Origin of the sequence: Mesorhizobium sp. M6A.T.Ce.TU.002.03.1.1 (genome assembly GCF_003997275.1) — a bacterium.
In the GTDB taxonomy this organism is placed as follows: domain Bacteria; phylum Pseudomonadota; class Alphaproteobacteria; order Rhizobiales; family Rhizobiaceae; genus Mesorhizobium; species Mesorhizobium mediterraneum.
Window position 1 is genome coordinate 1 of sequence record NZ_RZTI01000028.1, and the last position, 56,297, is coordinate 56,297.

A 56,297-nucleotide genomic window follows, 5' to 3' on the forward strand; every position below is an offset into this window, starting at 1 on the left:
TCTGCTCCGGATGCCAATGTTGCCACAACCCGGTAGCCGTCCTGCTCGACCGTATAGTAGACGACGCCGTCGAAGGCGGCGAGATGAACGCTATGCCCGCTGCCTGGCGCCAGTTCGGCCGCAGCCGAGGTTCCGGTCCAGACGAGGCCGGCGAATGCGAATTCAGCGAAAAGTCTGGTCATGGTCATTTCCTCCATCCGCCGGACGGGCGGACGCAGACAGACAATCGTTGCGTTCCGCCTCTTTTTCGACTCGACGCAGGATGAGCCCGACGGCACCATCCGTAACGAGAGCAGCACGATGGGCTGACGAAATCGGACGAAATCTTCCGATCGCCGACTAAATCCTCGACGATTGCTGGAATGACGGCGGGCTTTGCTGTAGATTGACCGCAACGAGACCCAACCGGCCTCGCCCCCGTGGGGAACGTTCCGATGGACAGCTCGGCGCTGACGCCGATTCGCCTGAACGGCCGCACGGTCGACCTTCAGCGCGGCTCCATCGCGGACCAGAGCGGGCATGCCATTGCCCTGCGGCCGCAGGCCATCGAGGTACTGAAGGTGCTGGCCGCCCGGCCGGGAAAAATCGTCACCAAGGATGAACTGATGCAGACGGTGTGGGGAAACATCGCCGTCACCGATGACAGTCTTGTCCAGTGCGTCATCGAGATCAGGAAAGCGCTCGGCGACGAGCGGCACGAGATCGTCCGGACCCTGCCGAAGCGCGGCTATGTGCTGGAGGCGGAAAAGGCGGTCGAAGATAGCAGGAAAGTTGCCGGCGCTCGGTTGCTCGGGCTACGCAGCAAATCCTGGCTGGGCCTCGCCGCCGGTCTCATGATCCTGATCGGTGCAGCCGCCGCCTACCTCCTTCCGACAACGAAATCTGGCGCCGAGACACCGGCTATCGCCGTGCTGCCCTTCGAAAACATCAACGGCGACGAGAGGTGGGACCGCTTCGCCACCGGCGTGACTGAGGACATCATCACCGATCTGGCCCGCTACCGCGATATATCGGTAATCGCCCGGACCTCCGCCGAATTCTATCGCGGCAAGGCCCACGATGTGCGCGAAATCGGCGAAGCGCTTGACGTCAAATATGTGCTGGAAGGCAGCCTGCAAGTAGATGGCCACCGCATTCGCGTGACGGCACAGCTGATCGATGCCGAGACAGGAGCACATGTCTGGTCGGAGCGCTACGATCGCCTCGCAGCTGAACTGCTCGAAGTTCAAGACGAGATCACGCAGAAAATTGCGACCACGCTTACCGGCTGGCAGGGTCAGGTGACGGAAGCCGAACGCACGCTGGCGCGACGCAAGAATGCAACCGGCCTCAATGCGTATGATTACTGGCTGCTGGGCATCGAAGCGAAGCACAGGATGACCGTGGCGAGTCAGCTCGAGGCGCGGGCGTATTTCGAGAAGGGGCTGAACCTCGCTCCCGATTTCATGCCGCTGGTGCGCGACATGGGGATCACCTATGCGATCGAGATGGATATCGGCTCGGTCATCGACTTTCCAGCATGGGTCGATGCCCAGCGGAAGTATGCAGAAAGAGCGCTCGCCCTCGACCCGAACGACTCCACCGCAAATTTCACGATGGCGGTGGCCTACGCCTACCAGAACGACAGCGAACAGGCGGAACGCTATCAGAAGCTCGCGTTGCAGTTTGGTCCTAATAATGCCGACACAATGATGCAGCTCGCCTGGACTTACGCCGGCTGGCAGACGGAGCGCGCCCTGGAGCTTGTGGAACGGACGCTGAAGCTCAACCCGCGCTATCCCTCCTGGTGGAACTTTCCGATCACGCAAACCTATTTCGCGGCGCGCCAGTTCGATGAAGCTTACACAACGGCGAAGCAGCTCGGCGAGTCGCCCAGTCAGGCCGCCTTTGTCGCCATGAGCGCCGCGCAGATCGGAAAGAAGCAGGAAGCAGCCGCCGCCGCGGCCAAGGTGCTGCGTATGAAGCCCGACTGGACGGCGGAGAGCATGTTCCCTTATCAGGGTTTCAAGGACGACTCCGTCCTGTCCGAAAGTGCTGCGAAGGCCGGACTTCCGGTCTGCATGACGGTCGGGCAGGCCAAGACCAATACCGGCATGTTCCGCATGAAGCAGTGCGAAGCGGAGCGCGTGAGGGCCGCGCTGAATTAGGGCCGGTTTCGCCGTATTTGGGAAAGACCGACACAGACGACCGAAGGTGGAATCGAAAAACCGGCTTCCGGGTCAGGCGCCAGGCAGCCGGAACCGGTATTCCGTCACATGGTGATAGATCTGGCCCGGCCATAGCGTGGCCTGTGGGAAATATGGCCGGTTCGGCGCGTCCGGCCAGACCTGCGGCTCCAGGCAGAAGCCCGAAAAAGCCTTGTAATGACGTCCTTCGATCCCCGGCGAAGGTGGCGCCAGATACTGGCCGGTATAGAGCTGGACGCCCGGCTCCGTGGTCCAGAGCTCCATCTCGACGCCGGAATTCGCGCCCTGCGCCCATGACGCCTGCCTGAGCGGCCCGCGCGTCGCGGCAAGGCAGAAATTCTGGTCGTAGGCAAGCTGCTTGCCCTCGCTCTCCATGCGCAGCGGCCGCGCCTGGCGGAAATCGAACGGCGTGTCGTCGACCGGCTTCACGACGCCGGTCGGGATCAGGTCGCCATCGACCGGAAGATAGGCGCCGGCGTTCAGCATCAGCCGGTGGTCGAGAATGTCGCCGGCGCCGCCGTCATCCAGGTTGAAATAGGAATGCTGGGTGAGGTTGCACAGCGTCGGCTCCTCGCAGGTGGCGGTCATCTCGACGCTGAGCGTGCCGGGGATTTTCAGCCGGTAGGTGCAGGTCACGTCGAGCGCGCCGGGAAAGCCCATCGTGCCGTCGGGATCATGCAGGGTCAGGGTGACAAAATCCCTGCCATGCAGCGAAACCTCCCATGGCCGGTGGGAAAAACCTTGCGAGCCGCCATGCAGCGTGTGCTTGTCGAGGAAGTTGCGCTCGGTCTGGTAGCGCTGTCCGGCGATGGTGAAGCGGCCATCGCGGATGCGGTTGGCATAGCGTCCGACGATGGCACCGAAGAAAGCCGTGTCCGTCTCGTAAGGCTCGAAACTGTCATAGCCGAGCACCAGCGGCGCATCGTGCCCGGCCAGGCGCAGATCCTGGATGATGGCGCCCAGCCCGATGATGTTGGCGGTTAGACCGCCGCCGCGGATGGTGAAGCGGCGGACGGCCTCGCCCGTCTGCGTCGTGCCAAAGACCTCGCCGTCCTTCATCGCCATGCCCGAAACGCCAGTTGGTTGATCGATCCCCGCCTGACCTCTCGGGCCGGCTTGGGTCCATTGATGGTCAACAGACCCTGCCCAATCAGAGGCCGAGGCCGCCGATGCAGACATATTTGGTGTCGAGATAATCCTCGATGCCCTGATGTCCGCCTTCCTTGCCGAGGCCCGATTCCTTGACGCCGCCGAACGGCGCCTCAGGCGTGGTGATGAGGCCTTCATTGACCCCGACCATGCCGTATTTTAGCCCTTCCATGACCCGGAAGGCGCGGCCGAGATCGCCCGTGTAGAAATAGCAGGCGAGGCCGAATTCGGTGTCGTTGGCGAGTGCCACGGCTTCCTCTTCGGTTTCGAACTTGAACACCGGTGCTACCGGGCCAAAGATCTCTTCCTTCATGAAGCGCATCTTCGGCGTCGCATCGGCGATCACCGTCGGCTGGAAGAACGAACCGCCCAGCGCATGGCGCTTGCCGCCGGCGACGACCTTGCCGCCCTTGGCGGTGGCATCGGCGATCAGTTCCTCGACTTTTTCGACCGCTTTCTCGTCGATCAGCGGCCCCTGCTGCACGCCGTCCTCGAGGCCGGAACCGACCTTCAGCCCGTTGCTGGCGGCGGCGAGCTTTTCGACGAACTTGTCATAGACGCCAGCCTGAACCAGGAAGCGGTTGGTGCAGACGCAGGTCTGGCCGGAATTGCGGTATTTGGCGGTGATCGCGCCGGCGACGGCACGCTCGATGTCGGCGTCGTCGAAGACGATGAACGGTGCGTTGCCGCCGAGCTCCATCGACACCTTCTTGACGGTGACGGACGATTTCTGGATCAGGATCTTGCCAACCTCGGTCGAGCCGGTGAAGGTGATCTTCTTGACCAACGGGTTGGCGCAGATCTCGTCGCCGATCTCGCCGGCGGCGCCGGTCAGGATGTTGATGACGCCTTTGGGGAAGCCGACTTCCTCGGCGAGAGCACCCCAGGCAAGGCCGGAATAAGGCGTCTGTGACGCCGGCTTGACGACCGCGGTGCAGCCGGCTGCAAGCGCCGGGCCGAGCTTGCGGGCCAGCATCGAGGACGGGAAATTCCACGGCGTGATGGCGGCGATGACGCCGACCGGCTCCTTGGTCACCAGGATGCGGCGGTCCGCCCAGGGCGACGGCACGACATCGCCATAAGTGCGGCGGCCTTCTTCGGCGAACCACAGGATGTAGGACGCGGCCGAACCGATCTCGCCCTTCGATTCGAACAGCGACTTGCCCTGCTCGATGGTCAAGAGCTCGGCCAGCACATCCTGATTGTCCATCATCGCGTCATGCAGCTTGCGCAGCAACTTCGAACGCTCGAGCGCGGTGGTCTTGCGCCATGTCTTGAAGGCGGCGTCGGCAGCTTCGATGGCGCGGCGCGTCTCGACCTTGCCCGACTTCGGCACAGTTCCAATCTTGAGGCCTGTGGCCGGATTATTGACGTCGACCGTCTGGCCGCTGTCGGCCTGCACCCACTCGCCATTGATGAGATTGGCCTGGCGCATGAAATGGCTGGTTTTCTGAAGCATGGTCTAGCCTCCGTTCGGCGCGCTGACGGGCCGGTATCTGGATTTCTTTGGTGGGCGTGCGCAATGGCATCGATGCCGGCACGCCTGGAGCCACTGCTCTTTACCTAGGGCAAGCCCCGCAATCAATCGCAAGATGGCATATAGGGTTTGGGCCAGCGCAAGGCGAGGCCGATTTGCGCCCAAATTGCTATCCAAACACGTTGCTATCCGAACACGTGGACGACCACCGTCAGCCAGAACGCCGTGGTGACGACGGCGCAGGCGGTGGCGATGGTCATCTGGTTCGATGCCAATGCCTGGCCGGTGTTGAATTGCGTCGCAATCAGGTAGGAATTGACCCCGGATGGCAGCGCGGCCGCCACCACCGCCACCTTCGCCGACAGCGGCGGCAGCCCAAGTAGCCAGACCAGGGCGAGCGCGACGGCCGGCATCAGCAGCAGCTTCAGCGCCGACAGCGCCAGCGCCGGCCGCACGTTGCCGGAGATGCCGAAACGGCACAGGCCAAGCCCCATTGCAAACAGCGCGACCGGTCCGGCGATGTTGGCCAACGCGTCGACCAGCCGGACTGCCAACGCCGGCAGCGGCAGATCGGCGATACGCCACACCCACCCGGCCAGGATGCCGATGATCAGCGGATTGGAGAGCATCTTTCGAAAGAAGCGCCGGATGATGCGCAGCGGATGCACATGCTCGTCACCGCGGCCAAAGATTTCAAACAGGATGATCGATGCCATGATCATCGTCGGCAGATGCACGGAAATCAGCAGCGACAGCACTTCGAATCCACTTGGCCCGAATGTGCCGAGGACGAACGGGATGCCGAGCAGGACGAGATTGGAAAAAGCCGACGACACGCCGCCAACGACCCCTGCACGCGCATCGCGCCCGAACACCCGTGTGGTGACCAGATGGCCTGCAGCCCACGTGACTGCCGCCGCTGTGAAATAGGCTCCCCAGAACGACCATGGCGCGGTGCCATGGAAATCGGCATTCACCATGGTGCGGAACAGAAGCAGCGGCATCGCCACCCCGACAGCGAATTCGGCAATGGCCTCGCCCGCCTCGGCCTTCAAATAGCCGGTGAGCCCGGCGAGATAGCCGAGCGCGACAAGACCGAAGACAAAAAGGACGGTTTCGATGAGTGGAGACATTTTTCTCCTGATAGGCGAGCCGCGATCGCAGCGCAATCGCCCCCACCTTCCGAAGCGTTCTGTCCTCGCAAACAGCCGGGATTGGTCGTGCCTTGTCTTTCAGCCGGCTTTGCCGTCCCTATATCAGGTCACCGGAACCCACCTGCGGTGACCGGAAAAGGACGTCTGATGCTTCGATTTGTGCTGGCTCTACTGCTGCTCGTCGTTCCCGCCGCGGTCCATGCGACTGAAGCCGGCTGGGCGCTGTTGCGCGACGGCGGACATGTGGTGCTGCTTCGCCATGCCATGGTCACCGGCACTACCGATCCGGCGAATTTCGACATCGAGAAATGCGCGACCCAGGTCAACCTCTCGGTGCGTGGCAAGCAGCAAGCACGCAAGATCGGCGCGCTGTTCGCCGCCCGCGCCGCGCCCATAGAGCGCATGCTGTCCAGCCGCTATTGCCGCAGCCTCGACACCGCCCGCATCGCGTTCAGAGCGGAGCCCGAACCGTTCGCGCCGCTTGACCTGCTTAAGACCGACCCGAGCGAGAAAGCCGCCCAGCTCGAGGCGGTCATGACCGAGATTCGTAATTATTCCGGCTCCGACAATGTGGTCATGGTCACCCATCTGGAAAACATAATGGCCCTCACCGGCATCTCGCCGCGCGAAGGCGAAGCCGTGATCGTCGAGCCGCAAGGCGACGGCCTGCGCGTGCTCGGTCGCGTCACCTTCTAATCCGCGCTGGAGCTGGTTGAAGCGTTCGCTAGTGGTGAAAATCTAACGCTTGGTACGCTAACTGGAATGCCGGTTCCGACCATTCTCACACACATCTACCGCCTAAAGCTGCACATCCGCGCCGATAGGCTCAAATGACCAGAGCGGCCTCGTCAGCTGGTCGATGCGGCAGTGAAAACCGCCAATTGAGCGTCGAAAGCACGCTTGAAGGCCGGCCGCGCTTCGCCGCGGGCTAAATAGGCGGAGAGGTTCGGATATTCGTCCAGTATCCCCGATCCGTTCAACCTGCGCAGGACCCCCACCATCATGAGGTCGCCGGCGCTGAACGCACCATCGAGCCAGTCGGCATCGCCCAGGTGAGCGGAAAGATCGGCTAGCCGCTTACGGATGCGATCCTCAACCCTAGGCAGACGCTTTTCGTGCCAGGTCTCGTCGCGCTCCAGCAGCACGGCTGTTTCCCGTTCAAGGATCGGCGGCTCCAGCGTGCTAACCGCGGCAAACATCCATGTGATCGCGCGCGCCCGGGCATTCGCATCGTCTGGCAACAGGCCACCATGGCGCTCCGCGATGTGGAACACGATCGCCCCCGACTCGAACAAGGCGAGATCGCCTTCTTCATAGGTCGGAATCTGCCCGAAAGGATGAAGCGCACGATGCGCGGGTTTCTTCATCTCGCTGAACGAAACAAGACGAACGTCGTAAGGTTGATCCACTTCTTCGAGCGCCCAACGAACACGCATGTCACGTGCCTGTCCCCTGCCGCGGTCGGGCGACCGTTCAAAGGCTGTAATGGTGGGGGTCATTGGAAGCTCCGGGTGATTACATGAGGCTGTCGGTTAGGTATTCGGTTCTTGCGCTTTGCGTGCAGAGGACGAACGACCGGCGCGGCTCCCGACAACTTACCTCGTTTTCGTTGACCATGGGATTTCGCGGTCCGAACCTTAGCTGCGCGCTCCCTAGGCCTTTGAGCGCGGTTTATTGTGGCCGGAGGGCTGTTCTACGGCATGTACGCTGAGCTTGGAACGATGGCGCCGACGACAATCCGATCGGATGGTTGCGGAACATCGCCGGGAGGTTCCCGCAACACCTATTGCCCTGACAGAACTGCCACCCCATCTGCGCCCGGCGCATCAGGCCCTTTTCCTGCCCGGAAAAACCGATTAGACAGCGCGCAAACACATGCGGACAGATTCCGCCCGCAACCGAAGGAAAAGCCCTTGTCCACCACGTTCGCCAAAGTCGCCAAGATCATCGCCGACACCAGTGAGATCGATATCGACACGATCACCCCTGAAAGCCACACTATCGACGACCTCGGCATCGACAGCCTCGACTTCCTCGACATCGTCTTTGCCATCGACAAGGAATTCGGCATCAAGGTGCCGCTGGAAAAGTGGACGCAAGAGGTCAATGACGGCAAGGCCTCGACCGACGATTACTTCGTCATGAAGAACCTGTGCGCCAAGATCGACGCCCTGGTCGCGGCCAAGAACGCCTAAAATAGTTCGTCTTCAAGCCTGACCCACAACAGCCGCCCATGAGCCCTCACCACGTCGTCATATCAGGCATCGGCCTTGTCTCTTCGCTGGGAGAAGGTCCGGATGCGCATTGGCGCAAACTTGCCCAGCCGGGCCTGGAACCCGTGCTCGAAGCCGCGCGCTTCTCGCCCTACACCGTCCACCCGCTGCCGGAGATCGACTGGAACCTGCAGATCGCCAAGCGCGGCGACCAGCGGCAGATGGAAACCTGGCAGAGGCTCGGCACCTACGCCGCCGGAATGGCGCTGGACGACGCGGGCATCAAGGGCAATGACGAACTCTGCACGACCATGGACATGGTGGTGGCTGCCGGCGGCGGCGAGCGCGACGAGGCGGTCGACGCCGATATTCTCGCCGCTTCGGAAAGCCGCAACGACCGCGACGTGCTGCTCAACGAGAAACTGACCACCGAGTTGCGGCCGACGCTGTTTCTGGCGCAGCTTTCCAACCTGCTCGCCGGCAACATCTCCATCGTCCACAAGGTGACGGGATCGTCGCGCACCTTCATGGGCGAGGAAGGTGCAGGCGTCGCCGCCGTCGAGACGGCCGCCGCGCGCATCCGCTCCGGGCAATCGACGCACATACTGGTCGGCGGCGCCTTCCAGACCGAACACTCCGACATGCTGCTTGGCTATGAACTGGCCGGCTACCTGCATCGCGGCCCCTGGAAACCGGTCTGGCAGAGGCAAGGCGCCGAAGGCGGCGGCGTGGTGACCGGATCCGGTGGCGCGTTTCTCGTCCTGGAACAGCGCGAACACGCGATCAGCCGCGGGCGAAAGATTTATGCCGAACTCGGCCCGGTCGTATCCGGACGCGCCAAACGCCGGCAGGGCGAGCTCGATGCCGAGATTGCCGCGCTGCTCAGGCAGGCAGCGCTGCCGAACGGCGAGTTGCTGACGATTTCAGGCGCTTCGGGCGCCCATGCCGCTACTGCCGCGGAGAAATCGGTGTTCGGCGCCAATCCGGCGATTGCCGCACGCGGCTTTTCGACGCTGACCGGTCACATGAAGGAAGCGCAGTTTCCCTTCGCCGTGGCGCTGGCGGCATTGGCTGTCGAGCGCAAGGCCGCCTACCCGGCTTTTGACGCCGCCACCGAGAAGCCGTTCAACGGCGTTCCCAGGACCGTCCTTGCAACGGCGATCGGCTATCACCAATTCGAGGGCTTGGCGTTGGTCAACGCCGCCGATTAAAGGTCCAGGACAGTCATGGCCAATCTGAACGACCACATGGGCAGGCCGATCGTCGCCGTCACCGGCATCGGCGTGGTGACGTCGCTGGGCGTCGGCAAGGCCGACAATTGGGCAGCGCTCACAGCGGGTAAGTCCGGCATCCATCCGATCACCCGCTTTCCGGTCGACCATCTGAACACCCGCATCTCCGGCATGGTCGATTTCCTGCCGTCGAGCTCCAAGGGCGCCAGTCTCCTCACCTACGAATTGGCCGAGACCGCCGCGCAGGAAGCCGTGGCCGAAGCCGGCCTTAATTCGGGCGATTTCGGCGGGCCGCTTTTCCTCGCCTCGCCGCCGGTCGAACTCGACTGGAGCGAGCGCTTTTCGCTCTACAATTCCGACAAACACGACATCGGCGCCGAACGGCTGCTTCGCGTGGCGCGCGGCTTGAAAGAACTCGATGTTTTCGAGACCACCCAGTTCGGTTCGATCGCCGACCGGCTCGCCGACCGTTTTGGGACGCGCGGCCTGCCGATCACGCTGTCGACGGCTTGCGCCTCGGGCGCCCCCTCGATCCAGCTCGGCGTCGAGGCGATCCGCCGCGGCGAATGCGACAGGGCGCTGTCGATCGGCGCCGACGGTTCGGCGACCGCCGAGGCGCTGATCCGTTTCTCGCTGCTTTCCGCGCTCTCCACCCATAACGACATCCCCGAAAAGGCGTCCAAGCCGTTCTCCAAGGACCGCGACGGTTTTGTCCTCGCTGAGGGTTCTGGCGCGCTGGTATTGGAATCGCTGGAGGCAGCACTTGCCCGCGGCGCGACCATTCTCGGCATCCTGCGTGGTTGCGGCGAAAAGGCCGACGACTTCCATCGCACCCGCTCGAAGCCGGACGGTTCGCCGGCGATCGCGGCGGTTCGCGCCGCCCTCGCCGATGCAGGCCTGAGCGAAGACGAGATCGATTATGTCAACGCCCATGGCACCTCGACGCCGGAAAACGACAAGATGGAGCATCTGTCGCTGTCGACCGTGTTTGGCGAGCGGATCGGCTCGATGCCGATCTCGTCGAACAAGTCGATGATCGGCCACACGCTGTCGGCGGCCGGCGCGGTCGAGGCCGCGTTTTCGCTGATGACCATGCGCGAAAGCGTCATCCCGCCGACCATCAATTACGACAATCCCGATCCGGCGATCGTGCTCGACGTGGTGCCGAACAAGAAGCGCAACGCCGAGGTCGGCACGGTCCTCTCGAACTCCTTCGGCTTCGGCGGCCAGAACACCTGCCTTGTCATGGCGCGGGAACCGGTCTAAGCGAGCGCTTTCCGCTCAACAGAACCGACAGGCCTAATGCGCGCATTGCAACTTATCGAGGACCGCCGCCTTGAAACGGTGGACCTGCCGCCTCCGCCGCAGCCTGCGCTGGGCGAAGTGACGCTGCGCATCAAGGCCGTGGCGCTCAACCATATCGACGTCTGGGGCTGGCGCGGCATGGCCTTCGCCAAGCGCAAGCTGCCGCTGGTCGTCGGCGCCGAAGCCTCCGGCGAGGTCGAGGCGGTCGGCCCCGGCGTCTCCAGCCTTGTGCCCGGGCAGCTTGTGTCGATCTATGGCGCGCGCACCTGCGGGCTTTGCCGCGCCTGCCGCGAAGGCCGCGACAATCTTTGCGAGCATGTTTCGGGCGTTCACGGCTTCCATCTCGACGGCTTTGCGCAAGAAAAGATAAACCTACCGGCGCGCCTGCTGGTCCCTGCCCCGCCCGGCGTGACGGACATCGGCGCGGCCGTCGCGCCCGTCACCTTCGGCACGGTCGAGCACATGCTGTTCGATAATGCCAAGCTGCAAGCTGGCGAAACCATCCTCATCCATGCCGGCGGCTCGGGCATCGGTTCCGCCGCGATCCAGCTTGCCAGGAAAATGGGCTGCACCGTGATCACCACGGTCGGCTCAAACGATAAGATCGATAAGGCGAAGGCGCTTGGCGCCGACCATGTCATCAACTATCGCGAGGACCGTTTCGAAGGCGTGGTGCGCAAGCTGACGAAGAAGAAGGGCGTCGATGTCGTCTTCGAGCATGTCGGCGCCGACACCTTTGCTGCCTCGATGCTGTGCCTGAAACGCGGTGGTCGCCTGGTGACCTGCGGCTCGACCTCGGGCGTTTCGACCCAGATCAATCTGATGCAATTGTTCCAGCAGCAGCTGAAGCTGCTCGGCTCCTTTGGCTGCCGCATGGAAAACATGGCGGACGCCATGCAGAAAATGGCGGCGGGGCTGGTTTCTCCGGTTATCGACACAGAAGTCGGCTTCGGCGACATCGAGGCCGCGCTGAAGCGCATGGAAGGCCGCGACGTGTTCGGCAAGATCATCCTGCGCGTCGGTTAGACCCTGATGTTGCTGCCTAAGAACATCGTGGTCTAGGAATGATCGGCGACGCCTTCAGGAAGCTCCGCAGGGACCTGGCGTTCCGCCATGGCAGGCGGTTGCGCCAGTTCAACTATTGGCTGCTGGCGCGCGCCGCGATGACGATGATTTGGGTGCTGCGCCTGCTGCCGGTCGACAGCGCGCTCAATTTCGCCGACCGTGTCGCCCGCCGCGTTGGGCCTTGGGTTGGGCGCCACAACGTCGCCATCGCCAATCTGCGCAAGGCATATCCGGAAAAGAGCGACAGCGAGATCCAGGCCATCGCTTCCGACATGTGGGGCAACATGGCTCGCCTCGCCGCGGAATACATCTTTCTCGATGCGCTCTTCGATTACGACCCGAAAGCGACGAAGCCGGGCCGCGTCGAGGTTCGCGGCGTCGATCATTTCGTCGAGATCGCCGGCGAGCAAAAACCGCATATCATCTTCACGGGGCATCTCGGCAATTTCGAGCTGCTTCCGGTGGCGGCAGCCACTTTCGGCATGAACATCACGGCGCTGTTTCGCCCGCCCAACAATCCGTATCTTGCCGACTACATCCTCTCGACGCGCCGCTCGACCATGGGATCCTTGCTGCCCTCCTCGACCGGCGCTTCATTCGCGCTTGCCGCCATCCTGGAGAAAGGCGGCAATATCGGTGTGCTGGTCGACCAGAAATTCTCGGGCGGGCTCGAAACGACCTTCTTCGGCCGCCCATGCGAGAGCAACCGGGTTCTGGGCACTCTGGCGCGGCACTATGACTGCGATGTCTATCCGGCGCGCTGCGTGCGCCTGCCGGGCAACCGCTTCCGGCTCGAGATCGAGGACAAGCTGACCTTGCCGCGCACTGCCGGCGGCAGTGTCGACGTCCATGGCACCACCCAGCTGCTCAACGACGTGGTCGAGCGTTGGGTGCGCGAGGATCCCGGCCAGTGGATGTGGTTCCACAAAAGGTGGGAAATCAGCGGCCGGCGCCGAAAGCGTCAACAGGCGAGACAGCGCGGCAAAGCCGCCTGAGCGGAAGCCGCAACATTGCTTTGTGACGGCAGTTATGCTAGTGACTGGGGCATGGTGCTGATTTGCGCCAACGACCCGCCCGGCTCCCGAGGCGGGTTTTTTTGTTTTGGCCATCGACCGCTCGTTGGTCGCCTGACAGCTCGTTTCAAGTTTTGATCGCCTCATCGGCCGTAAGCGCGTGCTCTCGCGTGCCGGAGACGATGATCTCCAGGACCTCATGCTCGTCGGTGTTCCTGACGTAGCGATCGCCGACGTTTTCGCCGCGCTTCAGCACCATCACGCGGTCGCCCACAGCGAAGATGTCAACGAGGCGGTGGGAGATGATGATCTGGGCAACGCCCTGCTTTTTCAGTTCCAGCATGGTCTCGAGCAGCCGCTCAGTCGCCATCACCGAGAGATTGGCGGTCGGCTCGTCGAGGATCACCACGCGCGGCTGGAAGGAGATAGCGCGGGCAATCGCCACAGATTGCTGGCGGCCGCCCGACAGGCTCTCGACCTTTTGATAGACGGAGTTCACGTCGACCTTGAGCCGCTTCAGCACACTGTCGGCTTCCGCGTACATTTTCCGCCGATTGACGAAAAGGCCCTTGAGCGGCCAACGGCCAAGAAAGATGTTCTGACCGACATCCATATTCCCGCAAAGAGCGAAATCCTGGTAGATCATCTCAATGCCGGCGTCGCGGCTTTCGTGCGGGCTCTTGAAGTGCACCGGCTGCCCGGCGACGAAGACCTCGCCGGCGTCGCGCTGGTAGGCGCCGGTCAGGATCTTCATCAGCGTCGACTTGCCGGCCGAGTTGTCGCCGACGAGGCCCAGTATCTCGCCGGGATAGAGCACGAGGTCGACGTTGCGGAGCGCCTGCACCGCACCGAAGGCTTTTTCGATGCCCCGCATTTCTACGATCGGTGCAGGCCTAGTCGGGTCACGCATGGGTGGTCTCCGCCGTTCTTGTGCGCCGCGCGAGGCGCGCCCGCAGGCGGCCGAAGATGTTGGCCTGGCGCACCCAGATGTCGATCAGCACCGCCACGATCAGGATGCCGCCGATGAAGACGTTGATCCAGTGCTGCGGCATGGCGAAGCCCTGGACGTTGAGCTGCAGCAGCGCCCGGATCAGGGTGATCACCGCCGCCCCGGCGAGCGCCCCGATCACGGTGCCGTAGCCGCCGAAGATCGAACCGCCGCCGATGATCACCGAGGCGATGGCGTCGAGCTCGCGGAACTGGCCAGCCACCGGGTTGAAGCTGCGGAAGTAGGCGACGTTGATGATCCCGGCCATTGTCGCGCAGAGCGCCGCCAGCATGAGCGCGAGGAACCGCACCCGATTGGTGTTGATCCCAGCATAAGCGGCGGCGCGAATGTTGCCGCCGGTCGCATAGACCTTCTGCCCGAACGGCATATAGGCGAGCACGACGCCGGCAATGAGGGCGACGAACAGCATCCAGATGGTCTGGACGCTCACCACCTCGGCGATCGAGCGCAGGAGCCCGTCCGGCAGCGAGATGCGGTAGTGCAGCAGGATGTCGTTCACCTTGCGGCCAAGCAGGTTGTAGCCCTCGGGCCAGCCGGTGAGCTGCTGCCCGGCGACGAACCAGGCGGCGAGGCCGCGGGCGATGTAGAACATGCCGAGCGTGGCGATGAAGGCCGGCAGCTTGAAGCCGACGGTGACGATCGCGTTGACGAGGCCGGCGCACATGCCCGCGAGCAGGCCCATCGCCACGGCGGTCACGGGGTCGGCGCCGAGGACCTTGAGAAAATAGGCGGCGGTGCTGCCGGCGAGGGCAAGCACCGCCCCGACGGAGAGGTCGATATCGCCGGCGGCGATGACGTAGGTGAGCCCGATGGTGATCAGCGCAAGCTCGGTGTAGTTGAGCAGGATCGCGAAGCTATTGGACAGGTTCCACCAGTAGTCCGGCCGGAGCGCGAGGCCGGTCAGCCACAGGAGCACGGCCAGGATGATGGCGAGCGCGTCGCGCCGGGCGAGGAACTTGCCGAACCCGGTGGCCGACAGCGCCATGTCGGTCGCCATCGCGCCCTTGGTCTGCACCCCCTCGATCGCGATGCTGCCGATCTCGTAGGCCGGTGGCGGCGGCCGGCCGCGGAGCCAGGCCCAGAGGCGCCCTGCCACCTGGCGGCGGATGAGATAGGGCTCGATGAGCACCGCGACGATGAGCAGCAGCCCGAGGAACACAGGCACCGCGCCGACCGGCAGCGAGAAGACGGCGTTGACCGTGATCTCCTCGTCACCGATCTTGATAATGCGCGTGATCGGCCAGCCCTCACGCAACACCTTGTCGAGCAGCACCACCAGCAGGGCGCCAAGGCAGGATCCGACGACCCGGCCGCGGCCGCCGAGGATCGAGGCGCCGCCGATGATCACGGCGGCAATGACGATCAGCTCACCGCTGACGCCGTAGAGGGGCGTCACGCCCTTGTCCTGGGCCGCCGACAGCAGGCCGGCAAGCGCCGCGCAGAGCGAGGAGATCAGGTAGGCTCGGATGCGCACCCAGTTGGTCGGGATGCCGGCATAGGACGCCGCCTGCTCGTTGCCGCCGGTGGCGAAGGTCTCGTAGCCCCAGCGCGTCTTGGCGAGCACATAGGCGCCGATTACGGCGACAATGACGAAAATCACGATCTGGTTGTTGAAACCCAGGGCGTTGGTCTCGCCGAGGTGGAAGAACAGCGGATGCTCGCTCGCCTTGGCGGGATAGTAGATCGACTGACCGTGGGTCAGCGCCAGCACGAAGCCGCGGCCGATGAAGAGGATGGTCAGCGTGGCGATGAACGCCGGCACCTTCAGGATGGTGACGAGCACGCCGTTGATCAGCCCGATCAGCGTGCCGAGCAGCAGGCAGAGGACCACCGAGGGGACGATGCCGAGATCGAGGAAGTTCGGCGCGAACAGCCTGGCGAAGACGACGGCGACTAAGCCGTAAGTTGAACCGACCGAAAGATCGAGGTCCTTGTTGACGATGACGAAGGTCACCCCGACCGCGATGATGGCAACCCGCGAGGTGTCGCGGAGCAGCGAGTGGAACGCCCCTGTTGACCCGAAGAACGCGGGATTGACGAGAGCGCCGCCGAGATAGAGCAGCAAAAGCAAGGCAACGAGCCCCACCTCCCAGCCGCCGACAATCTGGGACGGCGCACGGCCAAGTGATGTGGTCGCGGTAAGCGCCATGGTCTCTTCTGGTCGATTTCCCTGCTGCCGCATTGCGGGAGAACTTGCGCCCTCCCGCAATGATTTCAGACGTTCCGAGCGGACTCAGTTCTCGAAGCGCTTGCCGACGTCCTCGACGGTCTCCTTCGTCACCAGTTGGGCACGTGTGTCGAGGTTGGCCGCCGCGATTCCGCGGTCGATCTCCAGATAGAGCTGCATGACCGGCCAGAAGCCCTGCAAGAAGGGCTGCTGCCCGAGCGCACCGGTCAGATCGCCGCTCTTCATCGCATCCTGCTGGGCCGGGCCGAGGTCGAAACCGTAGGCGCAGATCTTGCCGGTCATTCCGGTCTGAGCGACGGCCTTGGCAAGCGCCGGCGTGAACACGTTGTTGCCGGCGAACGCGCCAACGACGTCGCCGCGCGACTCGAACAGCGTCACGATGCCGTTCACCGGATCATTCGGATTGGTGTCTATACCGGTGTTCTCCGGACCCGCGTCGACCTTGAAGGCATCGAGCTTGCCGGCATCCTTCAAGCCCTTGACGATGGCGTTGAAAGCCGAAGTGACGCGATTGTTCACCTCGATGTTGCCCATTGCGGTCGACGACGGCAGGACGATCGAACCCTTCTCGATGCCCTTGTCCGCGAGGCACTTGACGAGCGCCTCGCCGGCGATTGCGGCAGCGGAGGCGTCCTGGCCGGTGTGGCCGATGCCGCTGCGGTTGAGGATCGTGCCGTCAAAGGAATTGGTCGTGGCGACCGGTATGCCCTTCGCCTCGGCGGCCTTGACGATGTCGTTATAGGCGCCGACCTGGGGCGTTGTCATGATCAGCCCGTCGATCGTCGGATCCTGCACGATCTGGTTCAGGATTTCGATCTCGCGGGCAGGGTCGTCGGTCGGCGATTCCGAGCCGAGCAGCAGGATCTTGGCGCCGATCAGGTTGCCGGCGACGGTGGCGCCGACGTAGACCGGATCGAAGAAGCCATTGCCGGCAGTGTGTGTCACGATAGCGAAAGTGAGGTGGCCATCGGCCGAATGGAAGTCCTTGGTACCGGGGGCCTCCTTTGCAGCTTCTTCGAAGCTGTAGCCGCCGACCGCCTTATCGACACCGCCCGATTGTGCGTAGGCGTTCGATACGCCGAGCGATAACGCCGCGGCACACGCCGCGAGCGAGAAAATGCGTTTCATGATTTTCCTCCCTTGCAACCAACGGTCGGAAGCCGTTCGGGCGCGTTTATTCAGGGATTCCGAATGCTTCCTCCCACCCCTCATATTCTGCCCAAAGCCCGCCCACGTAAATAGTGCTCCCACTTTCACCGATGTTCAGAGCGGAAGCCGTCGTCGCTTCACAAGAAGCGCCCGCTCTGACTTCTTGTAGGAGCCGGCGAACCTTCGGTTTTCCGGCTCGCTTGCAGCCAGCCACAGCTAGTTGGTCACGACGATCCGCGTGTTGCGGAAGCCTGCCTGCCTCACCATCGAATAGAAGGCGGCGGCATTGGCGGGGTGCAGCCGGACGCAGCCATGCGACGCCGGACGCCCGAGAGACTTCACCGCGCCCGTGCCATGGATGGCGTAGCCGCCGCGGTAGAACACCGAATGAGGCATCGGCGACATGTCGTATTTGCGCGAATACCACATCCGTGCCGTTCGTTGCGGCCGGTAGGTGCCTCGCGGCGTGATATAACCTTGGCGTGCCGTGGATACGCGCCAGCGGTAGACCGCCTGACCATATCTTACAGTCATCGTCTGCGATGACACGTCGATCCTTGCAACCAGCTTGGCTGCCCAGCCCTCGACCGAAGAACCGAACAGCATTGTTGCCAGTAACGCTACCATGAGAACGGTCTTTTTCATGCGATCAAACCCCTTTGATTGCCCTTGCCTGCCTGCCTTCATGCTATTCTTCTTCTTTTGGCAAGTGAATGAGGTAACCACACACCTCTAACGAAATCACCAATCCAAAGCAGCGAATTTGAACGATTTCCCGCGATAGTTGCCGCAACGACACGCAACCAAGGCGCACCCACCAACAGGCTTGCCAAAGGGCGTTGTTGGCTGCTCAATTCGCCGAATGAACGAACTTCTCCTGAAAGCGGTCGATGATCGGATCGACGACCTGGTCGCACTGACCGCCGACCTGATCCGCTTTCCGACCATCAATCCGCCCGGCGAAGCCTACCGGCCATGCGCCGAATACGTTGGAGCGCGGCTGAAGAAGCGCGGTTTCGACGTCGAATTCATCCGCGCCGAAGGCACGCCCGGCGATACCGATCGCTACCCGCGCGTCAATGTCGTCGCCCGCTTCGATGGCCGCTCGCCCGGCGCCTGCGTGCATTTCAACTCGCATATCGACGTGGTCGAAGCCGGCGACGGCTGGAGCCTCGATCCCTTCGCCGGCATCGTCAGGGACGGCAAGGTCTATGGCCGCGGCGCCTGCGACATGAAGGGGGGCTTGGCCGCCTCGATCATCGCCGTCGAAGCCTTCATGGAGGTCTTCCCCGACTTTCCGGGCGCCATCGAAATATCAGGCACGGTCGATGAGGAGTCTGGCGGCTTTGGCGGCGTCGCCCATCTGGCCAGGCTCGGCTATTTCTCCAAGCCGAAGGTCGATCACGTCATAATCCCCGAGCCGTTGAACAAGGATCGCATCTGCCTTGGCCATCGCGGGGTGTGGTGGGCGGAGATCGAAACCAAGGGCGAGATCGCCCACGGCTCGATGCCGTTCCTCGGTGATAATGCGGTGCGCCATATGGGCGCCGTGCTGGGGGCTTTCGAGGACGAGCTGTTCCCGGCGCTCGACCGCAAGGTGACAAGCATGCCGGTCGTGCCCGACGGCGCAAAGCGCTCGACCATGAACATCAACTCGATCCATGGCGGCCAGACGGAGGATTTCCGGCCCGGCCTGCCCTCGCCCAACGTGCCCGATTCCTGCCGGCTGACCATCGACCGCCGCTTCCTGCTCGAAGAGGATTTGGGCACGGTCAAAAGCGAGGTGACCAATATCCTCGACCGGCTGAAGCGCGAGCGGAAAAAATTCGACTACGAAATCCGCGACCTGATGGAGGTGCTGCCGCTGATGACCGAGCGCGATGCGCCGGTGGTCAAGGCGGTGGCGCAAGGCATCATGGAGATATTCGACCGCGAGCCCGACTACGTCATTTCGCCCGGCACTTACGACCAGAAGCACATTGCCCGCATCGGCCACATCTACGACTGCATCGCCTATGGCCCGGGCATTCTCGACCTCGCCCATAGGCCCGACGAATGGGTCGGGATATCGGACATGGTCGAATCGGCCAAGGTGATGGCGATCGGGCTGAACATACTGCTCAGGAGCGCACGGTAATCCGGCAGCGACGGGGCAAGCTTCAATTGCTGAGTCGGCGGCTAACGGAAAAACATTCCTGCTGGCGCTGCCGGAAAGCACGAAACGCAATTTACTCCTCGGCGAAATCACGCTTCTATCCACCGGGTTTTGAACATTTTTTTGAGCATATCGGGAGCTGCACGATGAAATTGTGGAAAACCATTCTCACCGCTGCGGGCCTGATTCTGGCCGCCGGAACATCGGCATTTGCCGCGCGGACCGATCTGGTCATCGGCATTCCGCTCGAACCCCCACATCTCGATCCGACCGCGGGTGCCGCGGCGGCGATCGATGAAGTGCTTTACGCCAACGTGTTCGAGGGGTTGACCCGCATCGGCCCGAACGGCGAGGTGCTGCCGGATCTCGCCGACAGCTGGACCATTTCCGATGACGGCAAGGCCTACACCTTCAAGCTCCACACCGGCGTGAAATTCCATGACGGCACCGATTTCAACGCCGACGACGTGAAATTCTCGCTCGACCGCGCCCGTGCCGACAACTCCGTCAACGCGCAGAAGGGCCTGTTCGCCGCCATCGATACGGTCGAGGTGGTCGATCCGACGACGGTCAAGATCGCGCTGAAGAACCCGCAAAGTTCCTTCCTCTACAATATGGGTTGGGGCGACGCGGTCATCGTCGCGCCTGAGACAGCCGACACCAACAAGGAAAAGCCTGTCGGCACCGGGCCGTTCAAGTTCCAGAGCTGGGCCAAGGGCTCCTCGATCACGCTGATCAAATCCGACACTTACTGGGGTGCCCCGGTTGCTCTCGACAAAGCCGAATTCCGTATCGTCACGGATGCCGCAGCCGCCGTGCCGGCGCTGCTTTCCGGCGATGTTCAGGCCTTCCCTTTCTTCGATCCCGACAGCGTCGCGCAGATCCAGGGCGACCCGCGCTTCAAGGTGGTGATCGGCGCGACCGAGGGTGAGACCATCCTTTCGATGAACAACAAGAAGTCGCCTTTCGACAAGCTGCAGGTCAGGCAGGCGATTTCGTTTGCGCTCGACCGCAAGGCGATCATCGACGGCGCCTCGGCCGGCCTTGGCGTGCCGATCGGCTCGCACATGTCGCCCGCCAACAAGGCCTATGTCGACCTCACCGGCCTCTATCCGCACAATGTCGACAAGGCCAGGGAACTGCTGAAGGAAGCCGGCCTGGAGAGCGGCTTCAAGGCGACGCTGAAACTGCCGCCGCCTTCCTATGCGCGGCTTGGCGGCGAGATCATCGCGTCGCAGCTTCGCGACATCGGCATCGATCTGGAAATCGTGCCCGTGGAATGGGCGCAGTGGTTGGACCAGGTGTTCACCAAAAAGGACTACGACCTGACCATCGTCTCCCACACCGAGCCCAATGACATCGATATCTATTCGCGCAAGGATTATTACTTCAACTACGACAATCCGACCTTCGACAAGATCATCGCCGATCTGAACCTCACCTCCGATGAGGCCAAGCGCATGACGCTGCTCGGCGAGGCGCAGAAGATACTGGCCGACGACGCCGTGGTCGGCTTCCTCTACGAACTACCGAAAGCCGGCGTCTGGGACGCCAAGCTCGAGGGTTTTTGGGAAAACGCGCCGATCCAGGCCAACGATCTGACCAAGGTGAAGTGGACGGAATGAGGCAGCTGACAGAAAGGCGAAACTTGCACTCCGTCGCACCCCCCTCTGTCCTGCCGGACATCTCCCCCTCAAGGGGGGAGATCGAGCCCTCATCGCGGCTTTCGCTAACCATCAGCGTTGCAAGGCCAGCGCCGGCATGGAAACTGCCAATCTCCCCCCTTGAGGGGGAGATGTCCGGCAGGACAGAGGGGGGTCCGGCGCGACAGCCCGACCGCTCGATCGCTTCCGTTCCGCCCCCATGACCGCCTATCTCCTCAAGCGTCTTGCCATCGCCCTCATCACGCTGGTTCTGGCCTCCATGGTGGTCTTCGCCGTGCTGGAGATCATTCCCGGCGACCCGGCGCGGCTGATGCTTGGCATGAACGCCAGCGCCGACCAAGTCGATTTGCTGCGCAACCAGATGGGTCTCAACGCGCCCCTTGCCTCGCGCTATCTGCACTGGGCCGGTGGCTTGCTGAGCCTCGATTTCGGCCGTTCCTACACCTATTCGGTGCCGGTCATCGATCTGGTCCGCGAGCGCGTCGTTGTCTCCCTGCCGCTGGCGCTGATCGCGCTGGCGCTGTCCACTATCATTGCCATTCCGGTCGGGCTGTTTTCCGCCGGCCGGCACGGACGGGCCGGGGACACGATTGCGATGGGTGCCGCCCAGCTTGGCGTCGCCGTGCCGAACTTCTGGTTTGCGCTGATGCTGATCTACCTGTTTGCCGTCTGGCTGCGGCTGGTGCCGGCGGGTGGCTTTCCGGGGTGGAGCGCGGGCGTCTGGCCAGCACTGAAATCGCTGTTCCTGCCGGCGATCGCGCTCGCCCTGCCGCAAGCGGCGATCCTCGCCCGCGTCACCCGCTCGGCGCTGATCGAAGTGCTGAACGAGGACTATATCCGCACCGCCCGCGCCAAGGGCCTGCCCTATCGCGCGGTGCTTTGGCGGCACGCGCTGCGCAACGCCATGATCCCGGTGCTGACCATTCTCGGCCTGCAATTCGCCTTTCTGCTCGCCGGCACCATCATCATCGAGAACGTCTTTTACCTGCCGGGCCTTGGCCGGCTGGTGTTCCAGGCGATCACCCAGCGCGACCTGATCGTCGTCGAAAGCGTCGTCATGCTGCTGGTCGCCGCCGTCATCGCCGTCAACCTGCTTGTCGATCTCTCCTATGCGGTCGTCGATCCGCGCCTGAGAAGCCGCCAATGACGCTGCGCTTCGACATCCCGGAAGAAAATTTTGCCGACATCCTGGCCAAGGCCTTCACCAACCGCTCGTTTCTCGCCGGCTTCGTCATCACCGCACTGGTGGCAGTGATTGCCATCGTCTCGTTTTTCTGGACGCCTTTTGACGTCACCAGGCTGATCATCGCCGACAAGACCCAGGCACCCTCGCCGGCGCACTGGTTCGGCACCGACCATTTCGGCCGCGACATTCTTTCCATGATCATGGTCGGCGCCCGCAATTCGATCGCCGTGGCGTTGGTGGCGGTCGGCATTGGCATGGGCATCGGCGTGCCGCTCGGCGCCTTTGCCGCGGCGCGCGGCGGCATCGTCGACGAAGCGGTGATGCGGCTGAATGATCTCGTCTTCGCCTTCCCTGCCCTGCTCTCGGCGATCATGATCACCGCCATTTTCGGGCCGGGCGCGCTCAACGCCATCATCGCCATCGGCATCTTCAACATCCCGGTCTTTGCCCGCGTCGCCCGGGCCGGTGCGCTGGCGATCTGGCCGCGCGAATTCATCCTTGCCGCGCGCGCCGCCGGCAAAGGCAAAACGCTGATCACGCTGGAACATGTGCTGCCCAACATCGTCACATTGCTCCTGGTTCAAGGCACCATCCAGTTCGCGCTCGGCATCCTGGCCGAAGCCGGGCTTTCCTATGTCGGGCTGGGCACACAGCCGCCAATGCCGAGTTGGGGGCGGATGCTGTTCGATGCGCAGACCCGCATGGTGGCGGCGCCGTGGATGGCGATCTTTCCAGGCATGGCGATCGTCGTCACCGTGCTTGGCCTGAACCTGCTCGGCGACGGTATTGCCGACATCCTCGATCCCAAATCGCGGCGGCAGCGATGAGCTTGCTCGAAATCGAGAAACTGTCGCTGAGCATCGGCAACACACCGATCCTGAGGGATGTCGAGCTCTCCGTCGCGCCCGGCGAGGTGATGGGGCTGGTCGGCGAATCCGGCTCGGGCAAGTCGATAACGGCGCTGACGGTGATGCAGCTTCTGCCCTGGGCGGCGCGCGCCACGGGGCGCGTCACCTTCGACGGCATCGACATCCTTGCGGCCAGCGAAGACCAGATGTGCGCGCTGCGCGGCGACGATATCGGCATGGTTTTCCAGGAGCCGATGACGGCACTGAATCCGGTCAAGACCATTGGCGAGCAAGTCGCCGAAGGCATCCGCTGGCACACCAGGGCAAGCCGAGCCGACGCCGAGGACCACGCGCGAAAAATGCTCGACCGGGTCGGCCTGCCGGCGGCGCAGTTTCCTTTGTCACGCTATCCGCACGAGCTTTCCGGCGGCCAGCGCCAGCGCGTCGTCATCGCCATTGCCTGCGCGCTGAAACCCAAGCTGCTGATCGCCGACGAGCCGACGACGGCGCTCGACGTCGTGCTGCAGGCGCAGATCCTCGACCTGTTGCGCGACCTGGTCGCGGAAAACCGCATGGGCCTGCTCTTGATCTCGCACGACCTAGCGGTGGTGACCGAGATGGCGGATCGCATCACCATCCTGCGCCATGGCGAAGTGATGGAGGCCGGCGACACGGCGCGCACTTTGTCGGAGCAGCTTCATCCCTACACGCGACAACTGGCGCAGGCCTCTATGCATGTCCCGGCGCGCGCCAGGACACATGAGGTCGGCCTGGACAACCCCCTGCTCCAGGGTGCCAAACCCCTGCTCCAGGTAGACAGCGTGACGCGGGACTATCCGGGACGTCGAAAATCGCTGCTGAAGCGGGCGGCCCCGATCCGCGCCGTCGACGATGTCTCGTTTTCGATTGATCCCGGCCAGTCAGTGGCTCTGGTCGGACGTTCGGGCTGCGGCAAGTCCACGCTTGCCCGCATGGTCCTGGCGCTGGACGGGCCGACATCGGGAACGATCCGGTTTCGGGGGCAGGTCATCACCGGCAAGAGCGAGGCTGAGCTCAAGCCGGCGCGCCGCGACATGCAGGTGGTGTTCCAGGACCCTTACGGCTCTTTCGACCCGCGCCTGAAGGTCGAAAAGCTGGTCGCCGAGCCACTGCACGTCCTGGAGAAGAAGCCGACGAATGCCGAGCGGCGCGAGATGGTGGCAAAGGCCTTGCACGAGGTCGGCCTCAGCCCACGCGACATGGACAAATATCCCCACGAATTTTCAGGCGGCCAGCGCCAGCGCCTGTCGATCGCCCGCGCTATCATCACCCGTCCCAAACTGGTCGTCGCCGACGAGCCGGTCTCGGCCCTCGATGTCTCTATCCGCGCCCAGGTTCTCGACCTGTTCGCCGAGCTCAACCAGAAGCTCGGCATCGCCTACGTCTTCATCACTCACGATCTGACCGTCGCCCGCGCCATCACCGACGCGGTGATGGTCATGCACGACGGCAAGATCGTCGAGCGCGGCAGGACGAGCGAGGTTCTCGACCATCCGCAGTCCGAAGCCGCCAAGGCGCTGGTCGCTGCCGCTCCGGACCTGCACCGGGCAATAGCGCGCCGGTTACACGAACAAGGGTGAGCGGGCCGCTTCAGGCTTGCGTTTGCGGCTTCACCGCATCGGCAGGGCTGATGTCGAGCAGGTCGAGCGTGCGGCGCAAGAGCTTCATCTCGTTCCCGGCAAGTTGTGAATCGGCCTTGGCGATCTCGGCCATGTGGCGGGCAAGCAGCTTGCGCCGCTCGACGTCGAGGTCACGGAACTGCGCGATGGCTTGCGAGCTGTTGGTCTCGTAGCCGAACTCGTTGAGATATTCGATGACGCTGTCGATGCTGGCTTCCGGAATGCCGAAGGCTTCCCGGCAGATGCGCCTGAGCGCGACCATTTCGCTCTCGCTGACCGAGCCGTCGGCGAGAATCATACGAAACAGCATGAGCAGTTCCGCCGACAGCACAGGATCGTCCGCAACCTTGCGCACGCCGGGGTCGCCGTCGAAGATCAAGCGTATCTGGTCCAGTAAAGCGAATGCCATCAGCGTCCCTTTCCGATTCGTCAAATGCATGTCGCTCAAAAGTGCGCAGCGGTTTTGAGATAACGACATGCATAAAACAAAAGAGCCAAGCGCGTCGCGGCGCGCTTGGCATAGGTAGCGCGGAATCGGCCTTGCGCAAACGGGTCGGCTGGGTTCGAACGGGGCAATCGCTTCAGGTTTTTAATTCGCCTCCTCATCCTTTTCCGGGCATTGGCGCTGCCCTTCACCTGCCTGCCGGCATCCTCTCCCCGTATAGCGACGGGGAGAGGGGCGCTCTCGTCACCGGTTTCGCCAATCACCAGCGTCGCAGGAAGGGCGCCGAAGCTGCGGCCAGCCCCTTCTCCTGCCCGGCAGGGCGATGAGGGGCGGCGCCAAGATCGACAATTGGTGGTCTCCGTCACAATTTGGAAACTATCATCCGTCTCCAGGGATTGCCCTCGTGATCGAAAGCGCCGCATCCTTCTGGCCACTCCCCGTCAAGCTGCTGGCTGACCCGGCGAACCCGCTGCGCACGCTGATTGGTGTGTGACGGCGCGCCTGATAGTATGCGGTTGTACGAATCATGTTGGAGGAGCCACACATGAATCTCAGTGCGCCTACGCAGCTTATTTTCATCATATCCCTTGTTATCGCCATTCTCGGCCTTCTTGCCGCTTTTGGCGTCCTTGCGTTCATTCCCATACCCGCGGTTTGGATTGCCCTCATCGCTTATATCGTGCTTGCCGGTGGCTGCTTGATGCGCGGCGCTTAAGCACTCAGATCTCAGGCAACTCGGAGCGCCCGGCCACAAGCCGGGCGCTTTTGATTTTGAGGGATGGTCTGTTAGACTCCATGGGCGGAAGGAAAGCTCATGCCCGCCGAGAGCGAAGACGGCAGCCGCCATGAAAATCCCGGCCTCGACCGGTTCGAGATGGTGCGGCGCGCGCCCGGCCCTCGGCTCCGGTGCGCGGTCACCGACATCTGCGGCTACCGCGAAACAATGCCCGGCCATTTCCGCAACGTCGAATATGCGTCGCTGACCGTCCCACTGGTTATCAGCTTTGCCGAACCCTTCGCCATCGGGCTCGGCAAGAACCCCGGCGACAATGATCGCTTCGCCAGTTTCGCCGCCGGCCTTTTTGCCGGTCCGGTGGTGATCGAGTCCTTCGGCGGCGCCTGCTGTGTACAGGTCAATTTCACACCGCTCGGCGCCCGCCGCTTCTTCGGCCTTCCGATGAGCGAACTGACCGACCGCATGGTCGGCCTCGACGATGTGCTTGGCCTCGAAGGCATCGCGCTGCGCGAAAGACTTGGCAATGCGCACGACTGGAGCGCACGCTTTGCCATCGTCGAGGCGTTCGTCGCCGCGCGACTGACTGAGGCGCGGGAAACGCAGTCCGAAATCGCCTGGGCCTATGAACGGATCATCGTCTCGGGCGGCCGCATTCGCGTGTCGTCGCTCGCCGACAGGATAGGCTGGAGCCGCAAGCATCTCGCAGGAAAGTTTTCCAACGCGATCGGCGTCGGCCCCAAGACGCTGTCGCGCATCGTCCGCTTCAACCGGGCGCTCGGGCTCTCAAGGCAGGACCAATCCGATTGGGCCGATATCGCCGCCGATTGCGGCTATGCAGACCAGGCGCATCTGGTTCGCGAATTCCGCGATCTTGCCGGCGAAACGCCGACGACGCTTGCCGCCCAGGCATAAACCGCCCAGGTCCTTTGCAGGACACTCAGGTAACATTTCTTCAAGACGCCGCAACAGGCTTCGCCCAGACTGGGTTATCACCAACCCAACTGAAGGAAATCGCCATGACCATGTCCGTCGAACCGCCCAGACTCTATCCCACCTTGCGCTACCGCAATGCCGCGAAGATGATCGATTGGCTGGGCGAGGCCTTCGGCTTTGTCGTTCATGCCCGCTACGGCGAAGGCGATATCGTCCAACACGCCGAACTGACTTTAGGCTCCTCGATGATCATGCTGGGCACTGCACGCGACGACAAGTTCGGCCAGATAATCGGCGCACCGGGGCCAGGTGGCGGCAGATCGATCTATGTTGCCGTCGACGATGCCGATGCCGCCTATGCCAAAGCCAAGAAGGCCGGCGCCGAAATACTGGAAGAGCTGACTGACCGCGACTATGGCAGCCGCGAGTTCATCTGCCGCGATCCGGAGGGCAATGTCTGGTCCTTCGGCACCTACTGGCCGAAGGCCGCCGAGCCCGCCAGCTAACGGGCGAGGCCAAAAATCGCGTCGCAGTCGAGGTGGATCTCCAGCTCGGCTGCGACCTCGTCCAATGCCCGTTCTACCTCGGCGCGATAGTCGATGCCGCCGCCTTTGACGCCGAGGTTTTCCAGGAATTTCGCCCGAAAAGCGTCGGCGGAAAACAGCCCGTGCAGATAGGTGCCTGACACCTTGCCGTCGGCCGAGATGGCGCCGTCGTCAACGCCGTTGATCACCGCGGATGGACGCAGCGTGTCCGGACCGGTGGTGCGGCCGAGATGGATCTCGTAGCCTTCGAGCGGCAGGTCGAATTGCACCGAGCGCGCGCTGACATTGCGCACCGTCTTTTCCGGCTCCATCACCGTTTCGACGTCGAGCAGGCCAAGCCCTTCGGTCTCGGTAACGCTGCCCTCGATGCCGTCGGGGTCGCGCACGATACGGCCGAGCATCTGAAAGCCGCCGCAGATGCCGACCACATGCCCGCCGCGCTTGCGATGGGCGGCAAGATCACGGTCCCAGCCATTCTCGCGAAATCTCAGGAGATCGCCGATCGTCGACTTCGAGCCGGGAATGACCACCAGCCCAGAGTCCTCCGGCAAGCGCTGGCCGGGCGGCACGAAGACCACCTCGACTTCGCGTTCGGCCTTGAGCGGGTCGAGATCGTCGAAATTGGCGATACGCGAAAGCATCGGCACGGCGACCTTCAGCGCGCGCTTCTCGCCGGACGCGAGGCGCTCAAGCACAACCGAATCCTCCGAGGGCAACCGCGCCGCCGCCTTCAGCCACGGCACGACGCCAAAACAGTGCCAGCCGGTGAACCTCTCGATCGCCTTGATGCCGTCATCGAACAGCGAGACATCGCCGCGGAACTTGTTGATGAGGTAGCCGACGATCATGCGCCGGTCCTCTTCCGGCAGGATCAGATGGGTGCCGGCGATCGAGGCGATGACGCCGCCGCGGTCGATGTCGCCGACGAGGATCACCGGCACGTTGGCGCGCGTGGCAAAGCCCATATTGGCAATGTCGCGGCTCCTGAGATTGATCTCGGCCGGCGAGCCGGCGCCCTCGACGATGACGAGATCGGCGCCTTCGCCGACCTTCGCCCAGGAGTCCAGCACCGCATCCATCAGTTGGCCCTTCAGCGCCTGGTAGTCGCGCGCCCGCGCCTCGCCGAACACCTTGCCCTGCACCACCACTTGCGCACCGGTATCGGTCTGCGGCTTGAGCAGCACCGGGTTCATGTGGACGGAGGGCGCCGCGCCACAGGCGATCGCCTGCAGCCATTGGGCGCGGCCGATCTCGCCGCCGCCGGCACCCGGAATGTCGGCGACGGCTGCGTTGTTCGACATGTTCTGCGGCTTGAACGGCCGCACTTTCAGCCCACGTTTTTTCGCTGCGCGGCAGAGGCCCGCGACCAGCACCGTCTTGCCGACATCGGAGCCCGTGCCCTGCAGCATGATCGCCTTGGCCATCAGTCCCTGCCCCACGTCGTCGTTCCGGTGATCGTCGACTTGGCCGCCAGCGGCCCGCCGCGCCAGATGTAGAGCGCCAGCAGCGGCTCCTTGCCGGTGCGCATGGCGTGGCTGACGTCGGAGGCATGGTGGATCACCTCACCCGCCTCGCGCCTGCGAAATTCGCCTCCGCCCATGCGCCATTCGGCGCCGCCGGTCAGCGGAATGTAGATCTCCTCGGCGACGTGATGATGGTCGGGGTAGACGATATCAGGCCCGAGGATCAGCAGGCCGGCCGCAACCTCGTCGTTGACGAAATGGCCGCGCGTGCCGAATACTTCCAGCCACCCGTAATTGTCGATGAACGTCTTGCCGAAATCCGCCTCGCCGTAGGTCTGCCCCCAGTGCAGCTCCCCGCGACGCTCGGCGACCAGCCGCACCAATGGCTGGGCGTTCGCTGCAGCGAGCTCGACGATTCGGTCGAGCTGGCGCAGGCAAGCGAGCGGATGCGGCTCGAGCGGACGCGCCGGCATGGCCCAGCCGATCCGAGCCACGGCATCGCGCACCAGCGCATTATCGAACGTCTCGAGATAGGCATGGAAACGTTTGAGCAGCTCATCGAAATTTGTCGTCACGCCTTGCTCCAGACACGCATTAGCGCACACCCGCTTCACAGATGGTCGGCTTGCGCGGCGGCATCATTGGTCTAGATTGAGCGGCGCGCAAAGCCAAAAACGACAGGCCAGCAGGCCGGAAACATCAGGGAGCACGCTATGGACGCCGCTGTCGATGCGAGCACCAGCCAGTTCGAGCTCAACGAGGACCAGCGCGCCATCCAGGAGATGGCCGAGGCCTTCGCCGCCGACCGGGTCGCGCCGAATGCGCTCGACTGGGACCGCAACAAGCATTTTCCGGCAGATGTGATCCGCGAGACGGGCCCGCTCGGCCTTGGCGGCATCTATATCAGCGACGATGTCGGCGGCTCGGCCCTCGGCCGGCTCGACGCCGTGCTGATCTTCGAGGCGCTCTCGCGCGCCGATCCGGCATTTTCGTCCTTCATCTCGATCCACAACATGGTGGCGTCGATGATCGACCGCTTCGGCAGCAACGAGCAGCGCCAGCGCTTCCTGCCGAAGCTGACCTCGATGGAATGGCTGGCCAGCTATTGCCTGACCGAGCCGGGCTCGGGGTCGGATGCCGCGGCGCTGAAGACGCGCGCGGTGAAGGGCGGCGACTATGTGCTGAACGGCGTCAAGCAGTTCATCTCGGGCGCCGGCGACAGCGACATCTACATCGTCATGGCGCGCACCGGCGCCGACGGGCCGAAGGGCATTTCCACCTTCGTCGTGCCGAAGGATGCGCCCGGCCTGTCCTTCGGCGCCAACGAGCACAAGATGGGCTGGCACATGCAGTCGACCCGCCAGGTCATCTTCGAGGACTGCAAGGTGCCTGCGCAAAACCTGCTGTCAGTCGAAGGCGCCGGCTTCGGCATTGCCATGGCCGGGCTCGACGGCGGCCGGCTCAACATCGCCGCCTGTTCGCTGGGCGGCGCCCAATCGGCGCTCGACAAGGCGCTGGCCTACACCGCCGAGCGCAAGGCCTTCGGATCCAAGATCAACCAGTTCCAGGCGCTGCAATTCAAGCTCGCCGACATGGAGACCGAGCTGCAAGCAGCGCGCATCTTTCTCTACGCCGCCGCCTCGAAGCTCGACCGCAACGCGCCCGATGCCTCGAAATGGTCGGCGATGGCCAAGCGCTTCGTCACCGACATCGGCTTCAACGTCGCCAATGACGCCCTGCAACTGCATGGCGGTTATGGCTATTTGCACGATTATGGCATCGAGAAACTGGTCCGCGACCTGCGTGTCCACCAGATCCTCGAAGGCACCAACGAAATCATGCGCGTCATCATCGCGCGCGCCCTGATCGGCCGCTGAGCATTTTGCAGCCAAGTGGAATCACTTGGCGTCCCAGAAATGCGGCTAAACAAACAGATAGAGCGGGATATCTCTTCAATCCTGAACATCCCGCTCTGGCAAAACCGGGAGAAAAACGATGACCACCATCGCCTTTATCGGCCTCGGCAACATGGGCAATCCGATGGCCGCCAACCTCGTCAAGGCAGGACATACCGTGCACGGCTTCGATCTGATGCCGGAAAACCTCGTCATCGCCAGGGATCATGGCGTCGTCGTCATGGCCAATGCCATTGCCGCGGTGAAGGGCGCCGATGTGGTCATCACCATGCTGCCGGCCGGCAAGCACGTCCTGTCGGTCTACGAAGACATCGCGCCCAAGGCGAAAAAAGGCGCGCTGCTCATCGATTCCTCGACCATCGACGTCGAATCGGCGCGAAAGGCCCACGCGATCGCCGCAAGACATGAGCTTCTGTCGATCGACGCGCCGGTTTCCGGCGGCACCGGCGGCGCCACCGCCGGCACGCTGACCTTCATGGCCGGTGGCTCGAAGGACGCCTTCGCCAAAGCCGAGCCAGTCCTCAAGCCAATGGCCGGCCGTATCGTCCATTGCGGCGATGACGGCGCCGGACAGGCGGCAAAGATCTGCAACAACATGATGTTAGGCATTTCGATGATCGGCGTCGCCGAAGCCTTCGTTCTGGCGGAAAAGCTCGGTCTGTCGCATCAGGCGCTGTTCGACGTCGCCTCGACCTCCTCCGGCCAATGCTGGTCGCTGACCACCTACTGCCCGGTGCCTGGTCCGGTGCCGACATCGCCGGCCAACAATGGCTACAGGCCTGGGTTTGCCGCAGCATTGATGCTGAAGGACCTGAAATTGTCACAGGAAGCCGCGCAAAGCGTCGGCGCGGTGACGCCGCTGGGCGCCGAGGCCGCCCAGCTTTACGCGCTGTTCAACGCCCAGGGGCATGCCGGCGCCGATTTTTCCGGCATCATAAACTTTTTGCGCGGCACCCCGGAGTAAGCCTCGAACTCGACAGGGCTTTTTGATTTCCCGGCAAAAGAAACACCGCAAATTTAGATTTGCTTAAACTCTCGATAACCCCCCGGTAACGATGTGCCTGTAAAACGGAATGCGAGGCGGCATATCGCATCCGCCCGGCGCTCCGGATCAGGTCTCGCGTACCGGAGCCCGTACGTTTCGCAAGTGTTCCGTTAGCGAAGCGCCATGCGTATCTGGCAAAGCCGCGTTCCCGAGGGAGCGCGGTTTTTGCGTTTCGCATTCTTCAAGGACAGTGACACGATCGCCCCGGCGCGCCTCCAGATGATCGTCGGCCTGGTGGCGGCGATCCTGAGCTACGTCGACCCACAGGTGGAGCGCGAGGGTTCCGGTCGCTCGTCATGTTCGTTCCATGGCCTCGCGATCGAATCCCCCCGCCGCCGTGAGCACGATCTGAGATGACCTAGCTCCTGAAGCTCATTGGATCGAACATCATGAAACCTTCTCATTTTTAAGCCGTTATCGCCGGTATGTCCGAGGCTAAATTCAAGCCGAAATCGATCTCCAAATCGCGCGATGCCGAGAAGTCGCGCCAGGAGAAGCAATCGACTGTCGAAGTCGCGTCTGAGGTCGCCGGCGCGGCCCCGCCGCCGGACTTCATCGAACCCGATCCAGAGCTCACTCCTGAGGAGGCCGAGCAGGCACGCAAGAGATACTTGCTGAGGCGTTTCTGGATCAGCGCGCGCGGTTATTGGGGCCGCGGAGGCGATAGGCTCGCATGGCCGTTCACGATCGGGCTCTTGGTCCTGATCATCATCAATGTCGGCTTCCAGTATGGGATCAATGTCTGGAACCGCGCAATTTTCGACGCCCTTGAGCAACGCAATGCCCGCACCGTTTATATCCTGAGCGCCGTTTTCGTGCCGCTCGTGCTCGGAAGCGGCAGCCTTGTCGTTGCGCAAGTCTTCCTTCGCATGACGATTCAGCGCCGCTGGCGTTCCTGGCTCGCCACCGCGGTCATCGCGCGTTGGCTTGCAAGCGGCCGCTACTTTCAGTTGAACCTCGTCGGCGGCGATCACCAGAACCCCGAAGCCCGCATCACCGAGGATTTGCGGATTGCCACCGAATCTCCGGTCGATTTCATCGCCGGCGTCATCAACGCGTTTCTGTCGGCCTCGACCTTCATCGTGGTGCTCTGGACGATCGGTGGGGCCTTGACCCTGACGATCGCAGGTTCGACCGTGACCATTCCCGGCTTTCTCGTCATCACCGCGGTAACCTATGCCGCGATCACATCCACCTCGATGGCGGTCATTGGCCGCCACTTCGTCCGCCTCTCCGAGGAAAAAAATCAGGCGGAAGCCGAATTCCGCTACACGCTGACGCGGGTGCGGGAAAACGGCGAGAGTATAGCATTGCTCGGTGGCGAGGAGGAGGAGCGTAGCGGCATCGACAAGACGTTCGCCCATGTGCTCAAGCAATGGGCGCTTCTTACAGGCCAGCACATGCGCACAGCGCTGGTGTCGCAGGGGGCAAGTTTGTTTGCGCCTGTCGTGCCCGTTTTGCTTTGCGCTCCAAAGTTTCTCGAAGGCAGCATGACACTTGGACAGGTAATGCAGGCTGCCTCTGCCTTTGCCATCGTGCAGGGCGCGTTCGGATGGCTGGTCGACAACTACCCCCGTCTCGCCGATTGGAACGCCTGCGCACGGCGCATCGCCTCACTGATGATGTCACTCGACGGACTCGAGCGCGCGGAACAGAGCAACACACTGGGACGCATAAAGCGCGGCGAAACTGCAGGCGATGCGATGCTCAGCCTGAACAATCTGTCCGTGTCGCTCGACGACGGCACCGCCGTGGTCAAGGAAACTAGGGTCGTGATCGAACCAGGCGAGCGGGTGCTCGTTGCCGGCGAATCCGGCTCAGGCAAGAGTACGTTGGTGCGGGCCATCGCAGGTCTGTGGCCGTGGGGTGGCGGCAGCGTCAACATCCGCGCCGACAGACGGCTGTTCATGCTGCCGCAAAGGCCTTACGTACCTACCGGGACGCTTCGCCGCGCAGTCGCCTATCCAGGCGCCGCCGATCGCTGGACGCTGGGTAAGATCAAGGCTGCCCTCAACAAGGTCGGACTCGATTATCTGAACGACAAGATCGAGGACGACGCGCCATGGGACCAGACCTTGTCGGGTGGCGAAAAGCAGCGGCTCGCCTTCGCACGTCTTCTGCTGCACAGCCCCGATATCATCGTGCTGGATGAAGCAACGTCAGCACTCGATGAAAAGAGTCAGGACAAGATGATGGAGATGATCATTCACGAATTGCCGAAGGTCACCATCATAAGCGTAGCGCATCGCGCCGAGCTGGAAGCCTTCCATAGCCGCAAGATCACATTGGAGCGGCGCGAGGGCGGCGCAAAGCTTGTCAGCGACGTCGATCTTGTCCAGCGTAAGAGCAGACGGAACTTGCTTGTGCGATTTCTCGGGCGCCGGCGCGCCTACCGAAACGCAGCACGACATTGAGCAAAGCGGCGCTGCCCGAGACAAAAAGTGAAGTCCGCCGGGCGGGCCTGGGGCAAGGGCAGCAAGAAAGCAGCCCGCGCCGCGCGCACTGCGAACTAAGTCCGACGTCTGCTCGATGGCTTGGCGATGGCGGCTTGGCCGACAACTTCGGGCGCATCGCCGGCCCCGATGGCAGATGATCGTCGGCCTGGTAGCGGCGGTCCTGACCTACGTCGACGACCGCCGCGTCAGCTGCGCTACTTGCGTGCGAGCAAGACGTGAGCCTCTTGGGGGAATGTCAGCTCCCCTCCAATTGAATAGATTGCCAGCGAGGAACTTAGATCACCCATGATCGCTGCTATGACTGCGTCCCGATGTCCGGCCTCCATTCCGCTGACCAGCCCAGCCTGCGGAGTCGCTGCCAGCTGTAGTCGCACATATTCCTTTGGCGAGGGGAATCGGATGTTCTGTGTCGTCGTGTGGATGGTCACCTGACGAAATCCCGCCCCGGCCACCAATCGGTAAAGCTCGTCCGCATCGGCGAGTGAATGCTCGGACCGTTTCGTCGCCGAAGCGCCTGGACCGAGATGCCGATCCAGGGCATCCGCCAGCGCCTTTGCCGCAGGAGTATGCTCAATAGCGCTGAAAACGCTTAAGGCCAGCCGGCCGTCAGGCAGCAGAACCCGGAACATCTCACGCAGCGCACTCGATCGGTCCGGAAAAAACTGCAGTCCGAGCTGGCAAAGAACCAGATCGAAGGTGGCGTCAGGGAACGGCATTTCGAGCGCGCTTCCCTCGTGCCAGTCAATACGCGGTCCAGCGCCGCTAGGGAGCGATCGAGCAACGGCAAGCATGCCCGTGTTGATGTCGAGGCCGACGACCTGCCCACTTCCCATACGCTCGGCCGCCGAGCGTGCCACCACCCCTGTGCCGCAAGCTACGTCCAGAACCCGCTCACCAGATCGAGGCGCAGCACGATCCACCAGGTCGGCAGCCCACAGGGCTGTGATTGCCGGAACTAGGTAGCGCTCGTAGAGTTCCGCGGCGCTACCTTCCAGCTGCCATTGCTCCTGCCGGGCCATAGCGTCCCTCCCGCACAATGAGCCGCTCCGACAACGGGCCCGATCGGCGCTTCAAGCAGCCATCATAAAGCGCCTATCTGTCACAGAGCAACCGGGCGATAGAAACAAGGATACAGAGCAGATCGTTAGGACGGTCCGCACACCTTGCGAGCGTCGCTTGCTGGAGCTGCGTTAGTCAGTCGGAGGCTAATGGCGTTTTTAACGGAACGCTAATATAAAAGGACGTTCGAACGAGCAGCGCCTGCCAAATCCCTGAGGGAATGCCATGCGAAGGTTCATCTTCACGGCAATGTGTATCGCCGCCGCAACGGCCGCTAACGCCCATGATTGGTACGAAGACAAGATTGACCCACAGACGAAATTCAGGTGTTGCGGTGGTTCTGATTGCCGCGCCATACCTCGGTCTTCGGTGCGGTCCAGGATAGACGGCGGTTACACTTATTTGCCGCATAATTTCACCATCCCACGGGACCGTGTACAGGAATCCCCGGACGGCCAATACCATATCTGCGAGAATACCTACGTCGTAACCAATCAGCTGTATTGGCGTTGCTTTTTCGCGCCTCGTGTCGATGTCTCTCTACTTCTCGCACGTTAAGGTAAATACGGCGCGTCGCGGCCGCATTCCTCGTAGCGACCCTTGGTGAGCGGCTCCTCCGGTTGATACTCGCAGGACAGCCCGTCGACCCTGGGGCAGGACCGACACGGCGCGCATCAGATTGATGTTGCGGTCGATGACCCATCGAATGCTTCTGGAAGCTGACCTTCTTGGGGTTCGTGCTCAGGGTGTAGGAGACCTGATTGCCGAACTCACGGCCGATCCTCGCCTGGCGAGATCTTCGGCAGAATGCGGCATTCAAACGCCGGGCGTCTGGCTGCAGGACACCCGGCGATCGTTTTACCCTACCGCTTGCCCAAATCCGCTTGGGCCAGATCAAGGGCCTTGGCGATGCGGCCGCAAGCCATGTCGATTGTCTCGCGCGTCCAAATCAGCGGCGGCGACAGGATCATCGTATCGCCGGTGGCGCGCAGCATCATGCCTTGCGCAACTGCGTGGTCGCGGACAAGCACGGCCGCGCTTCCGGCCGGCAGGAAGCGTTCCTTGGTCGCCTTGTCCCTGACGATCTCGATCGCCCCCATCAGCCCGATCGAGCGCACTTCGCCGACCAGATCGTGACCGCCAATGTGCTCCTGCAGCGCCTTGGCGAAATAGGGTCCAGTGTCGTTCTTGACCCGATCGACCAAACCTTCCCGCTCCATGATCTCGAGGTTCTTCAGCGCCACAGCGCAGGCCACGGGGTGGCCGGCATAAGTATAGCCGTGATTGAACTCGCCGCCCTTCTCGACCAGCGTCGCGGCGATGCGATCACCGACCAGCAGCGCCGACAGCGGCTGATAACCGGAGGTCAGCGCTTTGGCGGTGGTGATGGTATCGGGCTCGATGTCGAAGGTCTGAGCTGCGAACCACTCGCCGGTGCGGCCATAGCCGGTGATGACCTCGTCCAGCATCAGGAGGACATCGTATTTGCGGCAGATGCGCTGCACTTCCGGCCAATAGCTCATCGGCGGTATCTTCACGCCGCCTGCCCCCATCACCGGCTCGCCGATGAAGGCGGCGACCTTGTCGGCACCGGCTTCGAGGATGGCGTCCTCGACGGCCTTGGCCGCGCGCAGGCCGAAATCATGGTCGCTTTCACCGGGCAGAGCCAGCTCGTAGGCATAGGGCATCATCACATGGACGATGTTGGGAACCGCGCCGTTGAGCTGCTTGTGCATCGGCTCCATGCCGCCCAGCGAGGCGCCGGCGATGGTCGAGCCGTGATAGGCGGTCTTGCGCGAGATGATGCGGTTCTTCTCCGGCTTGCCTTCCAGTGCCCAATAGTGGCGGACAAGGCGCAGCGCCGTATCGTTGGCCTCCGAACCGGACGAGCCGTAGATCACCTGGTTGACGTGCTTCGGCGCCAGTTCCGCCAGCTTTTTTGCCAGCAGCACCGGCGTCGGTGTCGAGCATTTGAAGAAGGAATTGTAGTAGGGCAATTCCTTCATCTGGGCGTAAGCCGCGTCGGCCAGTTCGTCGCGGCCGTAACCGATGTTGACGCACCACAGCCCGGCCATGCCGTCGAGGATTTCCGTGCCTTCGGAATCGTAGATGAACGGACCGTTGGCGTGAGTGATGATGCGTGAGCCGGCCTCGCGCATCTCCTTGTGATCGGTGAACGGATGAAGGTGATGCGCAGCATCGATCTGCTGAAGCTGCTTCAGCGAATAATTCTGGTAAGTCATGTCTGATCTTTCCTCTTGAACCAATCCGGCGTTTTGCAGCCGGGGCGGATTCGTCAGAGGAGCGCGGGGGGCGAATAGCCGATGCGAGCGCAAAGCCGCAAAAGCTCGGCGCGAAGCGTGCGCGGCGACGGCGTCACCGCCACCCCAAACGCGCAACATGTCCCCATCCGAGCCATGCAGCACCTTATGCCGTCTGATGCGATCAGTTCAAGTCGTTCCGTTCAAGCGGTGCTGGTCAGCGCCCGTTGCAGGAAAACATACTTCATTGCGGCCTGTGCCGCTTGCGGCCGGCGATCACCGCGCCCGCCATGGCCGCCCTCGGTCTCCTCGAAGAACAGCGTCTTCGCATGGCCGGCAGCCTGCAGCCGCCCGGCCATCTTGCGCGCGTGGCCGGGGTGGACGCGGTCGTCGGCGGTCGATGTCGTTAGCAGCACCGGCGGATAGGCAGCGTCGGTCTTCACATGCTGATAGGGTGAGTAAGCCGCCAGCCACGCGGCGTCTTCCGGCTTAGCCGGATCGCCATACTCGGCCATCCAGGAGGCGCCAGGCGGCAGCTCGGTGTAGCGCAGCATGTCGAGCAGCGGCACGTCGATAATCACCGCACCGAAAAGCTCGGGATGCTGGGTCAGCGAAACGCCGGTCAGCAGGCCGCCATTCGAGCCGCCTTGGATGCCGAGCGTCGCCGGCGTGGCGATGCCGCGTTTCACGATGTCTTGCGCGACCGCGGCGAAATCGTCGAAGGCCTTCTGGCGATTGGCCTTGAGCGCAGCCTGGTGCCAGTTCGGACCGAACTCGCCGCCGCCGCGGATATTGGCCTGCACATAGGCATTGCCCTTTTCCAGCCACAGCCTGCCGCGCACGCCGGCATAGCCGGGCAGCAGCGGCACTTCAAAGCCGCCATAGCCATAAAGCAATGTCGGCACCGGACCGTCCTGGTCGCGTTGCCTGACGACGAAGTAAGGGATCATGGTGCCGTCTTTCGAGCGTGCCTCGAACTGTTCCGACACAAGGGACGAAGCATCGAAACGCGCCGGCTGCGATTTCACTGTTGTCAGCGTCGCAGCATCGTCGTCCGACCAGATGATCGAGCTCGGCGTCAGGAAATCGGTGAAGGAGAAGGAGACGCTGGAGCCGAAATGTTCGGCATGGGCGATGCCGACATTGCCATTCTCCGGCAGCGCGACAGGCTTCAGCGACCAGCGGCCGTCATCGCGCTCGCAGACGACGACCTTGCCGCGCACATTGTCCATCAGGTTGATGAACAACCGGTCCTGCGTGCGGGCAATGCCGGCGATCGAAACCCGATGCGCCGGCTCGAGCACGGCATCGATTGGTCCCAACGCATCGGTTTCGATCCAGCGCGCGAAATCCAGCGAATAGAGGCCGTCAGGCTGGCACAGCGTGCCATCCGGCGCCGTCCACGGGCTACGCACCCCGAAGACGAACTGATCCCGGAACAGCGCCGTGTCGGTGACGTCGTCCGGCAGCGGGAAGCGCCTGTTCTCGCCGGAAGGCAGACGCAGAAAACTGTGCGAGGCAAAGAAGTCGAGCGTCCGGGTCAGAAACAGATGCCGCTTGTCGCCGTCGAACTCGAGGGAACCGCCGGCGGCGAGATCCTGCTTCTGCGCCTCGAAGATCGGCGTCGCATCCTCCAGCCTGGTGCCGCGCTGCCAAAGCTTGACCACGCGTGGATAACCGGACTGGGTTTTTTCGTCCTCCTCGAAGGCGGCCGAAACGATGACGGTGTCCTTGTCCAGCCAGCTGAAGCCCGATTTCGAGGCGGGCGCGCGAAAGCCACCCTCGACAAAGGACTTGGTGTCGATGTCGAATTCACGCATCTCACTGGCGTCGCCACCATCCGGCGACAGGCTGAGCAGGCAGCGGCTGAAGTCGGGGTAAAGCCGGCTGGCGCCGCTGAACACCCATTTCACGCCCTCTTTGGCGGACAGATTATCGAAGTCGATGATCGTCTCCCAATCCGGCTTCTCGGTCTTGTAGGAAGCGACCGTCGTGCGCCGCCAGAGGCCGAGCACATTGGTCTTGTCCTGCCAGAAATTGTAGACATGGCCGCTGAGTGCAGACCCGACCGCAATGTTGTCCTCGGCCGTCATCAGGTCCAGCGCGGTCTGGAAGGCGGCCTGATAGGACGGATCGCCCTGCAATTCACCTGTTGTAACCGCGTTCTGACGGTGGACCCAGTCGAGTGCTTCCTTGCCTGTCCTGTCCTCCAGCCAGAGAAAGGGATCCTCGGTCGCCGAATTTAGCTGCCTGCTTGTGGCTGATTTGGTCATGTGGTCTCCGGTTGAATCAGGCGTCGGGCCTCGCCAACATCGACATAGCGGCTCCGATATTCAAGACGCCCGCTGCTTTTCGAAGTCACACCATCCGCCTTCGCATGACGGTTGTAACCGCTAGCGCCAAGCACATAGCGCCAAGCGTGATCGGCAGGCCGTCCGCACCGAGAATATCCATGGCGCCGCCCGCCAGCGGCGGCATGGCGATACCGCCGACGCCCCACATCAGCGAGAAGGCGGCGTTGCCGGCGACCAGCGCCGAGCCGGTGAAGCGCTCGCCGAGCTCGATGATCGACATCGTGTAGATGCCGTAGGAAACCGCGCCCCAGATAAAGACGCATGGCCAGATCAGCGGCGTCTCGATGAGAACCGGCAACAGCACGCATCCGAGCACTGTCAGTGACACGCAGATAAACCGCACCAGACGCGCCGTCAGCCGTTCCGCCAGCAGGCCGAGCGGCACCTGCATGGCGATGTTGCCGGCGATCATCACCGACAGCAGCGCCGACATGCGGGCTTCGGCGATGCCGTAATAGGTCCCGTAGACCGGCAGCAGCGCCAGCACCGCCTGTTCGAAACCGGCGGCGACGACGACCGCCGACAACAGCAGCCATGCCATCGGCATGAACCCCATGACCGAAACCCGGTGCCCGGCCTCATCGACCTTCGGCAGCCGTCGCAGCACCAGCGCCAGGCAGGCGCCGCAAAAAACGAATGCGACGATGCCGACGAGAAACGGCGGCCATCCTTCAGTGCCGACGGCAAGCAGGCACAGCGGGCCGGCCGCGAAACCTGCCGAAATGATGGTGGAATAGATCCCCATGACCCGACCACGGCGCGCCGGCGGCGCCAGCGCGATCACCCATATCTCGCTCAGCACGTAGAGCGGATTGGTCACCACGCCGATCAGAAAGCGCAGCGGAAACCACAGATAGACATTTTGCGTCCAGCCGATCAGCGCCAGCATGATCGCGGAAAGTGCTGCGCAGGTGAGCGCCGTGCGCCCTGCCCCGAACCGGCGCGCCAGCGCCGGGATGAGCGGCGACGAGACGATGAAGCCGACCGGCGTCATCGCCGCAGACAGCCCGATCATGGCCGGCGAGATGCCTTGTCGCTGCAGGATGAAGCTCAGCAGCGGATAGGAGAGCCCCTGCGCGATGGCGAACACCGAGACGGTCGCGATCACCCCGGTGAGCGCCGCCCACTGCATTCCCGTTTCGTTGCCGCTGGCGCCGGTCGCAATCATTCTGCCATCCCTGCATTGGAGATCTGCTCGGCGAGTCACCCAGCTACCGGTCCGGTTCCGCGAAAGAAAGGGCCGGCCAGCAAAAACCATTTGCGCCAACGGATCGCCGGCTCAACGGTTCCGGCGTCCGGACGACCTGTAGAGCGCGAACGCGATCAGCAGCGCATCGAGGCCGGCGATCACCGCCGGCAGGCGAGCGGACCGATCCCCTGCATCAGCGCGCCGGCGCCGGGCGGGCCGACAATGCCGCCAGCGCCCCACATCAGCGCGAAGGCTGCATTGCCGGCGACGAGTGCGGTTCCCTTGAACCGGCTGCCTAGCTCGACCAGCGCCATTGTATAGACGCCGTAGCCGACTGCGCCCATCACCACCAGCACGGGCCAGACCAACGGCGTCGTGATCAGGAGCGGCAGCGAGAGCGCGCAAGCGGCCGTCGCCAGCGCGCAAAAGACGATCATCGCCCGGCCGCCGAAGCGCTCGGCCATCAGCCCAAGCGGAATCTGCAGCAGGATATTGCCGGCCGACAGCGCCGTCACCAGAGCCGCCAGCGTCGCTTCCGGCAAGCCGTAGCCGGTGCCGAAGACTGGCATCAGCGCATAGGTGCTCTGCTGGACCGCGGCCGCAACCAGGACCGCCAGCAGCAGCGCCGGCGCCAGCTTGGCGAAGCCTACGATGCCGCCCGAGACCTGGCCGTCATCCTCGAAACCGGTCAATTTGGACGAGACGGCGCGCAGGATCAGCGCACAGAGCGCAAAGCCTGATATCGCCGCGACGAAGGGAGGCCATCCCGATGTGCCGACCGTGATCAGGATCAGCGGCCCCGCCGCGTAGCCGGCGCCCAGCAGCGTATTGAACACCCCCATCACCCGGCCGCGGCGCGTCGGCGGCGCCAGCGACAGCGCCCACACCTCACCAAGCACATAGAGCGGATTGATGACCACGCCGACGAGAAAGCGGATGATGAACCACGCCACCCAATCCTGCAGATAGCCGATCGTCAGGAAGCAGAGCGCGCCGGCCAGCGAACAGCCGACGGCGAGGTTGCGCGCGCCGACCAGGCGGACGGCCGCCGGCACGAACGCAGCCGACAGGATGAGGCCAACCGGCATCATCGCCGCGGAAAGACCGATCAGCGCCGGAGACATGCCTTGCCGCTGCATCAACAGCGTAAACAGCGGATAGCTAAGCCCCTGCGCGGCGCCGAACATGGCCAGAGCGGCTGTGACGCCGGCAAGCGCTGCCCACTGCGTTGCCGCCTCGCCATCGCTCGAACCGGTCGCGACCATCCGCCATCCCTGTGAATCGCCCACCCTCGGGGTCGGCAAGCTACCCGGCTAGCGGTTCGGCCTGGGAAAAGGAAGGGCCGCCCGGGCAAATCTCCTGCGCCACGTCATCCGCCCCGTGCGTGTGCCCAACGATCGGTCAGCTGCCCTTCCGGCATGTCGCTTCCCTCGTCCTAGTGGTCGCCGCCTCCGCAATGGCGGGACGGCCGGCGGTCCATTATGCCGCCGCACTGTCGCAGCGTACGAGGCTTGTCATGACCGCCGCCCTTCATCCCGCCGAACCGGCATTGGCAAACGATCGCGCCCGTCGCGGCGGCCGCGCGGGCAAACGTGCCGGCGCAGCGGCGGCGTTCGAGCAGCCGCCTTTCCGTCAGCTGAAAATCCCGCTGACGCCGACGAAGCTGGTCTCCGACGACGAGCTGGAATCGATCCACCTCGCCTCGCTGCGCGTGCTGCGTGAAATTGGCGTCGACGTGCTGCATGACGAGGCAAGGCGCATCATGAAGGCGCATGGCGCGGATGTCCGCGACGGCAGTGAGCGGGTCCGCTTCGACAGCGACATGATCCTCGAGCTGGTTTCGCACTGCCCGTCGGAGTTCACCATCCACGCCCGCAATCCGGCGCACAATGTGCGCTTCGGCGGCGACAATCTGATCATCTCGATGATGGCGTCGGCGCCCAATTGTTCCGACATCGACCGCGGCCGCCGGCCGGGCAACCAGCAGGACTATCGCAACTTCCTCAAGCTCGCGCAGATGCACAATATCCTGAACTGCACGGGCGGCTATCCGGTCGAGCCGATCGATATCCATCCGTCCGTCCGGCACCTCGAATGCATCCGTGATCTGAGCGTGCTCACCGACAAGGTGTTCCACATCTATTCGCTCGGCAAGGAACGCAATGTTGACGGCATCGAGATCACCAGGATCGCGCGCGGCATCAGCGACGAGCAGCTTCTCGAAGAGCCGTCGGTGTTCACCATCATCAACACCAATTCGCCGCTCAAGCTCGATGTGCCGATGATGGAAGGCATCATCCAGATGTCGAGCAAGGGCCAGGTCGTCATCGTGACGCCGTTCACCCTGTCGGGCGCCATGGCGCCGGTGACCATCGCCGGCGCGCTGGTGCAGCAGAATGCCGAAGCGCTGTCCGGCATTGCATTCGCCCAGATGGTGCGCAAAGGCGCGCCCGTCGGCTATGGCGGCTTCACCTCGAATGTCGACATGAAGTCCGGCGCGCCGGCCTTCGGCACGCCGGAATACATGAAGGCGCAATTGGTCGGCGGCCAGCTCGCCCGCCGCTACAACATCCCCTACCGCACCTCCAACACCTGCGCCGCCAACACAGTCGACGCGCAGGCCGCCTATGAAAGCGTGTTCTCGCTATGGGGCGCCATCCAGGGCGGCGGCAATCTGATGATGCATGCGGCCGGCTGGCTGGAAGGCGGCCTGCGCTGCTCCTACGAGAAGACCATTCTGGACATCGATCTGCTGCAGATGATGGCGGAATTCCTGACCCCGCTTGACCTCTCCGAGGAGGCTCTCGGCTTCGACGCCATCCAGTCGGTCGGTCCGGGCGGCCATTTCTTCGGCACCCAGCACACCCAGGACCGCTACAAGACCGCCTTCTATTCGCCTATCATCTCCGACTGGCGCAATTTCGAGACCTGGGCGGAAGCCGGATCGCCGACTGCTATCGAAAAAGCCAATCGGGTCTGGAAGGAGCGGCTGGCGACCTATGAAGAGCCCTACATGGACCCGGCTATCCGCGAGGAGCTCAACGCCTTCGTCGAGAAACGCCGGTCCGAAGGCGGCGCACCGACCGATTTTTGATGATTGTGTCGTTGATGAACTGATCATTTGTATGGATTTGATGAACGGTCGACCCCCACTCCGTCGAGCTACGCTCGACACCTCTCCCCCGATCGACGGGGGAGAGGTGGCGCCGCGAAGCGGCGACGGAGTGGGGGAAGCCGTTCATGAAACGCGCAGTCGCCGCAAAACAGGGACAACGAAGCGAGCGCGTAGCCTTCGGCAAGCGGGCAATCAGGCGGAAGCACTGCTTTGGCTTGAACTAAAGGCGCGCAAGCTTGGCGGCTACCGCTTTACGCGTCAGTTCTCCATCGGCCCCTTTTTTGCAGACTTTGCTTGCCGCGAAAAATGGCTTGTCGTTGAAGTCGATGGACACCAACATGCCGGCAGTTCATATGACCGCCGCCGTGACGATTTCATGCGCGCCCAAGGCTATTCGATCCTGCGTGTTTGGAACCATGACGTCCTGAAACATCGTACTCCCGTCTGTGAAACCATCCTTGCCGCGCTTGATGGCAGGCTGGCCGAAGACATCGCTGTATCCGACCTCCGCTTTATTTTTACGCCCCGCTCACTCGATTAAATCTCTTCAAAAACGGAACTATCTTCATGAAATCTCATGCAAAAGCGGTTGTCATCGGCGGCGGCGTCGTCGGCTGCTCGGTGCTCTATCATCTGGCCAAGGCCGGCTGGACCGACATCATGCTGATCGAGCGTTCGGAGCTCACCTCCGGCTCGTCCTGGCACGCAGCGGGCGGCTTCCATACGCTCAATGGCGATCCCAACGTCGCCAAGCTGCAGGCCTATACGGTGCAGCTCTACAGGGAGATCGAAGAGCTTTCCGGCCAGTCCTGCTCGTTGCACCTGACCGGCGGCGTGATGATGGCCGACACCCCCGAGCGCATGGACTTTTTGCGCCTTGCCCACGCCAAGGGCCGCTATCTCGGAATGGACACCGAGCTGATCACGCCGTCGGAGGCCAAGGCGATGTTCCCGCTGATGGACGAGACGAATTTCGTCGGCGCCATGTGGGATCCGGTCGAAGGCCATCTCGATCCTTCCGGAACCACCCACGCCTATGCCAAGGCGGCCAGGAAGCTCGGCGCTGAGATCGTGCTGCGCAACCGGGTCGTCGAGCTGACGCAGGAAGTCGACGGCACCTGGAACGTCGTCACCGAGCAAGGCACGGTCAAGGCCGAGCATGTCGTCAATTGCGGCGGCCTGTGGGCGCGCGAGATCGGCCGCATGGTCGGTGTCGAGCTGCCGCTGCTGGCCATGGAGCATATGTACCTTTTGACCGAGCCGATGCCGGAGGTCGAGGAATTCAACAAGTCGACCGGCCGCGAGATGATCGGCGTGATGGACTTCAAGGGCGAGATCTACACCCGCCAGGAACGCAACGGCATCCTGCTCGGCACCTATGAAAAGGCCTGCAAGCCGTGGTCTCCAGTCAACACGCCATGGGATTTCGGCCACGAGCTGCTGCAGCCCGACATCGACCGCATCGCGCCGTCGCTCGAAATCGGCTTCAAGCATTTCCCCGGCATCGAGAAGGCCGGCATCAAGCAGATCATCAATGGCCCCTTCACCTTCGCGCTGGACGGCAACCCGCTGGTCGGCCCGGTGCAGGGCCTGACCAACTTCTGGTGCGCCTGCGCCGTCATGGCCGGTTTCTCGCAGGGCGGCGGCGTCGGGCTGGCGCTTTCGAACTGGATGGTCAATGGCGACCCCGGCTTCGACGTCTGGGGCATGGACGTCGCTCGCTTCGGCGAATGGGCGAGCCTGCGCTACACCAATGCCAAGGTGCGCGAAAACTATTCGCGCCGCTTTTCCATACGCTTTCCCAACGAGGAATTGCCGGCTGCTCGCCCGGCTCAGACGACGCCGCTCTACGACACGATGCTGGCCAACAATGCCGTCATGGGCGATTCGTGGGGCCTCGAAACGCCACTCTGGTTCGCGCCGAAAGGCACGGAGCCGAAGGATATCGTTTCGTTCCACCGTTCCAACGATTTCGGGCCGATCGGCGAGGAAGTGCGTGCGACCCGCGAAAGGGTCGGCGTCACCGAGATCGCCAACTTCGCCAAATACGAAGTGTCCGGGCCGGGATCGGAAGATTTCCTCAACCGGCTGATGACCAACCGCATGCCGAAGATCGGCCGCATCGTGCTGACCCCGATGCTGAACGAGTTCGGCAGGCTGATCGGCGACTTCACCATCGCCAAGGCTGGTGAAGAGCGCTTCATGATCTGGAGCTCGTCGGCGGCGCAGAAATATCATATGCGCTGGTTCGAGAAGCACCTGCCGAGGGATGGTAGCGTCCGCATCCACCGCTTCGACCAGACGCTTGTCGGCCTCTCGATCGCCGGGCCGAGATCGCGCGATCTGCTGCAGAAGCTTGTTGACGTGGATGTCTCGACCAAGGCTTTCCGCTTCATGGATTTCCGCGAGATGGCGGTCGGCGGCGCGCCCTGCATGGTCAATCGCATCACCTATACCGGCGATCTCGGTTACGAGATCTGGATGGCGCCGGCCTACCAGCGCCTTGTCTACAAGGCGATCAAGGATGCCGGCGAAGAGTTTGGCCTTGTCGATTTCGGCATGCGCGCCTTGCTCTCGATGCGCCTGGAAAAGAATTTTCCGACCTGGTTTCGCGAGCTGCGCCCGATCTACGGGCCGTTCGAAGGGGCAATGGATCGTTTCATCAAGCTCGAGAAGAACGACTTCATCGGGCGCGAAGCGGCGGCAAAGGAACAGACAGAAGGGCCGAAACTGCGCCGTGTCTCCTTCATCGTAGATGCCGCGGATGCTGACGTGATGGGCGACGAGCCGATCTGGGCCAAGGTCGGCGGCAAGGATTTTGGCACGGTCGAAAAGCCGCATGGCTATGGCGCGCCACGCTTCGATATATCAGGCAAGGAAGTGCGCGGCTCCAGGGCCGCGGAAGGCGCCTCGGCCGTGCGCGGCATCGTCGACGGCGACTGGCGCGTGGTCGGCTGGATCACCTCCGGCGGCTATGCGCATTACGTCCAGAAATCGATGGCGCAGGGCTATGTGCCGGCCGCCTTGGCCGAGAACGAGAGCGCCGGACTGTTCGAGATTGAAATCCTCGGACACCGGCGGCCGGCCCGCATCAATGTCGAGCCGCCTTTCGATCCGAGTGGCGAGAAGATGCGGGCATAGGCGGTCAGGGTTGCTGCCCAAGGCCGCCGCCCATCCCAAGGCTGCTACAACGTTGTGCAAGACCCGGTCTCATGCTAGCGCAGCCGGTGCAACCGGCACGGGCGATGAGAACTCCTTGAAGTATTCGATGAAATGGGCCGAATGGCTTGCCGAGGGCAGGATCGGCCCTTTCCCCGCGGCGATCGTATTGGTCGCGCTTTATTGCTGCACACAGGTCGTCGTGCTGTCGCTGGCGAGCCTGTGGGCGGGAACCGGGGTCGGTGTCGATGACTCCGAACAGCTGATGTATATGCGGTTTTTGTGGGCCGGCTATGGCGGCTCGCAGCCGCCGCTTTACTCCTGGCTCGGCTGGTTGACGTCGTCGGTTTTCGGAACCAACATCTTCGCGCTTAAACTACTGAAGTATTCCCTGATTTTCGTGGCCTTGACGTCGGTCTTCGTCGCGGTGCGCAAACTCGGCTATTCCCAGCGCACCGCAGTTGCCTCCATTCTAGGTCTGTTGCTGTTTCCTCAGCTGGTCTGGGAAATGCAGCACACCTTATCGCATACCGTTGCCGCCTTTTGTTTTTCGGGGCTGCTGCTGCTTGCGCTCGTCGAGCTTCTGCAGCGCAAGTCGCTGCTGACCTATGCCTTGTTCGGCCTGGCGATCGGTGCCGCTGTGCTGGCGAAATACAATCTTTTCATCCTGATTGCCGCGATGCTGGCGGCGACCTTATCGCTGCGCGAGACCCGCCAGGTCATCCTGCGTCCGCAAATCATGATCAGCATCGCCGTGGCGCTGCTGGTCTGCCTGCCGACATTGTATTGGACCGCCACGCATCCGAGCGAATTGCTGGCGCGCAGCTACAAGTTCGGCATCAATGAAGGCGACGGTGCTTTCCTCGTCGCGTTGAAAGGCATCATCGGCTTTGGCGATGCCGTAATGAATTTTGCCATCCTGCCGGTCGTTATTTTCGCAGTGGCGATGCTGGTGGGACGGGTCAGTCCATCGACGCTCCGCCAACGGCTTCCAGATTCGGAAAAACTATTGTGGCGCATTCTCGGCTTCGGACTCTGCATCACCATAGTCCTGGTGATCGCCAGCGGCGCCACCACGTTCAAGGCGCGCTGGTTGTTGCCGGTCCTGCTTTTTTTGCCTGCCGCCTTCGCCGCCCGCATGGACTCCCTCGGCGACAAAGGCAGGACGGCGCAAAACCTCACCATCACCGTTGCAGCCATACTGGCCATACTGATCTTGCCGGCAACATGGGCTTATCAGGTCTATGGCGGAAAGGGCCAGGGACGCGTCGTCCGTCTGGACTACCCGACGCTGTATCGTGATCTGACCGCAGATGGCGGCGTCAAGACGGTCATGTCGGACTGGCACTGGGTGGGCAATCTCAGGCTCGTCAATCCCGACCTTGTCGTCCTCGGAGAAGAGGTGCCGGGTTTCGCCGCGTTGCTGCAGGAGCCCGCCGTTCTGATCTGGCTCGACAGACCCAACCCGGAACCGGAAATCCTGAACCGCATCAACCAGGCGGGTTTCGTTCTGGACAGTGAACGCCGCAGCCTCAGGGTTCCCGAATTTCTCGGTTCGAGCGACGGCAGGCTTGTGACCGTCGTCAAATTGAAAAAGCGGGATGCCAATGCTCCTGCGGCCGATTGAGATCGGGAGGATAGGAAAGTGAGCGAGCCAGGCGTCGAGCGACGGTTCGGTCGCCACCGCAAGATCATGCCGTTCGAGCCGGACGAAGCGGGCTCCATCGACGCGTTGCGCCTGAAGTCGCGGCAGAAGGCCGCTGAACTCAACCAGCATCTGCTTGGCTACGGCGCACTGGCGGAAGCCGAGTGGCAATCTGCCGGTATTGCTGCTCCCGACCTGCCCACCATGCGCCAATACCGGCTCGACCGCATCCGCGCCGAGCTGAAGCGCCGCGACTATGCGGGAGCCCTGCTCTACGATCCGATCAACATCCGCTATGCGACCGACTCGACCAACATGCAGCTCTGGGTCGCGCACAATCCGACAAGGCATTGTTTCGTTGCCACCGAAGGCCCGGTGGTGCTGTTCGACTATTTCTCCTGCGAGCACCTTTCCGACCACTCCGGCGTCGTCGACGAGGTGCGGCCGGCTGTGTCGTGGATGTATCTCTATAGCGGCGAGCTGACCGAGCAAAAGACCCGCCGCTGGGCGGCCGGCATAGCCGATCTGGTGAGGGAGCATGGCGGCGGTATCAGCCGCATCGCCGTCGATCACATCAATCCTGAGGGCGTCGAGGAACTCGCCCGCCTCGGCATCTCCATCGGCAATGGAGAAGCGCTGATGGAAAATGCGCGTCTGATCAAATCGCCCGACGAAATCCTGGCCATGCGCCGGTCGATCGTCGCTTGCGAGGCGGCGATGGGCGAGATGGAAGCAGCGTTGCGGCCAGGAATTTCCGAGAACGAATTATGGGCCGAACTCCACCGCGGCAACATTGCGCGTGGCGGCGAATGGGTCGAGACCCGGCTCTTGACGTCCGGCCCGCGCACCAATCCGTGGTTCCAGGAATGCTCGTCGCGAATGATCGAAGCCGGCGATCTCGTCGCTTTCGATACCGATCTGATCGGCCCTTACGGCTTCTGCGCCGACCTGTCGCGCACCTGGCTCTGCGGCGAAACCGAGCCGTCCACCGAGCAAGGCGACCTGTTTCGCACCGCCGCCGACCAGATCGCCCACAACATTGGCCTGATGCAGCCGGGCACTTCATTCCGCGACCTAGTCGAGCGATCGGCGGTGCCGCCTGGTGATTGCTTCCCGACGCGCTACGGCGTGCTCTATCACGGCGTCGGCCTGGCCGACGAATACCCGACGCTGCCGCATGCGATCGACTGGACCGACGACACGCCCGACGGCGTGCTTGTGTCAGGCATGGTGCTTTGCGTCGAGAGCTACATCGGCCGGCTCGGCGGACGCGAAGGCGTCAAGATCGAGGACCAGATCCTGATCACCGAAACCGGCAACGAGCAGCTTTCAAGCTACCCGCTGGATGAGCGACTGCTCGGCGGCTGAAGGGCGGAAAGCTCAGTAGCCGCAGTCGATTTTGCGCCTGGCCTTGTCGAAAACGCGGTCGAACCGCGCTCGATTGGAGTTCCGATCCTTGGCCGGAAAGGCTTGCAGGAGCGTAGCCTTGTCGGCGCCCATGCCGGCCAACGTGTTGATCGCCAAGTCGCCATAGCTGGCATGCAGCGGGATGATCCCCGCCCGGATACGCTCCAGCAATGGCTCGATGGCGGGAGCGCCTCGCTCGCCGAGGCGGCAGAGGCCTTGCACTCCTGCCAGATAGGAATGCTGCCAGAAATTGCCCTTGTCGAGCGGCTGCAGCGCCGCGTCGTCGATCAGATAGAGCATCGTCGGGATGGCGTCGGCGCCGAACACGGAAAGCCTGGTCAAAGCCTGAAAAGCGGCGACGCGCCGGGGCGTATCCTTTGCCAGCCTTTCGAGGTCGGCACGATGCTCCGGGATCACTTGATCGGGCAGGGACTGGATAGCTATGGCCAGGCGCCCAGCTTGCGGTGCTTCGATGTTGCCGAATTTGCTTACCTTGATATCGATTTCGAAAAGCCGCGCGAAAAGCGCGTCGGCAAGCCGCGCCATGCTCTCGGGCGCCACGTCCTTCGCATATTTCGCTGCTGCGAAGACGCTGTCTGGAACGCCCAGCCGGCGGTCGTTCAGGGCTGCTATGGCGAGGTCGACATCGGGCTGCGACGCAGTCTGCCTACCGCGCAGCCTGTCAAAGAAATCATTGGCAAGCGAGTTGGTGACGGCGTCGATGGGGCCCGGCTGACTGAGCTTTGCGGCAAGGACCGCGGCCGCATCGTTCGAGTCGTCGACTGCTGGCAGCGTAAGCTCCATGCCGAGCGTGCCGGTTACGAATGCGCTCCAATCGGGCCGGTCGGCGAACTGGACGATGTGGGTAAGGTCGAGCGTTCTCGGGAAGCCGATGCGAATATCGAACTGATAGCCGGTCACATAGCTTGGCAAAAGCAGCGGCAGCAGCCGGTAGGAAGCAACGCCGGTCCATCGGTAGACCTCGGAGAAGGTTGCTCCGTCCTTGTTGTGCACAGAGATGCGGTAGACCGCGATTGTATCGGCGGTCGGATTGAGCCCTGCCTGGTAGTCGTTCACCCCACGCTTGATCTGCCCGGCGCTGACCACCGTGTCAGCTTCGGCAAGTGGCGCCTCGGATTCGATCAGGCAATTGCCCTTGGCGATCTCAAGCCGCATGCGCTCCGAAGCCTTGGGTGCGTTCCGCGCCGTGGGACTCTTTTCGAGATCAAGGAGGCGGACATCGGCAAGCTCGACTGGCGGACATGACGCCCGGCGCTCCATGTGGAAGGTCCGGGCGATGGAGGAAAAGTCCGGCTCCGGCATCTCCGCGGGATAGCTCATTACCATGATACGCCGGGCGCTGCGTGTCAGCAGCGCACGCATGCAGAAATCGTCACAGCGGGTCTGGGTCTTTGTCCAGAAGGCTGTCCGATCGGAGCGAACCGCCAGCGTCTCGGCCCGGAACGGCCGCACGATCCGGTCGTTGTCGCCCGATACCAGCGCCATCGTGGTCCGGTCCATTGACCTGTTGATCAGGAAAGGCGGCACCGCAAGCAGTGCCACCGCGATCAGCGGGCTCGTCAACCAGTTTAATCGGCCCGGGACCCCGAAGCTGATTGCCCATGTCAACAGCAGGAACAGGAACACCGGCGGGATCAGCGCCATCAGCAGGGCGAGCGGGATGCCGACGATGCTGATCGCCGCGACGATGGCTATCTGCGGCAAGAGCAGACATGGCAGTGCCGCCAGCCCCAGGACCAGCAGCACGGTCCGAAATGTCCATCTCGGAATGGTTGCCACCGCCATGGTGCTGTCCCCGCGAAGTCACGCGCAGGTTGCGCGCACATGGTGACGGTCGCGTAAAGATCAGCCCAGGCCCGGATCTATTGCCAATCAGAGTTAGCGAACGGTTGTGCCGACGGCTCCGTGAGAGATCAGCAGGTCGACGAGGATGTTCTTGACCGGCTCCGGTGTCGTTCTGGCGGTGATGAAGGGCAGGCCTTTTCGCCTTCCCGTCCAGCCAACGACCTTCACCGCTTGCGCCGCTGGCTCGAAGCGTTGCGCCAGCGCCCAGCTCTTGCAGTCGATGGCCGCGACATCGGCACGGCCCTCGGCGATGGCGACGATCGAGGCACGGTGGCCGCCGCTTTCGCTGCGCGCCGTAAAGATGTCCAGGCTTTCGCCCATTGCTTCCAGGTCGCGCGTTAGCCCGATGAAGCCGGACATCGAATCGAGGCTGTTGAAGGTAAAGTGCTTGCCACGCAGAATATCGAGCGGGATGAGAGGGCTGCCTTCGGACGGTGAACCAACCGATGGCGCTTCACCTGCCCGCATCACGAGCGCGCTCGAATAGAGTTCGCCCTGCCCGCCCTCGAAGGCATCGTAATTCGGCTGGCCGATCACCTGGACATGCGTCGACAGGCCGAGTTCCATCGGCCCCCAGCAGGTCTGCGCGAACAGCAGCGCCGGATGCAGCCAGAGGCCGTGAAAATCCAGTTCGTCCGGCGGCAGCGTCGCCGGATCGGGCGCGATAACCTTTCCGGCGGCGTCGCGGATGCCGCCTTCTACAGGCCGCAGATCGGCATTGACGCGAGCGATAGTCTGCGGCGCGCCGATGCCTTTTTGCCGGAAGGCATCACGCAGCCGTGCCCATTGGGCATCGACCTCGCTCCGCATTTCGGGCCAGTCATACATCGGCAAGGCGGCAACGAAATCGCTCATGCCGGGACTTTGATCGTTACGCTGAGACGAGACCATTGACGCGCACCTGGGCATCGCCGCGGCGATGCCGCAAAATTCATTCCTTCGGCGGCTCGGCCGGCACCGGCGCGCTGCCAAGGCCATTGAGGCTGCGCGCCCTGACGCGCGGCTTGAACGCCCGGCCTGGTTCCGGCGCGCGCCGCAGCACGGGGTGGACGATTGGCTCCTTAGCCTTGAACGCATAAGCCTTGAGTAGCGCGAAATAGTTCGGATAGGCATAGCCATTGTTCATCCGCAGCCACTCGTCACGGCGGTCGGCAAACAGCTTCGGCAACCGGTACCAGGCCACCGTCGGGCTCTTGTGATGGACGAAATGCAGATTGTTGTTGAGGAACAGGAAGGACAGCGGCGAACGCTCGACGATCACCGTGCGGCCTTCCGGATGCTCCGACCACTGGTGCTCGGCGAAAGTGCGGATCGAAATCAGCGACTGGCCGAGCCACACCGGCACCAGGATGTAGAGCCACAACGGGATGCCGAAGCCGAACTGCACGATGGGCAGCACGATGGCCAAGCCAATCGCGTGCAGCAGCCACGCCTTGCGGATCGCAGTGTCGCCGGCAAGCATCTGCTTGGCATCGTCGATGAAGAAGCCGATGCAGGAGAGCCACGGGCCAAGCACGAAGCGGCCGACCATGGTGTTGTTGATCTTCAGCAGAAATTTCATCGCCGGCGGCAACTCGTCATGGTGCCACAGCGCCTTGTAGTAGCTTTCGGGGTCGTCCAGCGGATCGGTCAGCCGTTCGTCGGCATGGTGGTGCAGGTGAATGGTCTTGAACCGGCGGAACGGCCAGACGAGGCCTATCGGCAGGAAGACGAAAACTTCGTTGAGCTGTGCATTGCGGGTCGGATGGCCGTGCAGGACTTCGTGAGCCAACGAGGATTGCAGTGCGGCGACCAACGCCAGAACGGCGAGCGCCAACAGCGGGTACGATGGCCAGAAGAGCGAGCCGGCGACGAGCCAGGTGCCGTAACAGAAAAACGCCAGAAACACGGTCGGCCATTCGATGGCCGGTGCATTGCGTCGTCTGTTATTCGTGCTCGTCATGGATCGACCACTGCCCTTCCAGTCGCCGGAATCATTTTTGATTCCTGACAGTATTGTGTCAGGAGCGTTGAATCGCTGCAACGCGACAAAGCGCACAAGATGTTGCGATTGCGCATTTTCAGCCGCATATGCTATATTTTGTAAACAAGCTGGAGGATTCATTTACGCCTAAGGTGCCGCTTCGGTGGCTTCGGCGGATTTTTTTCCTCCCAATGGCCGGAATGACGATATGGACAAACGCGACCTGTCGACGATCTTTCGGGAGCGCCTGAAAATGCTCTTGACACGGTCCGACTTGAACCAGTCCGCCTTCGCGACGGCGGTGGGCATCGACCGTTCGGCGCTTTCGCAGTTGCTGTCCGGCGCCTCGACACGCCTTCCTCGCGCCGAAACGCTGCTCAACATCGCCGCCGAATTCAAGGTATCGCTCGACTGGCTGCTCGGCCTCAGCCAGGACGAAGGCGTCACCGGTGAAATCCGCGAGAGCCTGGAGATCGAAGAAGCGCCCGATGGCTTTGACCGCACGCTGCTGGCGAGGTGGCATGCCGAGGCCGCAGGCACGAAAATCCGTTACGTGCCGGCCGGCATTCCCGATCTTCTGCGCACCGAGGCGCTTGTCGACTACGAGGCGGGCATCGCCAACAAGAGCCGCGAGGCGCAGGCCGGTGAGACGCAGTACCGCATCGACTACAACCGGCGGCCGGAAACCGACATGGAGGTCTGCATGCCGCGCCACACGCTGGAGATTTTTGCGCGAGGCTTAGGCGTGTGGGACCGTTTCCCGGAGGCCGACCGCCACCAGCAGCTTCTCCACATGGCGACGCTGCTCGACGATCTCTATCCCACTTTCCGCCTGTTTCTCTATGACGGGCGGATGCGCTATTCGATCCCCTACACCATCTTCGGACCTTATCGCGCCGCCATCTATGTTGGCGACATGTATCTGGTGCTGAATGCGACCCAGCCGGTCCGCACGCTGACCAGCCATTTCGACAATCTGATCCGCGCTGCCGACATCAACGCGCATGAAGCAGCCAGCTTCACGCAAAGGCTGGCAGAGATGCGATTTTGACGGCCTGTTTCTCGCGTCGACATTGACGCCATATAAAGAGTTCTTTATATCCTTATCTCGACAAAGAGTTCCCCGGAAGGCGTATTTCCAATGACGAACCCGATTGACGCGCTGCTTGCCGAAAAGGGCGTTCTGCTCGCCGATGGCGCCACCGGCACCAATCTGTTCGCCATGGGGCTCGAGGCCGGCGAGGCTCCAGAGTTGCTGAACGAGACCGCGCCCGACACCATCACCAGCCTGCACCAGAACTTTGTCGATGCCGGCGCCGACATCATCCTCACCAACTCCTTCGGCGGCACCCGTCACCGGCTGAAGCTGCACCATGCGCAGGACCGCGTGCATGCGCTGAACAAGCGCGCCGCCGAGATCGCCCGCGCCGTCGCCGATAAAGCCGGCCGCAAGGTCATCGTGGCGGGCTCGGTCGGCCCGACCGGCGAGTTGCTGGTGCCGCTCGGCGCCATGACCTATGACGAGGCAGTCGAGGCCTTTGCCGAACAGATCGAGGGCCTGAAGGCCGGCGGCGCCGAAGTCGCCTGGATCGAGACCATGTCGGCGCCGGACGAAATCCGCGCCGCCGCCGAAGCCGCCATCCGCGTCGGCCTGCCCTATACCTATACCGGCTCCTTCGACACCGCCGGCCGCACCATGATGGGGCTGTTGCCGAAGGACATCCATGGCGTCGCCGATGGACTGTCGCAGGCGCCGCTCGGTGTCGGCGCGAATTGCGGTGTCGGCGCCTCCGACATCCTCGCTTCGCTGCTCGACATGACCGAGGCGAAGCCGGAGGCGACGGTGATCGTCAAGGGCAATTGCGGCATTCCGGAATTCCGTGGCGCCGAAATCCACTATTCCGGCACGCCCGAACTGATGGCCGACTATGTCAGGCTCGCCGTCGATGCCGGCGCCAAGATCGTCGGCGGTTGCTGCGGCACCTCGTTCGCTCACCTAGCCGCCATGCGCAAGGCGCTCGACGCACACACTAAGTCGGATCGCCCGACCGTCGAGAAAATCGTCGAGCGCATCGGCCCGATGCGCAAC

At 62.9% G+C, this 56,297-nt stretch carries 43 protein-coding genes and 3 pseudogenes; 26 read left to right on the plus strand and 20 right to left on the minus strand.

The window, feature by feature from the left end; genetic code table 11:
• Positions 1–182: pseudogene (locus tag EOC93_RS11520) on the minus strand (hypothetical protein); the annotation flags it as partial.
• A gap of 252 nt (positions 183–434) precedes the next feature.
• Between EOC93_RS11520 and EOC93_RS11525 the strand changes: the two are divergent.
• A complete protein-coding gene (locus EOC93_RS11525; protein ID WP_127204666.1) occupies positions 435–2,147 on the plus strand; it encodes a winged helix-turn-helix domain-containing protein in 1,713 nt (570 codons plus the stop codon).
• Positions 2,148–2,219: 72 nt separating this feature from the next.
• Here the strand turns inward: EOC93_RS11525 and EOC93_RS11530 are convergent, their stop codons facing one another.
• The 3 genes from EOC93_RS11530 to EOC93_RS11540 all read right to left on the minus strand — a co-directional run bounded on the left by EOC93_RS11530 (position 2,220) and on the right by EOC93_RS11540 (position 5,945).
• Positions 2,220–3,251 (minus strand): aldose epimerase family protein, encoded by a 1,032-nt coding sequence (locus EOC93_RS11530; protein WP_127204667.1) that lies wholly within the window; start codon positions 3,249–3,251, stop codon positions 2,220–2,222.
• Positions 3,252–3,336: 85 nt separating this feature from the next.
• A complete protein-coding gene (locus EOC93_RS11535) occupies positions 3,337–4,794 on the minus strand; it encodes an NAD-dependent succinate-semialdehyde dehydrogenase (protein WP_127204668.1) in 1,458 nt (485 codons plus the stop codon).
• A 203-nt stretch (positions 4,795–4,997) separates the two neighbouring features.
• A complete protein-coding gene (locus EOC93_RS11540; RefSeq protein WP_127204669.1) occupies positions 4,998–5,945 on the minus strand; it encodes an AEC family transporter in 948 nt (315 codons plus the stop codon).
• 168 nt (positions 5,946–6,113) lie between these two features.
• Between EOC93_RS11540 and EOC93_RS11545 the strand changes: the two genes are divergently transcribed.
• A complete protein-coding gene (locus EOC93_RS11545; RefSeq protein WP_095486748.1) occupies positions 6,114–6,662 on the plus strand; it encodes a histidine phosphatase family protein in 549 nt (182 codons plus the stop codon).
• A 152-nt stretch (positions 6,663–6,814) separates the two neighbouring features.
• Here EOC93_RS11545 and EOC93_RS11550 read toward each other — a convergent pair whose 3' ends face one another.
• Positions 6,815–7,465, minus strand: a complete 651-nt coding sequence (locus EOC93_RS11550) for a glutathione S-transferase family protein (RefSeq protein ID WP_095486659.1) — start codon at positions 7,463–7,465, stop codon at positions 6,815–6,817.
• A gap of 414 nt (positions 7,466–7,879) precedes the next feature.
• On the opposite strand from EOC93_RS11550, the gene EOC93_RS11555 reads away from it, so the two are divergent.
• From EOC93_RS11555 to EOC93_RS11575, 5 genes are read left to right on the plus strand one after another with little or no spacing between them, the layout of a single operon-like run.
• Positions 7,880–8,161 carry an acyl carrier protein gene (locus tag EOC93_RS11555; protein WP_095486660.1) on the plus strand — a complete coding sequence of 94 codons (282 nt, stop codon included), beginning with the start codon at positions 7,880–7,882 and terminating at the stop codon, positions 8,159–8,161.
• 38 nt (positions 8,162–8,199) lie between these two features.
• Complete coding sequence (locus EOC93_RS11560; protein ID WP_095486661.1) at positions 8,200–9,390, plus strand: beta-ketoacyl-ACP synthase; 1,191 nt, start codon at positions 8,200–8,202, stop codon at positions 9,388–9,390.
• A 15-nt stretch (positions 9,391–9,405) separates the two neighbouring features.
• Entirely contained in the window at positions 9,406–10,677 is a 1,272-nt protein-coding gene (locus EOC93_RS11565; RefSeq protein ID WP_127204670.1) for a beta-ketoacyl-ACP synthase, read from the plus strand.
• Between the two features lie 36 nt (positions 10,678–10,713).
• Positions 10,714–11,742, plus strand: a complete 1,029-nt coding sequence (locus tag EOC93_RS11570) for a zinc-binding dehydrogenase (protein ID WP_095486663.1) — start codon at positions 10,714–10,716, stop codon at positions 11,740–11,742.
• Between the two features lie 38 nt (positions 11,743–11,780).
• Positions 11,781–12,776, plus strand: coding sequence for a lipid A biosynthesis lauroyl acyltransferase (locus EOC93_RS11575; RefSeq protein ID WP_164759118.1), 996 nt, complete (start codon positions 11,781–11,783; stop codon positions 12,774–12,776).
• A gap of 145 nt (positions 12,777–12,921) precedes the next feature.
• Here EOC93_RS11575 and EOC93_RS11580 read toward each other — a convergent pair whose 3' ends face one another.
• The 4 genes from EOC93_RS11580 to EOC93_RS11595 all read right to left on the minus strand — a co-directional run bounded on the left by EOC93_RS11580 (position 12,922) and on the right by EOC93_RS11595 (position 17,785).
• Positions 12,922–13,704: an ATP-binding cassette domain-containing protein gene (locus EOC93_RS11580; RefSeq protein ID WP_095486664.1), complete on the minus strand. Its 783-nt coding sequence runs from the start codon at positions 13,702–13,704 to the stop codon at positions 12,922–12,924.
• Positions 13,697–15,952 carry an ABC transporter permease gene (locus EOC93_RS11585; RefSeq protein ID WP_127204671.1) on the minus strand — a complete coding sequence of 752 codons (2,256 nt, stop codon included), beginning with the start codon at positions 15,950–15,952 and terminating at the stop codon, positions 13,697–13,699. The genes EOC93_RS11580 and EOC93_RS11585 overlap by 8 nt, the downstream gene beginning before the upstream one ends.
• Positions 15,953–16,036: 84 nt before the next feature.
• Complete coding sequence (locus tag EOC93_RS11590) at positions 16,037–17,119, minus strand: substrate-binding domain-containing protein (RefSeq protein WP_127204672.1); 1,083 nt, start codon at positions 17,117–17,119, stop codon at positions 16,037–16,039.
• Positions 17,120–17,356: 237 nt separating this feature from the next.
• A complete protein-coding gene (locus tag EOC93_RS11595) occupies positions 17,357–17,785 on the minus strand; it encodes a L,D-transpeptidase (RefSeq protein WP_127204673.1) in 429 nt (142 codons plus the stop codon).
• A 217-nt stretch (positions 17,786–18,002) separates the two neighbouring features.
• On the opposite strand from EOC93_RS11595, the gene EOC93_RS11600 reads away from it, so the two are divergent.
• The 5 genes from EOC93_RS11600 to EOC93_RS11625 all read left to right on the plus strand — a co-directional run bounded on the left by EOC93_RS11600 (position 18,003) and on the right by EOC93_RS11625 (position 24,612).
• Positions 18,003–19,277 carry an acetylornithine deacetylase/succinyl-diaminopimelate desuccinylase family protein gene (locus EOC93_RS11600; protein WP_095486668.1) on the plus strand — a complete coding sequence of 425 codons (1,275 nt, stop codon included), beginning with the start codon at positions 18,003–18,005 and terminating at the stop codon, positions 19,275–19,277.
• Positions 19,278–19,441: 164 nt separating this feature from the next.
• A complete protein-coding gene (locus EOC93_RS11605; RefSeq protein ID WP_127204674.1) occupies positions 19,442–20,920 on the plus strand; it encodes an ABC transporter substrate-binding protein in 1,479 nt (492 codons plus the stop codon).
• A 238-nt stretch (positions 20,921–21,158) separates the two neighbouring features.
• On the plus strand, positions 21,159–22,106 hold the full coding sequence (locus tag EOC93_RS11615; RefSeq protein WP_095486671.1) for an ABC transporter permease: 948 nt from the start codon (positions 21,159–21,161) through the stop codon (positions 22,104–22,106).
• Positions 22,103–22,972: an ABC transporter permease gene (locus tag EOC93_RS11620; RefSeq protein WP_095486672.1), complete on the plus strand. Its 870-nt coding sequence runs from the start codon at positions 22,103–22,105 to the stop codon at positions 22,970–22,972. Before EOC93_RS11615 ends, EOC93_RS11620 begins: the two co-directional genes overlap by 4 nt.
• Complete coding sequence (locus tag EOC93_RS11625) at positions 22,969–24,612, plus strand: dipeptide ABC transporter ATP-binding protein (RefSeq protein WP_095486673.1); 1,644 nt, start codon at positions 22,969–22,971, stop codon at positions 24,610–24,612. The genes EOC93_RS11620 and EOC93_RS11625 overlap by 4 nt, the downstream gene beginning before the upstream one ends.
• Positions 24,613–24,622: 10 nt before the next feature.
• On the opposite strand, the gene EOC93_RS11630 is transcribed toward EOC93_RS11625, so the two are convergent.
• Complete coding sequence (locus EOC93_RS11630) at positions 24,623–25,060, minus strand: TerB family tellurite resistance protein (protein ID WP_095486750.1); 438 nt, start codon at positions 25,058–25,060, stop codon at positions 24,623–24,625.
• 580 nt (positions 25,061–25,640) lie between these two features.
• On the opposite strand from EOC93_RS11630, the gene EOC93_RS11635 reads away from it, so the two are divergent.
• The 3 genes from EOC93_RS11635 (at position 25,641) to EOC93_RS11645 (ending at position 27,271) form a co-directional block, all read left to right on the plus strand.
• Positions 25,641–25,811 (plus strand): hypothetical protein, encoded by a 171-nt coding sequence (locus tag EOC93_RS11635; protein ID WP_095486751.1) that lies wholly within the window; start codon positions 25,641–25,643, stop codon positions 25,809–25,811.
• Positions 25,812–25,910: 99 nt separating this feature from the next.
• Complete coding sequence (locus EOC93_RS11640; RefSeq protein WP_095486674.1) at positions 25,911–26,744, plus strand: AraC family transcriptional regulator; 834 nt, start codon at positions 25,911–25,913, stop codon at positions 26,742–26,744.
• A gap of 104 nt (positions 26,745–26,848) precedes the next feature.
• Positions 26,849–27,271, plus strand: coding sequence for a VOC family protein (locus tag EOC93_RS11645; RefSeq protein ID WP_095486675.1), 423 nt, complete (start codon positions 26,849–26,851; stop codon positions 27,269–27,271).
• Here EOC93_RS11645 and EOC93_RS11650 read toward each other — a convergent pair.
• Together EOC93_RS11650 and EOC93_RS11655 are read right to left on the minus strand one after the other, a co-directional pair.
• Positions 27,268–28,734 (minus strand): cobyric acid synthase, encoded by a 1,467-nt coding sequence (locus tag EOC93_RS11650; protein WP_095486676.1) that lies wholly within the window; start codon positions 28,732–28,734, stop codon positions 27,268–27,270. The two genes, EOC93_RS11645 and EOC93_RS11650, sit on opposite strands and share 4 nt — an antisense overlap.
• The gene (locus EOC93_RS11655; RefSeq protein ID WP_127204675.1) at positions 28,734–29,348 is read right to left on the minus strand and encodes a dimethylsulfonioproprionate lyase family protein; all 615 of its coding nucleotides are present in this window, start codon (positions 29,346–29,348) and stop codon (positions 28,734–28,736) included. Before EOC93_RS11655 ends, EOC93_RS11650 begins: the two co-directional genes overlap by 1 nt.
• Positions 29,349–29,486: 138 nt before the next feature.
• On the opposite strand from EOC93_RS11655, the gene EOC93_RS11660 reads away from it, so the two are divergent.
• The 4 genes and pseudogenes from EOC93_RS11660 to EOC93_RS11675 form a co-directional block, all read left to right on the plus strand.
• Entirely contained in the window at positions 29,487–30,650 is a 1,164-nt protein-coding gene (locus EOC93_RS11660) for an isobutyryl-CoA dehydrogenase (protein WP_127204676.1), read from the plus strand.
• A 118-nt stretch (positions 30,651–30,768) separates the two neighbouring features.
• Entirely contained in the window at positions 30,769–31,653 is an 885-nt protein-coding gene (gene mmsB / locus EOC93_RS11665; RefSeq protein WP_095486679.1) for a 3-hydroxyisobutyrate dehydrogenase, read from the plus strand.
• 246 nt (positions 31,654–31,899) lie between these two features.
• A complete protein-coding gene (locus EOC93_RS11670; RefSeq protein ID WP_127204677.1) occupies positions 31,900–32,091 on the plus strand; it encodes a hypothetical protein in 192 nt (63 codons plus the stop codon).
• Positions 32,092–32,159: 68 nt separating this feature from the next.
• Positions 32,160–34,168: pseudogene (locus EOC93_RS11675) on the plus strand (ABC transporter ATP-binding protein/permease); the annotation flags it as partial.
• A gap of 216 nt (positions 34,169–34,384) precedes the next feature.
• On the opposite strand, the gene EOC93_RS11680 reads toward EOC93_RS11675, so the two are convergent.
• The 5 genes and pseudogenes from EOC93_RS11680 to EOC93_RS11705 form a co-directional block, all read right to left on the minus strand.
• Entirely contained in the window at positions 34,385–35,209 is an 825-nt protein-coding gene (locus EOC93_RS11680) for a methyltransferase domain-containing protein (protein ID WP_126106124.1), read from the minus strand.
• 903 nt (positions 35,210–36,112) lie between these two features.
• Positions 36,113–37,492: an aspartate aminotransferase family protein gene (locus EOC93_RS11685; protein WP_126106123.1), complete on the minus strand. Its 1,380-nt coding sequence runs from the start codon at positions 37,490–37,492 to the stop codon at positions 36,113–36,115.
• Positions 37,493–37,713: 221 nt separating this feature from the next.
• Positions 37,714–39,783: a prolyl oligopeptidase family protein gene (locus EOC93_RS11695; protein ID WP_126106121.1), complete on the minus strand. Its 2,070-nt coding sequence runs from the start codon at positions 39,781–39,783 to the stop codon at positions 37,714–37,716.
• Positions 39,784–39,868: 85 nt separating this feature from the next.
• On the minus strand, positions 39,869–41,032 hold the full coding sequence (locus EOC93_RS11700) for an MFS transporter (protein WP_126106120.1): 1,164 nt from the start codon (positions 41,030–41,032) through the stop codon (positions 39,869–39,871).
• A gap of 111 nt (positions 41,033–41,143) precedes the next feature.
• Positions 41,144–42,318 (minus strand): annotated as a pseudogene (locus EOC93_RS11705) (MFS transporter).
• Between the two features lie 251 nt (positions 42,319–42,569).
• Here EOC93_RS11705 and EOC93_RS11710 point away from each other — a divergent pair.
• From EOC93_RS11710 to EOC93_RS11730, 5 genes are all read left to right on the plus strand, one after another.
• Positions 42,570–44,147, plus strand: coding sequence for a trimethylamine methyltransferase family protein (locus EOC93_RS11710; RefSeq protein WP_126106118.1), 1,578 nt, complete (start codon positions 42,570–42,572; stop codon positions 44,145–44,147).
• A 130-nt stretch (positions 44,148–44,277) separates the two neighbouring features.
• Entirely contained in the window at positions 44,278–44,709 is a 432-nt protein-coding gene (locus EOC93_RS11715; protein WP_245461442.1) for a DUF559 domain-containing protein, read from the plus strand.
• Between the two features lie 26 nt (positions 44,710–44,735).
• The gene (locus EOC93_RS11720) at positions 44,736–47,309 is read left to right on the plus strand and encodes an FAD-dependent oxidoreductase (RefSeq protein ID WP_127204680.1); all 2,574 of its coding nucleotides are present in this window, start codon (positions 44,736–44,738) and stop codon (positions 47,307–47,309) included.
• 115 nt (positions 47,310–47,424) lie between these two features.
• Positions 47,425–48,954: a glycosyltransferase family 39 protein gene (locus tag EOC93_RS11725; RefSeq protein ID WP_245461443.1), complete on the plus strand. Its 1,530-nt coding sequence runs from the start codon at positions 47,425–47,427 to the stop codon at positions 48,952–48,954.
• Between the two features lie 66 nt (positions 48,955–49,020).
• Positions 49,021–50,340, plus strand: coding sequence for a Xaa-Pro peptidase family protein (locus EOC93_RS11730; RefSeq protein WP_127204685.1), 1,320 nt, complete (start codon positions 49,021–49,023; stop codon positions 50,338–50,340).
• 12 nt (positions 50,341–50,352) lie between these two features.
• Here EOC93_RS11730 and EOC93_RS11735 read toward each other — a convergent pair whose 3' ends face one another.
• From EOC93_RS11735 to EOC93_RS11745, 3 genes are all read right to left on the minus strand, one after another.
• Entirely contained in the window at positions 50,353–52,185 is a 1,833-nt protein-coding gene (locus EOC93_RS11735; RefSeq protein ID WP_127204681.1) for a hypothetical protein, read from the minus strand.
• 93 nt (positions 52,186–52,278) lie between these two features.
• Positions 52,279–53,100: a PhnD/SsuA/transferrin family substrate-binding protein gene (locus EOC93_RS11740; RefSeq protein WP_127204682.1), complete on the minus strand. Its 822-nt coding sequence runs from the start codon at positions 53,098–53,100 to the stop codon at positions 52,279–52,281.
• A 76-nt stretch (positions 53,101–53,176) separates the two neighbouring features.
• Entirely contained in the window at positions 53,177–54,187 is a 1,011-nt protein-coding gene (locus EOC93_RS11745; protein ID WP_164759119.1) for a fatty acid desaturase, read from the minus strand.
• A gap of 229 nt (positions 54,188–54,416) precedes the next feature.
• Here EOC93_RS11745 and EOC93_RS11750 point away from each other — a divergent pair, with 229 nt between their 5' ends.
• Positions 54,417–55,259 carry a helix-turn-helix transcriptional regulator gene (locus tag EOC93_RS11750; RefSeq protein WP_029351899.1) on the plus strand — a complete coding sequence of 281 codons (843 nt, stop codon included), beginning with the start codon at positions 54,417–54,419 and terminating at the stop codon, positions 55,257–55,259.
• Between the two features lie 90 nt (positions 55,260–55,349).
• Positions 55,350–56,297: betaine--homocysteine S-methyltransferase (bmt, locus tag EOC93_RS11755; RefSeq protein ID WP_127204683.1), on the plus strand; the 948-nt coding region annotated here is incomplete at its 3' end.

Coding starts and splice junctions, on each gene's coding strand:
- EOC93_RS11535 (WP_127204668.1), bottom strand. CDS start 4,794: ATGCTTCAGAAAACCAGCCATTTCATGCGCCAGGCCAATCTCATCAAT.
- EOC93_RS11640 (WP_095486674.1), top strand. CDS start 25,911: ATGCCCGCCGAGAGCGAAGACGGCAGCCGCCATGAAAATCCCGGCCTC.
- EOC93_RS11550 (WP_095486659.1), bottom strand. CDS start 7,465: ATGACCCCCACCATTACAGCCTTTGAACGGTCGCCCGACCGCGGCAGG.
- EOC93_RS11660 (WP_127204676.1), top strand. CDS start 29,487: ATGGACGCCGCTGTCGATGCGAGCACCAGCCAGTTCGAGCTCAACGAG.
- EOC93_RS11635 (WP_095486751.1), top strand. CDS start 25,641: ATGAATCTCAGTGCGCCTACGCAGCTTATTTTCATCATATCCCTTGTT.
- EOC93_RS11700 (WP_126106120.1), bottom strand. CDS start 41,032: ATGATTGCGACCGGCGCCAGCGGCAACGAAACGGGAATGCAGTGGGCG.
- EOC93_RS11695 (WP_126106121.1), bottom strand. CDS start 39,783: ATGACCAAATCAGCCACAAGCAGGCAGCTAAATTCGGCGACCGAGGAT.
- EOC93_RS11575 (WP_164759118.1), top strand. CDS start 11,781: ATGATCGGCGACGCCTTCAGGAAGCTCCGCAGGGACCTGGCGTTCCGC.
- EOC93_RS11630 (WP_095486750.1), bottom strand. CDS start 25,060: ATGGCATTCGCTTTACTGGACCAGATACGCTTGATCTTCGACGGCGAC.
- EOC93_RS11745 (WP_164759119.1), bottom strand. CDS start 54,187: ATGACGAGCACGAATAACAGACGACGCAATGCACCGGCCATCGAATGG.
- EOC93_RS11735 (WP_127204681.1), bottom strand. CDS start 52,185: ATGGCGGTGGCAACCATTCCGAGATGGACATTTCGGACCGTGCTGCTG.
- EOC93_RS11750 (WP_029351899.1), top strand. CDS start 54,417: ATGGACAAACGCGACCTGTCGACGATCTTTCGGGAGCGCCTGAAAATG.
- EOC93_RS11645 (WP_095486675.1), top strand. CDS start 26,849: ATGACCATGTCCGTCGAACCGCCCAGACTCTATCCCACCTTGCGCTAC.
- EOC93_RS11545 (WP_095486748.1), top strand. CDS start 6,114: ATGCTTCGATTTGTGCTGGCTCTACTGCTGCTCGTCGTTCCCGCCGCG.
- EOC93_RS11740 (WP_127204682.1), bottom strand. CDS start 53,100: ATGAGCGATTTCGTTGCCGCCTTGCCGATGTATGACTGGCCCGAAATG.
- EOC93_RS11525 (WP_127204666.1), top strand. CDS start 435: ATGGACAGCTCGGCGCTGACGCCGATTCGCCTGAACGGCCGCACGGTC.
- EOC93_RS11590 (WP_127204672.1), bottom strand. CDS start 17,119: ATGAAACGCATTTTCTCGCTCGCGGCGTGTGCCGCGGCGTTATCGCTC.
- EOC93_RS11600 (WP_095486668.1), top strand. CDS start 18,003: ATGAACGAACTTCTCCTGAAAGCGGTCGATGATCGGATCGACGACCTG.
- EOC93_RS11565 (WP_127204670.1), top strand. CDS start 9,406: ATGGCCAATCTGAACGACCACATGGGCAGGCCGATCGTCGCCGTCACC.
- EOC93_RS11625 (WP_095486673.1), top strand. CDS start 22,969: ATGAGCTTGCTCGAAATCGAGAAACTGTCGCTGAGCATCGGCAACACA.
- mmsB (WP_095486679.1), top strand. CDS start 30,769: ATGACCACCATCGCCTTTATCGGCCTCGGCAACATGGGCAATCCGATG.
- EOC93_RS11530 (WP_127204667.1), bottom strand. CDS start 3,251: ATGGCGATGAAGGACGGCGAGGTCTTTGGCACGACGCAGACGGGCGAG.
- EOC93_RS11685 (WP_126106123.1), bottom strand. CDS start 37,492: ATGACTTACCAGAATTATTCGCTGAAGCAGCTTCAGCAGATCGATGCT.
- EOC93_RS11615 (WP_095486671.1), top strand. CDS start 21,159: ATGACCGCCTATCTCCTCAAGCGTCTTGCCATCGCCCTCATCACGCTG.
- EOC93_RS11585 (WP_127204671.1), bottom strand. CDS start 15,952: ATGGCGCTTACCGCGACCACATCACTTGGCCGTGCGCCGTCCCAGATT.
- EOC93_RS11650 (WP_095486676.1), bottom strand. CDS start 28,734: ATGGCCAAGGCGATCATGCTGCAGGGCACGGGCTCCGATGTCGGCAAG.
- EOC93_RS11595 (WP_127204673.1), bottom strand. CDS start 17,785: ATGAAAAAGACCGTTCTCATGGTAGCGTTACTGGCAACAATGCTGTTC.
- EOC93_RS11580 (WP_095486664.1), bottom strand. CDS start 13,704: ATGCGTGACCCGACTAGGCCTGCACCGATCGTAGAAATGCGGGGCATC.
- EOC93_RS11720 (WP_127204680.1), top strand. CDS start 44,736: ATGAAATCTCATGCAAAAGCGGTTGTCATCGGCGGCGGCGTCGTCGGC.
- EOC93_RS11570 (WP_095486663.1), top strand. CDS start 10,714: ATGCGCGCATTGCAACTTATCGAGGACCGCCGCCTTGAAACGGTGGAC.
- EOC93_RS11620 (WP_095486672.1), top strand. CDS start 22,103: ATGACGCTGCGCTTCGACATCCCGGAAGAAAATTTTGCCGACATCCTG.
- EOC93_RS11605 (WP_127204674.1), top strand. CDS start 19,442: ATGAAATTGTGGAAAACCATTCTCACCGCTGCGGGCCTGATTCTGGCC.
- EOC93_RS11540 (WP_127204669.1), bottom strand. CDS start 5,945: ATGTCTCCACTCATCGAAACCGTCCTTTTTGTCTTCGGTCTTGTCGCG.
- EOC93_RS11680 (WP_126106124.1), bottom strand. CDS start 35,209: ATGGCCCGGCAGGAGCAATGGCAGCTGGAAGGTAGCGCCGCGGAACTC.
- EOC93_RS11710 (WP_126106118.1), top strand. CDS start 42,570: ATGACCGCCGCCCTTCATCCCGCCGAACCGGCATTGGCAAACGATCGC.
- EOC93_RS11730 (WP_127204685.1), top strand. CDS start 49,021: ATGCCGTTCGAGCCGGACGAAGCGGGCTCCATCGACGCGTTGCGCCTG.
- EOC93_RS11560 (WP_095486661.1), top strand. CDS start 8,200: ATGAGCCCTCACCACGTCGTCATATCAGGCATCGGCCTTGTCTCTTCG.